42 protein-coding genes and 21 pseudogenes (1 of these 63 running past the window's edge) are annotated in these 56,213 nt (G+C 66.9%); 26 read left to right on the top strand and 37 right to left on the bottom strand.

Going from position 1 to position 56,213, the window contains the following annotated elements; all coding sequences use genetic code 11:
- Positions 1-334, bottom strand: partial view of a type 1 glutamine amidotransferase domain-containing protein gene (locus tag AD428_RS02445; RefSeq protein ID WP_053244033.1) — the 5' portion only. Its footprint begins 347 nt before the window's first position; 334 of the gene's 681 nt are visible here — the first part of the coding sequence; its start codon is at positions 332-334; its stop codon lies off the left edge, out of view.
- Positions 335-361: 27 nt separating this feature from the next.
- Complete coding sequence (locus AD428_RS02440) at positions 362-784, bottom strand: DJ-1/PfpI family protein (RefSeq protein WP_053244032.1); 423 nt, start codon at positions 782-784, stop codon at positions 362-364.
- 175 nt (positions 785-959) lie between these two features.
- On the opposite strand from AD428_RS02440, the gene AD428_RS02435 reads away from it, so the two are divergent.
- The 10 genes and pseudogenes from AD428_RS02435 to AD428_RS02390 form a co-directional block, all read left to right on the top strand.
- Positions 960-1,667: a FadR/GntR family transcriptional regulator gene (locus AD428_RS02435; RefSeq protein ID WP_082308215.1), complete on the top strand. Its 708-nt coding sequence runs from the start codon at positions 960-962 to the stop codon at positions 1,665-1,667.
- Positions 1,668-1,749: 82 nt separating this feature from the next.
- Positions 1,750-2,784, top strand: coding sequence for a phosphotriesterase family protein (locus AD428_RS02430; RefSeq protein ID WP_053244030.1), 1,035 nt, complete (start codon positions 1,750-1,752; stop codon positions 2,782-2,784).
- 3 nt (positions 2,785-2,787) lie between these two features.
- Entirely contained in the window at positions 2,788-4,512 is a 1,725-nt protein-coding gene (locus tag AD428_RS02425) for a M28 family peptidase (RefSeq protein ID WP_053244029.1), read from the top strand.
- A 32-nt stretch (positions 4,513-4,544) separates the two neighbouring features.
- On the top strand, positions 4,545-5,501 hold the full coding sequence (locus AD428_RS02420; RefSeq protein ID WP_200907979.1) for an amidohydrolase family protein: 957 nt from the start codon (positions 4,545-4,547) through the stop codon (positions 5,499-5,501).
- On the top strand, positions 5,498-6,559 hold the full coding sequence (locus tag AD428_RS02415; protein WP_053244028.1) for an ABC transporter substrate-binding protein: 1,062 nt from the start codon (positions 5,498-5,500) through the stop codon (positions 6,557-6,559). The genes AD428_RS02420 and AD428_RS02415 overlap by 4 nt, the downstream gene beginning before the upstream one ends.
- Positions 6,560-6,615: 56 nt before the next feature.
- Positions 6,616-7,662, top strand: coding sequence for an ABC transporter substrate-binding protein (locus AD428_RS02410; RefSeq protein WP_160318542.1), 1,047 nt, complete (start codon positions 6,616-6,618; stop codon positions 7,660-7,662).
- A 15-nt stretch (positions 7,663-7,677) separates the two neighbouring features.
- Positions 7,678-8,520, top strand: a complete 843-nt coding sequence (locus AD428_RS02405) for an ABC transporter permease (protein WP_053244026.1) — start codon at positions 7,678-7,680, stop codon at positions 8,518-8,520.
- Between the two features lie 59 nt (positions 8,521-8,579).
- Positions 8,580-9,344, top strand: a complete 765-nt coding sequence (locus AD428_RS02400; protein WP_235488864.1) for an ABC transporter permease — start codon at positions 8,580-8,582, stop codon at positions 9,342-9,344.
- A gap of 14 nt (positions 9,345-9,358) precedes the next feature.
- Positions 9,359-10,486, top strand: a complete 1,128-nt coding sequence (locus tag AD428_RS02395) for an ABC transporter ATP-binding protein (RefSeq protein ID WP_152967960.1) — start codon at positions 9,359-9,361, stop codon at positions 10,484-10,486.
- Positions 10,487-11,069: 583 nt separating this feature from the next.
- A pseudogene (locus tag AD428_RS02390) lies at positions 11,070-12,195 on the top strand (HipA domain-containing protein); the annotation flags it as partial.
- Between the two features lie 39 nt (positions 12,196-12,234).
- Here the strand turns inward: AD428_RS02390 and AD428_RS24245 are convergent.
- Complete coding sequence (locus AD428_RS24245) at positions 12,235-12,978, bottom strand: hypothetical protein (RefSeq protein ID WP_200907978.1); 744 nt, start codon at positions 12,976-12,978, stop codon at positions 12,235-12,237.
- On the opposite strand from AD428_RS24245, the pseudogene AD428_RS02385 reads away from it, so the two are divergent.
- Both AD428_RS02385 and AD428_RS02380 read left to right on the top strand, forming a co-directional pair.
- Positions 12,865-13,610, top strand: a pseudogene (locus tag AD428_RS02385) (2OG-Fe(II) oxygenase). The gene AD428_RS24245 and the pseudogene AD428_RS02385 overlap by 114 nt on opposite strands.
- Positions 13,611-13,612: 2 nt before the next feature.
- Positions 13,613-14,347 (top strand): 2OG-Fe(II) oxygenase, encoded by a 735-nt coding sequence (locus tag AD428_RS02380; RefSeq protein WP_053244024.1) that lies wholly within the window; start codon positions 13,613-13,615, stop codon positions 14,345-14,347.
- A gap of 16 nt (positions 14,348-14,363) precedes the next feature.
- On the opposite strand, the gene AD428_RS02375 is transcribed toward AD428_RS02380, so the two are convergent.
- Positions 14,364-14,996, bottom strand: coding sequence for a TetR family transcriptional regulator (locus tag AD428_RS02375; RefSeq protein ID WP_053244046.1), 633 nt, complete (start codon positions 14,994-14,996; stop codon positions 14,364-14,366).
- Between the two features lie 259 nt (positions 14,997-15,255).
- Positions 15,256-15,642 (bottom strand): LysE family translocator, encoded by a 387-nt coding sequence (locus tag AD428_RS02370; RefSeq protein ID WP_082308211.1) that lies wholly within the window; start codon positions 15,640-15,642, stop codon positions 15,256-15,258.
- A gap of 48 nt (positions 15,643-15,690) precedes the next feature.
- Between AD428_RS02370 and AD428_RS24240 the strand changes: the two are divergent.
- A pseudogene (locus tag AD428_RS24240) lies at positions 15,691-17,225 on the top strand (methyl-accepting chemotaxis protein); the annotation flags it as partial.
- A 1-nt stretch (position 17,226) separates the two neighbouring features.
- Here AD428_RS24240 and AD428_RS27380 read toward each other — a convergent pair.
- From AD428_RS27380 to flgB, 12 genes are all read right to left on the bottom strand, one after another.
- Positions 17,227-18,794, bottom strand: a 1,568-nt coding sequence (locus AD428_RS27380; protein WP_053244045.1) for a methyl-accepting chemotaxis protein, incomplete at its 3' end; no start/stop codon positions are given.
- Positions 18,795-18,928: 134 nt separating this feature from the next.
- On the bottom strand, positions 18,929-20,197 hold the full coding sequence (flgL, locus tag AD428_RS02345) for a flagellar hook-associated protein FlgL (RefSeq protein ID WP_053244020.1): 1,269 nt from the start codon (positions 20,195-20,197) through the stop codon (positions 18,929-18,931).
- 46 nt (positions 20,198-20,243) lie between these two features.
- Positions 20,244-21,914 (bottom strand): flagellar hook-associated protein FlgK, encoded by a 1,671-nt coding sequence (flgK, locus tag AD428_RS02340; RefSeq protein ID WP_053244019.1) that lies wholly within the window; start codon positions 21,912-21,914, stop codon positions 20,244-20,246.
- Between the two features lie 73 nt (positions 21,915-21,987).
- The gene (flgJ, locus tag AD428_RS02335; protein ID WP_053244018.1) at positions 21,988-22,971 is read right to left on the bottom strand and encodes a flagellar assembly peptidoglycan hydrolase FlgJ; all 984 of its coding nucleotides are present in this window, start codon (positions 22,969-22,971) and stop codon (positions 21,988-21,990) included.
- Positions 22,971-24,107 carry a flagellar basal body P-ring protein FlgI gene (locus AD428_RS02330; protein ID WP_053244017.1) on the bottom strand — a complete coding sequence of 379 codons (1,137 nt, stop codon included), beginning with the start codon at positions 24,105-24,107 and terminating at the stop codon, positions 22,971-22,973. Before AD428_RS02330 ends, flgJ begins: the two co-directional genes overlap by 1 nt.
- Positions 24,108-24,109: 2 nt before the next feature.
- Positions 24,110-24,799: a flagellar basal body L-ring protein FlgH gene (locus AD428_RS02325; protein ID WP_053244016.1), complete on the bottom strand. Its 690-nt coding sequence runs from the start codon at positions 24,797-24,799 to the stop codon at positions 24,110-24,112.
- Positions 24,799-25,584, bottom strand: a complete 786-nt coding sequence (gene flgG, locus AD428_RS02320) for a flagellar basal-body rod protein FlgG (protein ID WP_053244015.1) — start codon at positions 25,582-25,584, stop codon at positions 24,799-24,801. The genes AD428_RS02325 and flgG overlap by 1 nt, the downstream gene beginning before the upstream one ends.
- Positions 25,585-25,636: 52 nt before the next feature.
- A complete protein-coding gene (locus AD428_RS02315) occupies positions 25,637-26,401 on the bottom strand; it encodes a flagellar basal body rod protein FlgF (protein ID WP_053244014.1) in 765 nt (254 codons plus the stop codon).
- Positions 26,402-26,431: 30 nt separating this feature from the next.
- The gene (locus AD428_RS02310; RefSeq protein ID WP_053244013.1) at positions 26,432-27,901 is read right to left on the bottom strand and encodes a flagellar hook-basal body complex protein; all 1,470 of its coding nucleotides are present in this window, start codon (positions 27,899-27,901) and stop codon (positions 26,432-26,434) included.
- A gap of 70 nt (positions 27,902-27,971) precedes the next feature.
- Positions 27,972-28,667 carry a flagellar hook capping FlgD N-terminal domain-containing protein gene (locus AD428_RS02305; protein ID WP_053244012.1) on the bottom strand — a complete coding sequence of 232 codons (696 nt, stop codon included), beginning with the start codon at positions 28,665-28,667 and terminating at the stop codon, positions 27,972-27,974.
- A 35-nt stretch (positions 28,668-28,702) separates the two neighbouring features.
- Positions 28,703-29,122, bottom strand: a complete 420-nt coding sequence (gene flgC / locus AD428_RS02300) for a flagellar basal body rod protein FlgC (protein ID WP_053244011.1) — start codon at positions 29,120-29,122, stop codon at positions 28,703-28,705.
- A gap of 22 nt (positions 29,123-29,144) precedes the next feature.
- Complete coding sequence (flgB, locus tag AD428_RS02295; RefSeq protein WP_053244010.1) at positions 29,145-29,552, bottom strand: flagellar basal body rod protein FlgB; 408 nt, start codon at positions 29,550-29,552, stop codon at positions 29,145-29,147.
- A gap of 266 nt (positions 29,553-29,818) precedes the next feature.
- Here flgB and flgA point away from each other — a divergent pair.
- The 5 genes and pseudogenes from flgA to AD428_RS27365 all read left to right on the top strand — a co-directional run.
- Positions 29,819-30,283 (top strand): annotated as a pseudogene (flgA, locus tag AD428_RS25885) (flagellar basal body P-ring formation chaperone FlgA); the annotation flags it as partial.
- 13 nt (positions 30,284-30,296) lie between these two features.
- A pseudogene (locus AD428_RS28725) lies at positions 30,297-30,506 on the top strand (hypothetical protein); the annotation flags it as partial.
- A gap of 68 nt (positions 30,507-30,574) precedes the next feature.
- Positions 30,575-30,784, top strand: a pseudogene (locus AD428_RS28720) (hypothetical protein); the annotation flags it as partial.
- A 178-nt stretch (positions 30,785-30,962) separates the two neighbouring features.
- A complete protein-coding gene (locus AD428_RS27370; RefSeq protein WP_235488829.1) occupies positions 30,963-31,358 on the top strand; it encodes a hypothetical protein in 396 nt (131 codons plus the stop codon).
- Positions 31,359-31,511: 153 nt separating this feature from the next.
- Entirely contained in the window at positions 31,512-32,096 is a 585-nt protein-coding gene (locus tag AD428_RS27365) for a hypothetical protein (protein ID WP_235488826.1), read from the top strand.
- Positions 32,097-32,226: 130 nt separating this feature from the next.
- On the opposite strand, the gene AD428_RS28715 is transcribed toward AD428_RS27365, so the two are convergent.
- From AD428_RS28715 to AD428_RS27360, 5 genes and pseudogenes are all read right to left on the bottom strand, one after another.
- The gene (locus AD428_RS28715) at positions 32,227-32,361 is read right to left on the bottom strand and encodes a hypothetical protein (RefSeq protein ID WP_255352164.1); all 135 of its coding nucleotides are present in this window, start codon (positions 32,359-32,361) and stop codon (positions 32,227-32,229) included.
- A 5-nt stretch (positions 32,362-32,366) separates the two neighbouring features.
- Positions 32,367-32,711 (bottom strand): flagella synthesis protein FlgN, encoded by a 345-nt coding sequence (locus AD428_RS02280; protein ID WP_235488822.1) that lies wholly within the window; start codon positions 32,709-32,711, stop codon positions 32,367-32,369.
- Positions 32,712-32,760: 49 nt separating this feature from the next.
- Positions 32,761-33,006, bottom strand: a pseudogene (gene flgM, locus AD428_RS24230) (flagellar biosynthesis anti-sigma factor FlgM); the annotation flags it as partial.
- A 1-nt stretch (position 33,007) separates the two neighbouring features.
- A pseudogene (locus tag AD428_RS02275) lies at positions 33,008-34,493 on the bottom strand (acetyl-CoA hydrolase/transferase family protein); the annotation flags it as partial.
- Positions 34,494-34,637: 144 nt separating this feature from the next.
- Positions 34,638-34,859: a hypothetical protein gene (locus AD428_RS27360; RefSeq protein ID WP_235488870.1), complete on the bottom strand. Its 222-nt coding sequence runs from the start codon at positions 34,857-34,859 to the stop codon at positions 34,638-34,640.
- Between AD428_RS27360 and AD428_RS02270 the strand changes: the two genes are divergently transcribed.
- Positions 34,761-35,174, top strand: coding sequence for a helix-turn-helix domain-containing protein (locus AD428_RS02270; protein WP_235488861.1), 414 nt, complete (start codon positions 34,761-34,763; stop codon positions 35,172-35,174). The genes AD428_RS27360 and AD428_RS02270 overlap by 99 nt on opposite strands.
- A 135-nt stretch (positions 35,175-35,309) precedes the next feature.
- On the opposite strand, the gene AD428_RS02265 is transcribed toward AD428_RS02270, so the two are convergent.
- Positions 35,310-36,107: a response regulator transcription factor gene (locus tag AD428_RS02265; protein WP_082308210.1), complete on the bottom strand. Its 798-nt coding sequence runs from the start codon at positions 36,105-36,107 to the stop codon at positions 35,310-35,312.
- Between the two features lie 545 nt (positions 36,108-36,652).
- Between AD428_RS02265 and AD428_RS27355 the strand changes: the two are divergent.
- Positions 36,653-36,814, top strand: a pseudogene (locus AD428_RS27355) (helix-turn-helix domain-containing protein); the annotation flags it as partial.
- 72 nt (positions 36,815-36,886) lie between these two features.
- Here the strand turns inward: AD428_RS27355 and AD428_RS24220 are convergent.
- Positions 36,887-37,306: pseudogene (locus AD428_RS24220) on the bottom strand (response regulator); the annotation flags it as partial.
- An 85-nt stretch (positions 37,307-37,391) separates the two neighbouring features.
- On the bottom strand, positions 37,392-39,266 hold the full coding sequence (locus tag AD428_RS02255; RefSeq protein ID WP_235488819.1) for a sensor histidine kinase: 1,875 nt from the start codon (positions 39,264-39,266) through the stop codon (positions 37,392-37,394).
- Between the two features lie 289 nt (positions 39,267-39,555).
- Here AD428_RS02255 and AD428_RS02250 point away from each other — a divergent pair.
- Positions 39,556-40,896 (top strand): annotated as a pseudogene (locus AD428_RS02250) (dicarboxylate/amino acid:cation symporter); the annotation flags it as partial.
- A 54-nt stretch (positions 40,897-40,950) separates the two neighbouring features.
- Here AD428_RS02250 and AD428_RS24215 read toward each other — a convergent pair.
- The 3 genes and pseudogenes from AD428_RS24215 to AD428_RS02240 form a co-directional block, all read right to left on the bottom strand.
- Positions 40,951-41,671 (bottom strand): annotated as a pseudogene (locus AD428_RS24215) (4-carboxy-4-hydroxy-2-oxoadipate aldolase/oxaloacetate decarboxylase).
- A pseudogene (locus AD428_RS02245) lies at positions 41,668-42,389 on the bottom strand (PIG-L deacetylase family protein). The pseudogenes AD428_RS24215 and AD428_RS02245 overlap by 4 nt, the downstream one beginning before the upstream one ends.
- Before the next feature lie 58 nt (positions 42,390-42,447).
- Positions 42,448-43,428: a tripartite tricarboxylate transporter substrate binding protein gene (locus AD428_RS02240; RefSeq protein ID WP_053244007.1), complete on the bottom strand. Its 981-nt coding sequence runs from the start codon at positions 43,426-43,428 to the stop codon at positions 42,448-42,450.
- A gap of 147 nt (positions 43,429-43,575) precedes the next feature.
- Between AD428_RS02240 and AD428_RS02235 the strand changes: the two are divergent.
- Positions 43,576-44,519: pseudogene (locus tag AD428_RS02235) on the top strand (LysR substrate-binding domain-containing protein).
- On the opposite strand, the gene AD428_RS02230 reads toward AD428_RS02235, so the two are convergent.
- From AD428_RS02230 to AD428_RS02200, 7 genes and pseudogenes are all read right to left on the bottom strand, one after another.
- Positions 44,471-45,082, bottom strand: a complete 612-nt coding sequence (locus AD428_RS02230; protein WP_053244006.1) for a Maf family protein — start codon at positions 45,080-45,082, stop codon at positions 44,471-44,473. The pseudogene AD428_RS02235 and the gene AD428_RS02230 sit on opposite strands and share 49 nt — an antisense overlap.
- A 13-nt stretch (positions 45,083-45,095) precedes the next feature.
- Positions 45,096-45,567: pseudogene (gene rlmH, locus AD428_RS02225) on the bottom strand (23S rRNA (pseudouridine(1915)-N(3))-methyltransferase RlmH).
- Positions 45,568-45,574: 7 nt separating this feature from the next.
- A complete protein-coding gene (gene rsfS, locus AD428_RS02220) occupies positions 45,575-45,976 on the bottom strand; it encodes a ribosome silencing factor (protein WP_053244005.1) in 402 nt (133 codons plus the stop codon).
- 63 nt (positions 45,977-46,039) lie between these two features.
- A pseudogene (gene nadD, locus AD428_RS02215) lies at positions 46,040-46,631 on the bottom strand (nicotinate (nicotinamide) nucleotide adenylyltransferase).
- A pseudogene (hemF, locus tag AD428_RS02210) lies at positions 46,622-47,525 on the bottom strand (oxygen-dependent coproporphyrinogen oxidase). Before hemF ends, nadD begins: the two co-directional pseudogenes overlap by 10 nt.
- 13 nt (positions 47,526-47,538) lie before the next feature.
- Positions 47,539-48,846: a phosphoribosylamine--glycine ligase gene (gene purD / locus AD428_RS02205; protein ID WP_053244004.1), complete on the bottom strand. Its 1,308-nt coding sequence runs from the start codon at positions 48,844-48,846 to the stop codon at positions 47,539-47,541.
- A gap of 109 nt (positions 48,847-48,955) precedes the next feature.
- Positions 48,956-49,690 carry a YebC/PmpR family DNA-binding transcriptional regulator gene (locus AD428_RS02200; RefSeq protein ID WP_053244003.1) on the bottom strand — a complete coding sequence of 245 codons (735 nt, stop codon included), beginning with the start codon at positions 49,688-49,690 and terminating at the stop codon, positions 48,956-48,958.
- Positions 49,691-49,844: 154 nt separating this feature from the next.
- Here AD428_RS02200 and AD428_RS02195 point away from each other — a divergent pair.
- From AD428_RS02195 to AD428_RS27345, 4 genes and pseudogenes are all read left to right on the top strand, one after another.
- A pseudogene (locus AD428_RS02195) lies at positions 49,845-51,354 on the top strand (helicase HerA-like domain-containing protein).
- A 101-nt stretch (positions 51,355-51,455) separates the two neighbouring features.
- Positions 51,456-52,726 (top strand): annotated as a pseudogene (locus AD428_RS02190) (tartrate dehydrogenase).
- Positions 52,727-52,765: 39 nt separating this feature from the next.
- A complete protein-coding gene (locus AD428_RS27350; protein WP_160318541.1) occupies positions 52,766-53,017 on the top strand; it encodes a hypothetical protein in 252 nt (83 codons plus the stop codon).
- Positions 53,002-53,721 (top strand): hypothetical protein, encoded by a 720-nt coding sequence (locus AD428_RS27345; protein WP_160318540.1) that lies wholly within the window; start codon positions 53,002-53,004, stop codon positions 53,719-53,721. Before AD428_RS27350 ends, AD428_RS27345 begins: the two co-directional genes overlap by 16 nt.
- Positions 53,722-53,797: 76 nt before the next feature.
- On the opposite strand, the pseudogene AD428_RS24210 reads toward AD428_RS27345, so the two are convergent.
- Both AD428_RS24210 and AD428_RS02165 read right to left on the bottom strand, forming a co-directional pair.
- Positions 53,798-55,401, bottom strand: a pseudogene (locus AD428_RS24210) (DHA2 family efflux MFS transporter permease subunit).
- 10 nt (positions 55,402-55,411) lie between these two features.
- Positions 55,412-56,213, bottom strand: a pseudogene (locus AD428_RS02165) (HlyD family efflux transporter periplasmic adaptor subunit); the annotation flags it as partial.

Below are 56,213 nucleotides of genomic sequence, written 5' to 3'. Positions count from 1 at the left end.
GAACCCAGCCGGCGTGGCAGATGGCGGCGACGAGCCCGCCCTGGTCGTGGATGCCCTTGACCAGGCTGACGATGGCGGGGTTGCGCCGCAGGCCCTCGGGGGCAAAGCCGCCGGGGACGACCACGGCATCGAAATCCGTCGGATCGGCTTCCTCGGCGGCCAGATCGGCGACGATGGGGTAACCCAGCTTGCTGCCGTAGACCTGGGTATCGGAAGGGCCGACGACCAGGACGTTGCAGCCGGCCTCGCGCAACCGCATGAGCGGGTACCAGAGTTCGAGTTCCTGGTACTGGTGTTCGGCGAGAACGGCAATTTGTGCTTGAGCGAGATTCATGGCGATCCTATGTCAATCGGTCAGTGGTTAGCAGGTCCGGGCCAGCACGGTTTGCATGAATGCGGGCATGTCGTCCACGCCGGCGGCGGTGATGGCCCTGGCCGTATCCACGCCAGCTTCCGCAAGCAGGGCCACCGAACTGCCGCTGGCTGCAATGAGCGCGCCCCGGGCGCGGGCCGCGCGGATCGAGGAGAGCGCCTGGTCGCGCGTTGCGGCATCCGGCTCTCCCACGACCCCGGGGACGATCAGCAGATCGCCTGAGCCACTGTCGCTCGCCTGTTCGGCGACGACCGGATAGCCCAGCCGGCTGAAAACGGTTTGCGTGTCATCGCGGCCGACGACGCTCACGCCGACGCCGGCTTCGCGCAGGCGCAGCACCGGATACCAGAATTCGAGTTCCTGGAAGCCAGGAAGCAGCAACACTTCTACCTTCTTGCTGGATTGAGTCATCGTTTCCTCTCCATTGTTGTAATGCTGTAATACAGCATGGTAGGGTCGAGTGAAGAAATTGGCAATCTCCAGATAGCTGGTTTTGCTATAACCTAGTGAAAACACTAGGCTCTATTGTTTTTGTTGAATTCGACATTTAGAATTCTTCCAACAACTGTCATACAGCTATACAGATATGCAACTCATAGATGATTTGGAATTGGCCCCCGTCCTCAAGCGCAGTGCCGCACAGGATGTCCGTGCTCGGCTGATCACGCTGATCGAGACGGGCAAGCTGGCGGTGGATTCCAAGCTGCCGTCCGAAAACGACCTGGCCCGCAGTTTTGGCGTAAGCCGGCCAGTCATCCGCGAGGCCTTGGTGGGTCTGCAGGCCCTCGGATTGACCAAGACGCTCAACGGCCGCGGTTGTTACGTAGCCTCGCGCACGGTCGCCACGCCCATGCTGATGGGGCAGTACACGCCGGAGCAGCTCAATGAGGTGCGCCGCTGCCTGGAGGTGCCGTCGGCGCGCGCCGCGGCGGAACGCCGGTCGCAGGCCGACCTGGGCACGCTGGCCGAGATCGTCAATGCGATGGAAACCGAAGAAGATGCGTACAAGCGCAATCAGCTGGATGTCGCATTTCACGTGGCCATCGCCCATGCCACCGGTAACCCGCTATTCGTCAAGCTCATCGAGGAACTGCGCACGGTGCTAGAGGAACATTCGCGCGCGGCGGCTACGGTGCCGGGCCGGAGGTCGGCGGCTGTTCAGGAGCATCGCGCGGTCTACGAGGCGATTCTGCAGCGGGATGGCGAGGCGGCCGCCCGCGCCATGGCCGCACACGTGAATGCAGCGGACAACTCTTTTTCTTTACTGCCGTCCGGCGCTTCCCCATCACGCTAGGAGCAAGCCCGGGACGGTCCTTTCCCGGTGGCGCAAGGGCGGCTGCCGGTTTCGTCTTCCGATCAAACTCGCAGGAGATAGCATGGCCATCGTCCGTACCGTCACGGGTGACATAGACCCGTCCTTCCTCGGCAGAACGTTGACTCACGAGCATCTGCTCTACAGCACTCCGGGGTCCGAAGTCGACCATCGCTGTGCATTCGATCTGGCCGAAACCACAGAGCGCATCGCGGCCGAACTGGGCGCGGCAGTGCGGGACTACGGTTTCACGTCCATGGTCGACTTGACTCCCTGCGAGGTCGGCCGCCATCCACAGTTGATGCACGATGTCGCGCTGAAATCGGGTTGCAACATCATCGGCACCACCGGCTTCTTCCCCGAGCACCTGGGCCTGCCTTACTGGTGGCGCACGCAATCCATTGAAGAGTTCGCCGAGTTCTTCATTCGCGACATCACCGAAGGCATGGTGTTTGCCGGAACCAAGACCGGCATCAAGGCCGGCATCATCAAAGTGGCCACCGGCATGGATAGCATCGACCCTCGGCCCAGCCCCATCGGGCCCAGCGGGCGCCGCGTGGGCAAGTTCGAGGAGCGCGCCATCCGCGGCGCCGGCCGCGCGCAGAAGGCATTGGGCTGCTGTGTGAATACGCACACGGACCCTACCGATTACACCGTCGGAAATCCCGGCATCGACCAGATCGAGCTCATGGCGGATGAGGGCGCAGACCCTGGAAAGATCATCATCGGCCACGCCTTCGTCAACGGCTCGCTGCAACAGATCAAGGACATTTGCGACCGGGGCGCGACGGTGCAGATCGACCACATGGGCATCCCCTGGCGGCACGGCAATACGGACGAGCTGGACGAAAAACTGGCAAACCTGATGTGCGACCTGGCCAGCGACGGCTATCTGGACCGGATGGTCATTACCTACGACCGCTGGTTCTTCAATCCGCGCGGCGGATCCACGGAACTCAATCCGCAACTCCTCAACGAAAAGGTGCAGATGGGCTACCTCTACACCGATTTCCTGCCACGCCTGGAGAAGAAGGGATTCCGCAGCGCGGATCTCGATACCATGCTGGTGGACAACCCCAAGCGCCTGCTGGCGTTCTGACCCATGGATCGCCTGCGCTTGCTCCAGCAGATCGATATGGCGGCATTGCGCCGCGATGTCGAGCACATCAGCCTGCGCATCCCCACCCGCCTGGCCGGCACGCACGCGGGCGAGGAGATGGCGCGCTACAGCGCCGATCGCCTGGCGCAGGCGGGCGTCGATGCGCGCGTGGTGGCGACGCCGGGTTTGGTCAGCGTGCCGGGTCCCGCCCGCCTGGAGGGGGAGGGCCTGCGGTACGTATTGCAGACGTGCGCGCATTGCGGCCAGACGCCATCCGCCGGCCTGCTGGCGGAAGTCGTCTACGCCGGCGGCGGCACGCCCGGCGAGCTGGAGCGGGCGGCAGCGGCTGGCAAGATTGTGCTGGTCGATCTGGGCCTGCCGCCTTCGCGTCCCGAGAAGCACCGGCTTGCCCGCGCGGCGGGCGCCGTCGGCCTCATTACCATCAACTGGGGAAGCGACGCGGGCGATGCCTTGCCCTATGGGTCCGTCAAGAGCATCTGGGGCAATCCCGCCAGCCAACATGACATGGAAGACCTGGAGTCAGCCTTGCCAGCGGCCGGAATTTCCCGCCGCGACGGTCTGGATCTGCAGGCCAGGCTCAAGGCTCGGCCGCTGGCGCTGCGCCTGCATGTGCAACCCGACAATGGCTGGCGCACCGTGCATTACACCGTGGGCGAGCTTGGCGGGCAGGGCGAGGATTTCGTCATCGCCGGAGGCCACCAGGACTCCTGGCAAGGGCCGTCGGCGACGGACAATGCCACGGGCAGCGCCTGTCTGCTGGAACTGGCGCGCTTGTTCGGCTCGCAGCGCGCCGAGCTGCGCCGGGGGCTGGTCTTCGCCTTCTGGGAAGGACACGAGACGGGAGGGATGCTCAGTTCGGCGCATTATGCGGATCGTAATTGGGAGAGGCTGCGCGATCACGCCGCGGCTTATCTTCAGATCGACCAGCCCGGCTGCCTTGGGGCGACGCGCTGGAGCAGCCATTCGAATACGCAGCTGCGCCGCTATGTCCAGGATTGCGATGCCCGGCTTTTCCCGGATACCGAACGCAGTTGGCGCCGTTCCACCAAGATTGGCGATGCTTCCTTCTTCGGATTGGGCATACCCATGCTGGCCGGGCTGGCCTCGTATTCGCCGCAGGTGTTGAGCGCCAATGCCAATGCGCCTTTCGGCTGGTGGCACCACACGGCCAGCAACACGCTGGACAAGGTCGATTTCGCCAGCCTGGAACGGCATATGCATGCCTACGCGTCTTATCTCTGGGACTTGTGCACGCTGCCGCTATTGCCCTTCGACTTCTCGGACGTAGCCCTCGGCCTGGCCGAACGCCTGCGGGCTTTGGCGGGAGCGGACGACACCCTGGAATTATTGCCGCTGGCCGCCAGCCTGGACCGCTTGGCCGATAGGGCCGGCGGTTTGGCGCAGGCGGTCCAGGCCTGCAACGACCGCCCCCATGACGGCCGTATCGAGCGGCTGGACGACGCGCAAAAGCGGCTTAGCCGCCTGCTGATCAACCTGGAGTCCAGCGCCTGCGGCCGTTATGGCCATGATCCCTACGGCCTGACCGCCCAGAGCACGCTGTTGCCCGGGTTGCACGACCTGCAGGAATGGCAGGCGCTGGAGCCTGGCCCGCTGCGGTGGTGCCGGGAAACCGGGCTTTGGCGCACCCGGAACCGCGTGGCCGACGCGGCGCGGGATGCGCTCCAGATCATCGAGGCCGTGCTCTGAGTTTCGGGGCTGGCAATCCAAGGAAATCCATCGTGACGCTTGCCCGCATCGATACGCATCAGCATATTGTGCCCGCCGCCTACGCGGCGTGGTTGACCGATAACGGCATACCCGGTATGCCGCATCCGCGCTGGTCGCCTGCGATTGCCCTGGAACTGATGGACCGCCAGGGTATTGCTTCGGCCGTGCTCTCCGTGTCCACACCCGGTGTGCACCTGGGCGACGACCGCGAGGCGCGCATCAAGGCGCGAGAGGTCAATGACTACGCGGCCGACGTCGTCGCGTCGCGGCCGGACCGTTTCGGTTTCTTCGCCACGCTGACCTTGCCGGACGTGGATGGGGCTATCGAAGAGGCGGTATACGCGCTGGACGTGCTGGGGGCGGACGGCGTGGTGCTGATGAGCAACGTGGGCAATGCCTATCTCGGCCAGGCCGCATGGGATCCTTTGATGATGGAGCTGAACCGCCGGGCGGCGGTCGTGCTGGTGCACCCCAATGAGCTTCCGGCGCCGGAGCTGCCCGGCATACCAGGTCACGCGGCGGACTTCTTGCTCAATACCACGCGCGCGGCGATCAACATGGCGAGAGCCGGGTACATGCAGCGTTTTCCCGATCTCAAGATCATCCTGTCGCACGCGGGGGGATTCCTGCCCTATGCCGCCGAACGGATGGCTCGCCAGTGTTCCCCCGATGGAAACCACGAGGCCGGTCTGGCGAACCTGCGCCGCTTCTACTTCGACACCGCCTTGTCCTCCAGCCCTTATGCGCTTGCCTGTCTGTTGGCCTTCGCGGATCCGGACAAGATCACGTTCGGCAGCGATTTTCCGCATGCCTCGGCGAGCCGGGTGGACCATTTCACCCGCCTGCTGGACGCTTGTCCGCTGGACGGGGCGCAGCGCGAGGCGATATCGCGCGGCAATGCGCAGGCCCTGTTCCCGCGATTGTCCGCCAGGAGCGAGCGCGCGCTTCGGAAGGGAGTGCCGGCATGAGCAAAGCCATTTTTCCCGATTCCCGAAGCCGGCGCAGCCTCTTGAAGGGAGCGGCAGCCGCGGCCACGCTCGCAGCGGCGCCCTGGGCCAGGCCCGCCCGGGCCGCCGAGCCGCTGTATATCAACACCTGGGGAGGTCCTTGGGACAAGGCCGCTCAGCAGAGCCTGTTCGAGCCTTTTACCAGGGATACCGGGATTCCCATCCGCACGGTTTCCCCGGTTTCCTTTTCTCGCCTGGCTTCGCAGGCGCGCACGGGTGTATACGAATTCGACGTTACGGAAATCGGCGGCAGCGAGTTGATGCGGGCCATCGATGCCGACCTGTTGGAACCCATAGACACCAGCATCATCGACGTGCAATCGTTGGCGCCGGGGCAGGTTATCGGCAGCGGTGTCGCGGTCATGGCTTTCTCCACCGTCATCGCCTGGCGCAAGGACAAGTTCCAGCAGCCGCCGCAGTCCTGGCCGGAGTTCTGGGATACGCGGCAGTTTCCCGGAGGGCGCAGCCTGCAGCGCTACGCCGCCCGGGTCGTGCCCCTGGCCCTGGTTGCCGACGGTGCGGACACCCATCATCTATATCCGCTGGATCTGGACCGGGGTTTCGGTTCCCTGGACCGCATCAAGAGCAGCATACGGACATGGTGGTCGCAAGGCCAGCAGTCGTATCAATTGCTCGGCGGCGGCGAGGTGAGCGCCATCGGGATGTGGCACAGCCGGGTCCAGCAGCTCATGGGCGATGGCGCGCCGGTGGATTTCACCTGGAACCAGCAGCAGATAGACCGCGGGTTCTGGGTGGTATCCAAGGGATCGCCCCGGGCCAAGGCCGGCTGGCGGTTCATCGCGTCCATCCTGCGCGCCGAACGCGCAGCGCAGTTCTGCATGCTGGGCGGCTACAGCCCGGTGGATCCAAGAGTGTTCGAGCAAATCCCGCAGGCGCGCGCGGTAGCCATGCCGACCTATCCCGCCAATTACCGCCAAGCCATCGAGCAGGATTTCGCCGCTCTGGCGCCGCAGCTCAATGCTCTGACCAGCCGGTTCGACCGCTGGGTAATGCGCTGAGCCACAAAGCAGAAAAGAACCTATTTCGAGGGGGTACCATCATGACACAAAGTACATTGGCCGATCCCGCGCGCCGCTCGGCGGTCAAGCGTCTGGGCGCCGCGGCGCTGGGCATGGCGCTGTCGCCCTACGTGTCCACGGCGCGCGCGCAGGATCCTTTGTTCGTCAATACCTGGGGCGGGATCTGGGACAGGGCTGCGCAGGCGCACCTGTTCGATCCTTTCACCAAGGAAACGGGCATCCCGATACGGACTGTCTCACCCGTTTCCTATGCGCGGCTGGCAGCCCAGGCGAAGACGGGCGTCTACGACTTCGACGTGACGGCCATTAGCGGTTCGGAACTCATACGCGCCGAGCGCGCCGGCCTGATCGAACCCATAGACGAGAGCCTCGTGGACGTGGCGTCGCTGGCGCCGGGCCAGCGCCTCGGCAACGGCATCGGTTCGCATGTTTTCGCCACCTTGATCGCCTATCGGAAAGACAAACTGAAAGAAGGGCCGCAGAACTGGGCCCAGTTCTGGGACGTCAAAACCTACCCCGGCACGCGCAGCCTGCAGCGTTATGCCGCCAGGGTACTGCCGCTGGGACTCATGGCCGATGGCGTTGCGCCCGCCGAGCTCTATCCCCTGGACCTGGACCGCGCTTTTGCGTCGATGGACCGTATTAAGCCCGACATCCGAGTTTGGTGGACCCAGGGGCAGCAGTCATACCAACTGCTGCGCGATGGCGAAGTCACCGCCATGGGCATCTGGCACGGACGTGCCGTGCACATGGCCAAGGAAGGGGTTCCCATCGAAATCGTATGGAACCAGGCCCAGATCGACCAGGCCTATTGGGTAGTCTCCAAAGGGTCGCCGCGCGCGAAAGCCGGTTGGCGTTTCATCGCTTCGGCGCTGCGCGCGGAGCGGTTGGCCGGCTTTTGCATGGATGCGGACTACAGTCCGATCGACCAGCGGGTATTCGCCCACATTCCGGAAGACGCCGCGCGCTACATGCCGACGTATCCCGAGAATTACGCCAAGACCGTGCAGCAGGATTTCGCCAAGCTCACGCCGCAATTGCAGGAATTGAACCAGCGATTCGACCGCTGGGTCATGCGCTGAAGGAGGGCATGGAGCATGGACCGTCACCCCGCCACCCGGCCGCTACCCTATCTGCTCTTGGCCCCGTTGCTGGTTTTCCTTGCCGTTTTCTTCCTGTTTCCGCTGGCGGAAGTATTCGCGCTCAGCTTCACGGATCCCGAGCCCGGCCTGGACAACTATCGCAACTTTTTCTCCGATCCGTTCTATTGGCGCGTGCTGGGAGTCACGTTCTCGACGGCGGGCATCGTGACGCTTTGCTGCCTGCTGGCGGGCTATCCGCTGGCCTATTTCATGGCGGGCGCCCGGCGTCGATACGGCAACATCGCGCTCCTGGTGGTCGCGTTGAGCTACTGGACCAGCTTTCTGGTGCGGACCTACGCTTGGATGATCCTGCTGGGCAACAACGGACCCATCCTGGGAGTCATGCGGGCGCTGGGCTGGTCCTCGCCACCGGAGCTGCTGTTCACGCGGTTCAGTTCCACCCTGGCCATGGTCCATGTTCTGGTTCCGCTCATGGCCATTACGCTGTACTCGGTCATGAAGAAGATCGACCCGGTGTATGTCCGCGCCGCCCGCAGCCTGGGTGCCCGCCCTTGGACGGCATTTTGCAAGGTGTTCTTTCCGCAGACGCTGCCCGGCGTGATCAATGGCTGCACCATGATCTTCATTATCTGCCTGGGCTTTTACGTCATTCCCGTCCTGCTGGGGTCGCCGCGCGAGCAGATGATAGCCGGCGTGATCGGACAGCAAATGGACGAGATGGGGAATTTCGGCGATGCCTCCACGATGGCGGTCGTGCTGACTCTGGTCACGCTATTGCTCTATGGCTTCTATAGCTGGTGGTTCGACGCTCGACAGAGCCGGGGAGCAAAGAAATGAGATGGATGTACTGGCTAGCTGTTCCCCTGGTCGTGCTCGTTGGAGCTCCCTTGCTGATCGTGGTGCCGATGTCTTTCAGCACCTCGGCGTCGCTGATCTTCCCGCCGCCGGGCTACGGGCTGCAACACTACGCGGCGTACTTTTCGGACTACGCATGGCTGCTGCCCACCGCCAATAGTCTGTTGATCGGTGTGGCGACGGCGCTGCTGACGTTGTTGCTGGTCGTGCCCGCCACGTTTGCATTGGTGCGTTATCCCTTCAGGGGACGCGCCTTGGGACGGGCGTTGGTGATTCTTCCCTTGATCGTCCCGAACATCGTGATGGCATTGGGCTATTACCTTTACCTGGGAAGTCTGAAACTGACCCAGACATACCTGGGCGTGATTCTGGCCCATGCCTGTCTGTGCGTGCCCATCGCCTACCTCATCCTGGAGGCCAACCTCAAGAACTTCGATGTGAATCTCGAGCGCGCGGCCCGCAGCCTGGGTGCTGCGCCCATGAAGACATTTTGGCTGGTCACGTTTCCGATATTGCGCCCAGGCTTTCTGGCGGCCGGCTTGTTCGCCTTCGCACATTCCTTCGATGAGGCGGTGGTCGCACTGTTTATCTCCGGACGGGACGTGCCCACGCTTCCCAGAAAGATGTTCGAAAGCTTGCGTATGGAATCGGATCCGGTGATGTCGGTCGTGTCTGCGCTGTTGTTGGCGGCGGTGTTGCTGTTCACCATTCTCTATGCGGCGTCCAAGCACTACCGATCCGTCCGGCTTCGCCAGCGCGCGACCACGCCATCGGGGACCGCGAATATTTCGAATTCCTATAGTTGACCCAGGGGGAAAACATGTCCGCATTTACCATGGCCGCGCCGGCGGTACACCAGGCACAGACCGCCTGCGTCACGCCGCAGTCAAGTTACTTGTGTGTCTCTCGCTTATGTAAAAGCTACGATGGCCAAGGCCGTGCGGTGGACGGCGTGGATTTGCAGATACGCAAGGGAGAGTTCGTCACCTTGCTGGGGCCCAGCGGATCGGGCAAGACGACAACGTTGTCGATGATCGCCGGATTCGAGGCGCCCAGCGAAGGAGACATCAGCATCAATGGCCGCTCGCTGGTGAGCGTGCCCGTGCACCAGCGCAATATCGGCGTGGTGTTCCAGAACTATGCGTTGTTTCCGCACATGACAGCCCAGGAAAACGTCGCGTTTCCGTTGCGCATGCGCAGGCTCAATACCAAGGATGCCATGGACCGCGCGAAGCGGGCCCTGGCCAGCGTGGGTTTATCTGGACAGCTTGAAAAACTGCCCACGCAGATGTCGGGCGGACAACAGCAGCGGGTCGCCCTGGCGCGCGCGCTGGTATTCGAGCCTGACGTCCTGTTGCTGGACGAACCGCTGAGCGCGCTCGACAAGAACCTGCGCGAGCAGATGCAACTGGAAATCAAGCGGCTGCATACCGAGTTGGGGATGACTACCTTGTTCGTCACGCACGACCAGAGCGAAGCGATGGCGATGTCGGACCGTATAGCCGTGTTCAATCGGGGCAAGATCGAGCAGTTCGACGCTCCGCTGACGGTCTATGACCGGCCGGCGACTCGCTTTGTCGCCACCTTCATCGGGGACAGCAACCTGTTCGACGTCGTGATCGACGATCCGGACGAGGGCCGCGTTCATAGCGAACTGTTGGGGGCGGTTCGGGCTACGTCGAGCAACCTCTCTGCAGGCGCCAAGGCGCACCTCATGGTGAGGCCGGAGGCTATTCAGTTCGCTCCATTGCGGGATGCTGCCCAGGAGAGAGGCGTGTTCACCGTAAGCAGCGTGCTGAACTTTGGCGACAGGGCGCTGGTGCACGGCAAGGTCGGGCAGCAGAACGTCAAGGCAATGGCGGTCAACCTTGATACGCGCCTGGTGCACACTGGCGCACGCCTGGCGATGAGTTGGTCGCATGAACAGGCGTACGTGTTGGCGGGTTAGAAACAGCCTGAGGTCGGCGGTGCCTCTCAAAGCTCTATCTTTCCTGCCAGGAAAAGCTCCTGTCGGATGACCGTAAAAGCGATGGTAGTGGCCCATGTCAATCATCGAAACCCCTTTGACTATGCGGGTCTGCGAGAGTGCTGATGATCGAGCGGAAGTGACTCGACGTCCTTCGGGGGCTGTCGCCGATTATCGAAAAACTGTCGTAACGTATTGATTTACAGGTAAGTGCGTCGCGCCATCTATCGATGGCTATCGCGGCCAGCAAAACGGTTTTGCGACAGAACCGACGGTAAGCCCTCGGAAGTCGATCCAGACTTCCTGCTTACCATTGAGGCCGGTCGGTCTTTGACGGTAATAATCTTATCTGGAAAGCATGATTTCATGCGGCGTTCCGGGCATCGAGGGGTTTCCAAGCTCCTGACGCCAACATCCTGCGCGTCAGGATGCAGGGCAGGCTTGCACGAACTGCATCTTGTCGCTGATGTTCTACAAGCAACCGCCCGACCAATTGGTGCAAAGCGAATGGCTTATCGATGCAAAGAAAAAGATCGCCACCCGTGATCTCTTGCTCTTGATCGAACTCCTCCCCGACAGCGATGCGATCCGAAGACGCGTGGCGGAGCGATTCAGGACGCGCTCGCCGGAGCCGTTCGATCTGCTGTCGGCCATTGGCCGCGATTGCGTGGGGGCGGTGCAGCTTCTGGGCGAGGACGAGACGCCGCGGGATGTTGACCGCATCGACGGGGTGCCGCTGTCCGAGGAGGATATCGAACGGCATCTGGTCGAGACGGTGTCGCCGCAGGCTTTCGCGGCGGGCCGTGACCCGGACGCGGACTTCCGCATTTCGCTGGCGGGCGCGCAGGAGAAGATGGCTTTGCTGCGGTGGAACGGGCAGTGGCTGGCGCGCGCGCGCCACGCCGACGAGCCATATTTTCAAGCTCCCGCTCGGCCTGGTGGGCGGGCGCCGGGCGGATTTCACGACGTCGGTGGACAACGAGTGGCTGTGCCTGAGGCTGCTGAGGGCATATGGGCTGGATGTCGCGGATGCCCATATCGAGACGTTCGGCAGGCAGCGCGTGCTGGTGGTGGCGCGTTTCGATCGGCGCGTGGCGCCGGACGGGCAATGGCTCATGCGGCTGCCGCAGGAGGATTTCTGCCAGGTCGAGGGTTGTTCCCCGTTGCGCAAGTATGAGAATGAGGGCGGCCCGGGGCTGAAGGCGTTGTTCTCCACCTTGCGGCAGTCGGTCAAGGCGGAGGCCGACATGAAGTCGCTGATGGCCGCGCAGGTGCTGTTCTGGCTGCTGCGCGCGCCGGACGGCCACGCCAAGAATTTCAGCATCCGGTTGCTGCCGAGGGGCCGCTTTCGATTGACGCGGCTGTATGACGTGATGTCGGCGTATCCGGTGCTGGGCGACGGCCCTGATCAATGGTCGCCGCAGGAGGTCAGGCTGGCAATGGCCCTGCTCGGCAAGAACCGGCATTACGAGATGCACGGCATCCAGCGGCGGCACTTCAACAGCACGGCTCAGCAGGTGGGTTATGGCCCGACGGCCGAACCGCTTATCGAGGAGATTCTTGCGCGCACGCCGGCGGCCATTGCCGAGGCGCGGGCGGATTTGCCGCCAGGCTTTTCTCCGCGTGTTGCCGATACCGTTCTGGGCGGGCTCGAGCAGGCCGCGGCGGCGCTGGGCAGAATGGAGGCGTGAGGCGCAGGTCTGGCGCAGCGCCTGTTCAACACGCCGTCTTTATGCGTTTTCCGCGAGCCGTCGGTGACACGGCATCCAGGACTGCGTGAGATCGCCGACAAGCTCGTGCATCGAGATCCTGGCGCCGAGTTCAACGACGGCCTCTTGCGTTTTCTGATCCAGCGCTTCGCATATGACCGTAATGTCCACGTCTCGGCGGACCATCAAGCCAAGCGCCGAGCTGCCTACCCGTATTGGCGTTCCGATGGCGGCCGGCAGCCTGTCGAGGCCGAGGATCTTGGGTCGGACAAAGAAATGCCGGGAGCCGCGGGCGCGATCACTCGGAAGTCGGCATTGCGGGCCCTTGTTGCCATCCCGACAGGACGAAGCGATTGATGAAAGGTGTCCCTCTGGCTCGTGCGTTCTTGGCGGTTTGTTCGGGTCGCGGCTGCACGTCAAGCCGCATGAGGGGCAGGGGCGGAAAGGGGAAAAGCGTGGAATGAATAGCTGCTTGCCGCGAGTTCGCATGGCCACAAGAAACGGAGTTCCGGGCTGCGGAGCGGCTTCTATGCTGGTCATTCGACCGGCCGGCGACGCGGCCGGATTCCGCGGGCGCGCGGCGAGCCGGTCGCCGAAGCTGAAACGCCGGCAAACCGCGCCGGCAACGGAGCGTGGGCAATGGAGGCCATGATGAGTCCAGGAACCCCGGCCAGAATCCCGGCCGTCGAGGGCCATGACGATGCGGCGGCGCGCGGCAAGTACGATTGGGCGGGCGTCGAGCAGTCGCTCGATGCGTATGGTCATGCGGTTTTGCCGGGGCTGTTGACGCCGGCGCAATGCGAGGCGCTGGCGGGGCTGTATCCGCAGCAGGCGCGCTTTCGGACGCGGATCGCGATGGCGCGTCACGGGTTCGGGCGCGGCGAGTACCAGTATTCGCATATCCGTTGCCGCGGCTGGTGGAGCGGCTGCGCCAGGGCCTGTATGAGAAGCTCGCGCCGATTGCCAACCGCTGGAATCGGTCGCTGGGGATCGAGGCGAGGTATCCGAACGAGCTGGACGCGTTTCTCCTGCGCTGCCGGCAGGCGGGGCAGGCGCGGCCGACGCCGCTGATACTGCAATACGGGGAAGGCGATTACAACTGCCTGCACCAGGATGTTTACGGCGAACATGTGTTTCCATTGCAGGCGGCGATTCTGTTGTCGGCGCCGGGCAGGGATTTCACGGGCGGGGAGTTCGTGATGACGGAGCTTTCGGCGCTGGGGCAGCGGGCCGAGGTGGTGCCGCTGCGCCAGGGCGATGCGGTGGTGTTCACGGTGCGCCAGCGGCCGGCGCAGGGCCGGCGCGGCTTGCGCAAGGCGGTGATGCGCCACGGCGTGAGCCGCGTGGAATGCGGCAGGCGCTACACGCTGGGCCTGATCTTCCACGACGCGAGCTGAGCATGAAATCATCTGCGGACGTGTTGGCGGAGGAATACGGGGCCACGACGATAGACCGGCAGGATTGGGCCGGCATTGCCGCGCAATTGGATGCCGACGGCTACGCGCTGTTGCCGGGCTTGCTCGACAGGAACGCGGCGCGCGGGCTGGCGCGCCTGGCCGGCACGTTGCGGGAAGCCGGTTATGAGCAACCGCCGGATAATCCGCCGGGACGCGGGGAGTGGTTGTATTTCGGATCGCGCCTGCCGGCGCCGTGGACGGCGTGGCGCGAGGCGTTCTACCGCTGTCTGGCCGTCGTCGCGAACCGCCGGAACGAACGGCTGGGTATCGAGAACCGCTATCCGGACGAGCTGGACGCGTTCTTGCGGCGCAATCGCGAGGCGGGGCAGCGCCGGCCGCAGTCCCATCTCAGTCGGCTGGGTGTGGACGACTATGTGCTGCTGCATCAGCGCGCCGAGGGCGGGCAGGTGTTTCCCATGCAGCTGGCGGCGCTGCTATCCGAGCCGGGGGAGGATTTCGAGGGCGGCGAGTTCGTGATGACGGAGCAGCGGCCCCGGATGCAATCGCGCCCGATCGTGGCGCCGCTGAGGCTGGGCGACGTGGCCGTGGTCGCGACGGCGGGATGGCCCCGGGAAGGGGCGCGAGGGGCGTACCGGGTCAGTTTCAGGCATGCGGTGAGCCGGGTGCGGCGGGGCGAGCGCATCGGCATGGAGGTGTTCTTCCACGATGCGCCATGAGGTCGGGGCGGCGGCGTCAGCGCGCGCCCAAGTGTTTGAGATATGCGCAGAACATGTCGGCCATGGCATCGGCGTACGTCCGGATGTCGGCGGCCGTGCGCGGGCTGGATGAGAACTCCTTGCCCACGGTGCTCAGGGTGGTGGTGACGAGTTCGCCGGCCAGCGCGCGGCGGGCGGGGGCGGCCCGGGGAAGCGCCTCTTGCATGAAGGCCCGGATGCAGCGGCCGCCAGCGGCGCGGGCCTGTTGTGCTTCGGGCGCGTCGCGGTAGAGGGGCGCGGCGTCGCCGAGGGCGCCGCGCATGGCGGCTTCTTCGCATTCGGAGCGCAGGAACGCATGGACGAGGGTGCGCAGCCGTGCGAGCGGCGGCTTGCGCGCGTCGCCCAGGATGCGGCTCAGCAGGTCCGTCGTTTGGCGCCATTCGTCGCACTGCAGGCGGAACAGAATGGCGGCCTTGTTGGGAAAGTACTGGTACACCGAGCCCACACTGACGCCGGCTCTTTCGGCGACGCGCGCGGTGGTGAAACGCTGTGCGCCTTCCTTGGCCAGAACCTGAGTGGCGGCTTCGAGAATGGCCGCGACGAGCTGGGTGGAACGGGCCTGTTTGGGCTGCTTGCGCGAGGAAACTTGCGGGGCGGCGGGGCGGGGCATGGCGGCGTCGGGCGACTGGCAGGAATGCGAATAGGAAATGCGACGAAACAATCGTATTCTACCAACGCGACGAATTAATCGCATTTCCATGCCGCCGGCCGGCCCGGCGAACAAGAATCCCCCTGGGGGACGGCTGGCCCGCACGCGGGCGCGGCATGGGGCATTTTTCTGTTTCGCGTCGCAGGCGTTTTGTTGTTGCGGACGTTCAGGCGGCTGGCGCGCGCCCGCGCGCTGGAAGCGCTGGTGGGTTAAGCCTGCCTCAGCGGGCCAGCATGAAAACCGCCACGCCCGCGCCGAGCAGGATCAGCATCGCGCCCGAGGCCCGCTCCAGCCAGGGCAGGGCGCGCTCGAAACGCCGCAGCACGGCGGGACTGCCGATCAGGGCCGCCACCAGGACGTCCCACAGCAGCACCACGCTGAACATCCAGACGCCATAGACCATCTTCCACCCCGACGCGGCCTGGGGGCCGAGCATGGCGGCCAGGCTGGCGTAGAAGAGCGCGTTCTTGGGGTTGAGAATGGCCGACAGCAAGCCCATGCCGGCGGCGCGCCGCCAGGCGCCGGCCGACGACGATTGGGAATCTTTCTGATTTGGCAGCAACAGTGTCGTGGGATATCGAGGCAGCAGAAACCTGAATGCAGGCATGCCCGGTCGGACCGGATGCCGCCGGGTGCTTAGCGGAAGAGACTGAAAATGTTTAGCAATATCAAGGTTCGCACCGGATTGATGCTCGCGCTGGCGGTGGTGGCGGTCGCGGCGTTTGTCGCCATCGCGCTCGGCTGGAGCAATACCCGCGCCAATGTCGAAGCCATCAATGCGCTGGACAGCCTCAGCGTACAGCAGAACAATCTGATCAAGGACGCCTATACGCAGATGCTGCGCGCGACCATCCGAGCCGACATCGTGGCGGCGCAACGCGCGACCGGAGACACGGCGGGCGCCGCCGACAACGCGCGGCTCATGCAGCAACTGCTGGACGACGCGCAGAAAAAGATGCAGGCGTTCAAGGCCATTCCCAAGATCACGAACGTGGGCAAGACGCGCGAGAGCGAACTGCTCAATGCGTTCAACAACTTTGCGCAAGCGTCGCAGGCCATGCTTGCCGCGCTCGAGCAGGGCGACGGCGCGGGCTACCTGAGCATCAAGAACGGCAAGGCCGGCGCCGCCAGCGGCGCGTTCTACAAGCAGCTCACGGAGTTCTCGCAGGAAATCAACGCCTACAGCGCGGAACGCATCTCCCGCTCGCGCTCCGAAAGCGCCCTGATGGCCTACGTATACGGGGCGCTGGTCCTCCTGGTGGCCGCGATGCTGGCCGGGGCGTTCGCCTTTATTACGCGCGTCATCCTGCGCCCTCTGCGCAGCGTGGGCGAAAGCTTTGACAGGATCGCCGCCGGCGACCTGACGGCGCGGGTGGAAGCGACTTCCACCAATGAGATCGGCGTGCTCCTGGCTGCCGTCAAGCGCATGCAGGAGAGCCTGACGCGCACGGTGGCGGCGGTGCGTCGCGGGGTGGACGAAATCAACGTGGGCGCGCGCGAGATTGCGGCGGGCAACACGGACCTGTCCAGCCGCACCGAAGAGCAGGCGGCGTCGCTGGAGCAGACGGCGGCGTCGATGGAAGAGCTGGCCTCGACGGTCAAGCAGAACGCGGACAATGCGCGGCAGGCCAACCAGCTGGCGGCCAGCGCGTCGGACGTGGCCGAGCGCGGCGGTCAGGCGGTGTCCGAGGTGGTGAGCACGATGCAGAGCATTTCGGCCAGCTCGAGCAAGATTTCGGAGATCGTGTCGGTGATCGACGGCATCGCGTTCCAGACGAATATTCTGGCGCTGAACGCGGCGGTGGAGGCGGCGCGGGCGGGCGAGCAGGGCAAGGGTTTCGCGGTGGTGGCGGGCGAGGTGCGTTCGCTGGCGCAGCGCAGCGCGCAGGCGGCCAAGGAGATCAAGGGCCTGATCGAAGACTCGGTGAACAAGGTGGGGGCGGGCTCGCAGCAGGTGGAGCGCGCCGGGGCGACGATGCAGGAGATCGTGGCGTCGGTGAAGCGTGTGACGGACATCATGGGCGAGATTTCGGCGGCGTCGGAAGAGCAGTCCAGCGGTATCGACCAGGTGAACCGGGCGGTGTCGCAGATGGACGAGGTGACGCAGCAGAACGCGGCGCTGGTGGAGGAGGCGGCGGCTGCGGCCGGTTCGCTGCAGGAGCAGGCGCAGCGGCTGGCCGAGGCGGTGTCNGGCACCTCGATGACCTCGCCCGCGTTAATCTTGAACACCGACACCGCCTCGGCCAGCCGCTGCGCCTGCTCCTGCAGCGAACCGGCCGCAGCCGCCGCCTCCTCCACCAGCGCCGCGTTCTGCTGCGTCACCTCGTCCATCTGCGACACCGCCCGGTTCACCTGGTCGATACCGCTGGACTGCTCTTCCGACGCCGCCGAAATCTCGCCCATGATGTCCGTCACACGCTTCACCGACGCCACGATCTCCTGCATCGTCGCCCCGGCGCGCTCCACCTGCTGCGAGCCCGCCCCCACCTTGTTCACCGAGTCTTCGATCAGGCCCTTGATCTCCTTGGCCGCCTGCGCGCTGCGCTGCGCCAGCGAACGCACCTCGCCCGCCACCACCGCGAAACCCTTGCCCTGCTCGCCCGCCCGCGCCGCCTCCACCGCCGCGTTCAGCGCCAGAATATTCGTCTGGAACGCGATGCCGTCGATCACCGACACGATCTCCGAAATCTTGCTCGAGCTGGCCGAAATGCTCTGCATCGTGCTCACCACCTCGGACACCGCCTGACCGCCGCGCTCGGCCACGTCCGACGCGCTGGCCGCCAGCTGGTTGGCCTGCCGCGCATTGTCCGCGTTCTGCTTGACCGTCGAGGCCAGCTCTTCCATCGACGCCGCCGTCTGCTCCAGCGACGCCGCCTGCTCTTCGGTGCGGCTGGACAGGTCCGTGTTGCCCGCCGCAATCTCGCGCGAACCCACCGTGATCTCGTCCACCCCGCGGCGCACCGCCGCCACCGTGCGCGTCAGGCTCTCCTGCATGCGCTTGAGCGCCGAGAAGAGATGGCCGATTTCATTCGTGCTGCCGACTTCGATGCGGGCCGTGAAATCGCCGGCGGAAATCTTGTCGAAATGATCGCCGGCCACGCGCAGCGGCCTGAGCACCATGCGGCTGATGAACAGCCAGCATCCCGCCGCCAGGACCACGGCAAGCGCGAGCAGCGCCAGCGTCACGCCGCGCGACACCCGATGCGCCGCTTCGGCCTCGCGGACCAGTTCATCGGTGCGGTTGTCCACGTACTGGAGAAAATCGTTGCTGGCTTTCGCGAAGGCGGCGTTCACGTCCCGCGCCGCGTCGTTGAGGTCCAGGAATTGCTGGATCTCCATCTGCGACAGGGCTTCGGCCTGGCGCCGGCCCAGTTCGTCGAACGGCTTGAACGCGGCTTCCAGCTTCTGCACCAGCGCGTCGGAACCTTCGAGCCGGGAAGCCTGGCGGAAAGTCTCGAACGCCCTGTAGCCCTTCTGCATGACTTCTTGCGCCAGCTTGCCGTCGGCCGCCGCGGCCTCGGTCTTGCCCTGCTGCATCTCCATGAGCGCCGTGTTGAGCAGCACCCGGCCACGCATGAATTCGCTGTAGGCTTCGTGCAGGCGCCCTGCCTGATCGCCATAGGCCGAGTTGATCGCCTCCATCTTTGCGTTGCTGGAATTCAGCCCAAACCACGCCACGCCATTGGAGGCAAACATGGCGCCGGTGAACAACAAGAGCACCAGCAGGATGCAGGTGCGGACTTTCAGATTGACAAGCATGGAAGACCCAAGCGTTATGCGACGTGTGACAACGGTTCCCGGCCCGCACACAGGCACGGACGCTGCGGCGCCAGGGCCGGCAGCGTCCGTCAGGCGCTGTCGCCGCTCCCTGCGGGGCGGCGCGTTTCGACGGCCTATTTGCGACTGAACAGACTCGACCCCTGGATGGTCATGAATGCCGCGGACGCGGCCTGCAAGGCAACCTGCCGCAGGGCAAGCTGGCTGGCGCCAGAGTAGTAATCCAGATCCTCCAGATCAGAGAGCGATTTCGAGTACGACAGGCCTTTCTGCGTACCGGTGGCGTCCAGCGCCTCCAGCTCGTTCATGCGCGCGCCGACGGAGGCCGCCACGGTCAACACGTTGTCGTAGTTGGTCGACAGCTTCTTGTTGGCGGTGGCCAGCACGTTGTTCAGCCTGGCCAGTGCGACCTCGTCGCCCGCGATGGGCGAATCCAGCGTTTCGATGAGATTGTCCAGCGTGCTGAAGAGATCCACGTCGGTGCCGCTCTGCTGGAAGCTCTCCACGTCGATGCGGTCGCCCGCCTTGGGCGCGCCGGTGATCGTGACGGACACGCCGCCGAAGTCGATGGCCTCGCCCGCCTGATAAGCGGTGGCCGGATCGGGCGGCGAGGGAACCGTGACCGGCGCGACGGGCGGATCGGCGTCCGGATCGCTGGTGGTGATGCGGTAGCCGATCGCGCCCGACACCGGATCGGCCTCGAACTCGACGCTGAAATTCTTGCCGATGTTGGCGCTGCCCGGCGTGACCGATACGGTGCCGAACTGGGCCGTTCCCTGGTTGGACGCCGCCGCGCTCGCCACGTACCCGGTCGAGCCCGGGTTGGCGCGGTTGAAGATGTCGGAACCGATGTCGCTGGTGGACATCTGGCGGCTCTGATCCACCTGCACCACGCGCTGGCCCGTGTCGCCGTTGTATTCGATCTTGCCGTTGGCCGGATTCACCGCGTAGGGAATGGTGTTTCCCTGGTAGCCCGAGAACAGGTACTGGCCGTTGCCGTCGGTGCTGTTGGCCAGGCCCAGCAGCGCTTCGCGCGCGCTCTTCAGCGCGGTGGACAGGGCCTGCCGGTCGCTGTCGGAGAACGTGCCGTTGCCCGCCTGCACGATGCGCGTGCGGATGTCCTGCAACGCGGTCGTGATGGATTCCAGGACATTGTTTTCCTGGCTGAGGTTGGTGCTGGCCGTACCGCGGTTCATGGCGTACGTGGAGTTCATGCTCTGCGTCTGCGCCACGTTGATGCTGAGGGAGGCCGACAGCGGATCGTCGGCGGGGCTCAGGAACTTCTTGCCCGTGCCGATCTGCTCGACCAGGCGGTTCATGTCCGATTCCTGAGAAAGAATGCCCTTCAGGCCATTCGCGTACATCATGCTGGTGCTCAGGCGCATCGTTTCGCTCCGATTCGTTCTCTATGTTCCGTCAATCCAGGGCCGGTCAGCCGCGCAGGCCCAGCAGGGTATCGAACATCGTGCTGGCCACGTCGACGATGCGGGCGGCCGCCTGATACTGCTCCTGGTACTGCGACAGGTTGACGTACTCTTCGTTCAGGTTCACGCCCGAAACCGCCTGCTGGGCGGCGAGCTTCTGGGCGACGAGGTTCTGCTGGGCCGTGGCGGCCGACTTGATCTGCGCCGTCTGCACGCCCACGGTGTTGACCAGCTGGGAGTACATTTCGGTCAGGTTCATGCTGCCCTTGCCCAACACCTTGGCGGTCTGGAGCTGGGCCAGCTTGAGGGCGTTGTTGCCATTGGCGTCGCCGCCCGCCGCGTCCGCCGCCGCGATCTTGTTCGGGTCGGAGATCAGCACGGTCAGGTCGCGCGCGGCATCGCGGGTCGGGGCGATGGACCATTTGTCGCCCGCCGCCGGCGGCGCGCTGATGGTCAGTTTCACGCCCATCTCGGCTTCGAGGTCGAGCACGGCATTGGGCGGCGCGCCCGTGGCCGGGCCGTTGTAGACCTGCGTGCCCGCGGGCAGGCGCAGCACCTGGTAGTTGGTGCCGTCGAAGCTGATGGAGTATTCGTTGGCGTTGATGTTGGCGACGTTGGTGAACTCGCCCGAGATCTGCGCGTTGCTCTTGTTCTGGGTGTTGGGCACCGCTTGCGGCGAAGACAGCCCGAAAAAGTCTTCGCCGGGGTTGCCGTCCAGGTCCACGCCTTGCGCGTGCTGCTCGTTGAACGACAGCGCCAGCCCCACGGCGAGCTGGCCGAGCTGGCTCTGCATCACGTCGAGCGACGAGGCGCGGAACTGCAACAGGCCGCCCAGCGTGCCGCCGGTGACTTCGGCGTCGGTCAGCTCCACCGTGGTGGTCTTGCCCGCGCCGGCGGGCAGCGTGTAGGCCAGCACGGTGCGCCCCACGTCCTTGGAAGAGGACACGGCCTGCAGCGGATAGATGGTGTCGCCGCTCAGCAGGGCCTGGCCGCCCGCCAGCGTGATGTTGATCTTGTCGCCCTGCTCGTAGGTCGTCACGCCGACGAGCTGGTTCAGCTCGGACACGGCCTGGTCGCGCTGGTCGAGCAGGTCGTTGGGCGGCGCGCCGTTGGCCTTGCCCGTGGCAATGGTGATCTGCTGGTTGAGGTCGTTGATGCGGGTCAGGTAGCTGTTGACCTGATCCACCACCGTGGAGATCTGCGTATTCAGGCCCAGGCGCTGGTTCTGCATTTCCTGGTAGGCCGAGCGGATCTGGGTGGCCAGGCTGTTGGCCTTGCCCAGCAGGTCCTGGCGCGCGGCCGGATCCGCGGGCTTGCTGGCCACGGTGTTCATACTGGTGAAGAAGTTGGACAGCGCGGGGGACACGCCCACGGTGCGGTCGGCAAACAGGTTGTTGATCTGCGAAACCTGGTCGAGCTGCGTCTGCAATTGCGCGCTGCTGCCCTGGGCGCCGACGAGCTGTCGGTAGAGGAAACTGTCGTAGCTGCGCACGACCGTATCGACCTGCACGCCGCGGCCGATATACCCGTTGGAGGTGGCCTGGGCGCCGGCGGTGGACACCATGACCTTCTGGCGGTTGTATCCGGTCGTGGTGGCATTGTTGATGTTGTGGCCGGTGGTGGCGATACCCGCCTGAGCCGCGTTGAGCCCGCCCAACGCCAAGTTGTACATGTTCATGCTGACAATGCCCCGTCTGTAACCGCAAATCTGTGTTCGGAATACCCGGTTAACGGCCTGCGGTCATTCAAATTTAGAGTCCTTCCGGAATTCCCGAGGAAAACCCCGACGCCGCGGGCCCGCCCCGGAACTGGCTCATGATGCCTATCAGTTTCTGCGCATATTGCGGGTCGGTGGCGTAGCCCGCGTCCTGGATGCGGCGCGCCGCCTCGATCTCGTTGCGCGCCTGGGCCACCGCCTCGTAGCGTGGGCTGCTGCCCAGCAGGCGGGCGTAGTCGGCGAAGGATTCCTCGTACGACGAATAGGCCCGGAAAGGTTGCGTCACTTTTTTTGAAACGCCATTCTCGTACTCGGTGGTGAGCACGTTCACCACCTTGCCCTTCCAGCTCGCGCCGGCCTTGATGCCGAAGAGGTTGTAGCTGGTGCTGCCGTCGGGATGACGGATCTCGCGCTGGCCCCAGCCCGATTCGAGCGCCGCCTGGCCCAGGATGAGGCGGGCGGGCACGCCGCTTTGCTGCGAGGCGAGATTCGCCGCCCGCGCCATGCGCGACACGAAGCTGACGACATGGTCAGGCGCTCCCTCGGCGGCGGCGATGGCGCGGTCGCTGGCGCGGTTGTAGCGCATGACGTTCAGGAGCGCCGACACCTCGCGCGACCCGCCCGTGGCGAAATCCAGGTCGGATCCCTGGCCGACGCCCTTCAGGGTGTCGGCCGACAGTTCGCCGGGCTTGCCCTGCCGCATCTGGGCCAGGATGGACTGCGACAGCCCGATGCCCGGCGTGGCAAGATGCAAGGCCAGCTGCTCGTCGGCCATGGACTGCAGCATGCGGCTCTGGTCCGAGTCGAACAGGCCCTCGCGCGGCGTGGCTTCCCGCATGCGCTTGAGCATCATCTGCAGGAACAGGGCCTCGAACTGCTTGGCCACCTGCTTCTGCTGCTCGGTGCCCGAGGGGTCTTTCGTGACTTCGCGCCGCAGGTTCGAGAGGCGGCCCAGGTCGAAGACCGAATCCTGGCCGCCCGAGCCTCGCGCCGCGTCGCCGTTTCCGCTGATCGCCATCAGATGATTTCCAGTTCGGCGCGCAATGCTCCCGCGCTCTTCATGGCCTGCAGGATGGCCAGCAGATCCTGCGGCGTGGCGCCCAGGGCATTGAGGGCCTTGACCACGTCGGCCAGGTTGGCGCTGGTGTTCAGGCGCTGCAGCGAGCCGTTTTCTTGCCGCACCTCGATCTGCGTATTGGGCACCACCACGGTCTGGCCCTCGGTGAACGGCGTGTCGGGCTGGGAAACCTGGTTCTGGCGGTTGATGATGACGGACAGGTTGCCGTGCGCCACCGCCGCCTCCTCGATCATCACGGTGCGGTTCATGACCACGGAGCCGGTGCGGGCGTTGATGATGACCTTGGCCGCCGAGGGCGCGCGCGCCACCTGCAGGTCTTCGACCTGCGACAGGAAGCGGGCCATGGAACCCTGCTCCAGCGGAGTGCGGACCTGCACCGCGCGGCCGTCGAGCGCCACCGCCGTGCCGGCCCCGAACTTGCGGTTGAGGGCCGACGCCACGTTCTGCGCCGTGCCGAAATCGGTACTGTTCATTTCCAGCATGATGTAACCGTCGCGCGCCACCGTGGTGGGAACGGCGCGCTCCACGATGGCGCCGCCGTTGATGCGGCCGCCGTTGAGCTGGTTGATCTGCACGCTGGAGCCGCCAGCCGACGCGCCCGCGCCGCCGACGAGAATGTTGCCCTGCGCGATCGCGTAAACCTGGCTGTCCGCTCCCTTGAGCGGCGTCATGAGCAGCGTGCCGCCGCGCAGGCTCTTGGCGTTGCCCATGGACGAGACGACCACGTCCAGGGTCTGGCCGGGCCGCGCAAAGGCCGGCAACGTGGCCGTCACCATGACGGCCGCCACGTTCTTGAGCTGCATGTTGCTGCCCGCCGGCACCGTGATGCCGAGCTGCGAGAGCATGTTGGTCAGGCTCTGCTGCGTGAACGGCGTCTGCCGCACCTGGTCGCCGCTGCCGTCCAGCCCCACCACCAGGCCGTAGCCGATGAGCTGGTTGCCCCGCACACCCTGGATGGACGCCAGGTCTTTGATGCGCTCGGCATGGGCGGCGCCCATGCCGGCCAGCAGGACGGCGGCCAGGCAGGCGCGCGCCAGCGCGGAAACCAGGGCGGAAATCGGAGAATCGTGTTTCATCGTCAGAACGGCGAAGCGATCAGGAAGAAGCGCTGGAGCCAGCCCATGGTCTGGACCTCGTCCATCACGCCCTTGCTGCGGTATTCGATGCGGGCGTCGGCCACCTGCGTGGACGAGACGGTGTTCGTCCCGGTGATGGAGCGCGGATCGACGACGCCGGAAAAGCGCACGTACTCGCTGCCGCGGTTGATCGCGATCTGCTTCTCTCCGGCCACCTGCAGGTTGCCGTTGGGCATGACGCCCACCACCGTGGTGGTGATGGTGCCGGTAAAGGCGTTGTTGGCCGTGCTGTCGCCCTTGCCCTGCGCCACGTTGCCGCCGGTGGCCTCGGTGTTGAGGTTGGCGTTCGCCCAGCTGTTCATGAAGGACGGCGCGGCGGCGATGCCCAGCGAGGTGGACGACGTGCGGTTGGTGTTGGTGGCGACGTTCTTGGAGGCGTTCGTCTTTTCGTTGAGGACGATGGTGACGATGTCGCCCACGTTGCGCGGCCGGCGGTCTTCGAAGAGCGGGTAGTTGCCGTAGGCGGTGGGCTGGTAGATCGAACCCGTGGGCTGCGCCGCCGGCGCGGGCGGCGGCGGCGGCACGGCCGTGGTCGGCCCGGTCACGATGGGCTCGGGCGGAATCATGGCGCAGCCCGCCACCGCCAGGGCCAGGGCCGCACTCGATACCAGGCGCATTACGGACATGGGCATCACAGTTGGGTCAGGCGGGCGAGCATCTCGTCCGAGGTCTTCACGGCCTTGCTGTTCATTTCGTAGGCGCGCTGCGTGGTGATCATGTTCACCAGCTCCTCGGCCACGTTGACGTTGGACGTCTCCACGTAGTTCTGCATGATGGAGCCCGCGCCGTCCACGCCAGGCTGCAGCAGGTTCGCCGGGCCCGAGGCGTCGGTTTCGAGATACAGGTTCTCGCCCACGCTCTGCAGGCCCGCCGGGTTGATGAAGGTGGCGATCTGCAGCTGGCCGACCTGCACGTTGACGCCCGCGGCGCCCGGCTGCGTCACCGACACGATGCCGTCCTTGCTGATGGAGATCGTCAGCGCGTTGTCGGGGATGTTCATGGGCGGCTGGATCACGTAGCCGCTGGCCGTGGTGAGCTGGCCGTTCTGATCGCGCTGCAGCGCGCCGTCGCGCGTGTAGGCCTGGGTACCGTCGGGCAGCTCTACCTGCAGGAAACCGCGCCCGTTGATGGCGATGTCCAGCTCGCCCCCGGTGTTGTTGAGGTTGCCGGTGGTGTGGATGCGCTCGGTGGAGGCCACGCGCGCGCCCGTGCCAAGCTGCAGGCCCGAAGGCAGCTGCTGCGCATCGCCCACCTGCGCGCCCGGCTGGCGCAGGGTCTGGTACATGAGGTCCTGGAACACCGCCCGGCCGCGCTTGAAGCCGTTGGTGGCCACGTTGGCGAGGTTGTTCGAAATGACGTCCATCGACGTCTGCTGACCTTCGAGGCCGGTCTTGGCGATCCACAACGAACGCATCATGATGTCTTACTCCTGAGGCGGCGGACGGGCCGCGCGCTGAAAAATTGGTCGGTCAGGCGCTCACGGACAGGATGCCGTTGGCGCGCTCGGCATTGCGGTCCGCCTGCTGGATCACCTGCATCTGCTGCTCGAAACGGCGGGCATTCTCGATCATGCCCACCATGGCCGCCATGGGATTGGCGTTGCTGCCTTCCAGCACGCCGGACAGCAGGCGCAGCGCCGGATTCGCCGGCACGGGCGGCGCCGGCTGGCCGTTCTGGCCCGCCAGCCGGAACACACCGTCGTCGCCGTGCACGAGCTGGTCTTCGGGCGGGCTGGCCAGCTTGATGCGGCCCAGGTTCAGGATGTTGTTCGGCGCATCGCCCGCGCCGATGGCGGTGATGGTGCCGTCCGAGGAGATGGTGAGCGCGGCCTGGTCGGGCACGTCGATCAGCCCGTTCTGTTCCGACAGCACGGGCTGGCCCAGCGAGGTCTGCAGCACGCCGTTCACGCCCACCTGCAGGCTGCCGGCCCGGGTGAACGCCTCGCCCTGCGGCGTCTGCACGGCGATCCAGCCCTCCGAGCCGGCCAGCGCCACGTCCAGCTCCCGGCCCGTGGTCTGCATGGTGCCCATTTCGAAGTTGTTGCGCGGCGTGGACGTTACCGTGGACACCCGCGTGGGCAAGCTCACGCCGTCGGTCACCGGCACCGAGCGGTACATGGCGATCTGCTCGCGAAAGCCCGGCGTGTTCACGTTGGCCATGTTGTTGGACAGCGCGGCCTGGTGCTCCGTGATGCGCGCCGCGCCGTTCATGGCGGTGTAGATGATTCGATCCATAGCGTGTTACCTGCTGCCGTCTCGCCGCGCTTACTTCAGGTTCATCAGGACTTGCATGATTTCGTCCTGCGTCTTGATGGTCTGCGAGTTGGCCTGGTAGGTGCGCTGGGCGATGATCATGTTGACCAGTTCCTGGCTCATGTCCACGTTGGAGGCCTCGGTGGCCTGGCCGACCAGGGTGGACAGGCCGTTGGTGCCCGGCTGGCCCAGGATGGGCTGGCCCGACGCGGCGGTTTCCTGCCAGGCGTTGTTGCCCACCGGCTTGAGGCCCTGCAGGTTGGAGAAGTCCGCCAGCACGATGGTGCCGACCACCTGGGTCTCGCCGTTGGTGTAGTTGGCAACGATGCTGCCGTCGGCCGCGATGTTCACGCCGCTGAACTCGCCCGAGGTATAGCCGTCGGGCTTGGCCACCAGCTTGTAGTCGCTGCCGTATTGCGTGGTGCCGGCGTAGTTCATGGCGATGTTCAGCGGATCGGCGGGCGTGGTGGTGCCGCCCGGCTGGGCGAACGACAGGTTCACCACCGGCGCGCTGGTCAGCGCGCCCGCCTTGTTGAAGGTGAACTGCGTGCCGCTGGTCCAGACGCCGCCCGCCTCGGTCGTGGGCGCCATGGCTTCGCCGTCCATCGTGTAATAGACGTCGTAGACGCTGTTGCCGGCGGCGTCGGCCGGGCGCTTGACGAAGTACTGCATCACCTGGTGCGAGTTGCCCAGGGAGTCGTACACCGTCATGGGCGAGGCGTTGGTGTAGGTGTCCGATTGCGAGGGATCGAAGGGCTTGCCGAGCTCGGTCACGGCGGCCGTGTAGTCGACGAAGCCGGGGATGTTGGCCAGCGCGCCGGCGATTACCTGGCCCGTGCCGTCGAGCTCGACCGTGTTGGGCGCCGTGCCGTAGACACCGGCCGGCGGATTGCCGGGAGCCCAGACCAGGTTGCCCGTGGCGTCCTTGGTGAACGTATAGGGGGTGCCGCCCAGCGTGACCGAACCGCGCACGGCGGGCTGGACGACCGTGTCCACCGGATAGATCACCTTCGCGTTGGCGTCCAGGTTGGCCACCGTGGTGCCCGTGCTGGTGGCCTTGGGCTGCACGTTGGCCGTGGGCAATTGCAGCTCGACGGGGTTGGCGCCCACCGCGCCGGCGGGATAGCCGGTCAGGCGATAGCCCTGGGCGTTGACGATGTAGTTGGTCTTGTCGACCAGGAACTGGCCGTTGCGGGTATACATGACCGCGCCGCTCTGGTCCGTGACCCGGAACAGGCCCTTGGCGCCGTCGATGGCGATGTCGTACTCGCCGCCGTTGCCCGTCACCGCGCCCACCGTGAAGCGCTGGTTGATGGCCGCCACTTTCACGCCCAGGCCCACGCGCGAGCTGGCGTAGACGTCGGCAAACGATGCCGTGGACGACTTGAACCCGACCGTGCCGGAGTTGGCGATGTTGTTGCCGATGACGTCCAGGTTCTGCGCCGCGGCATTCAGGCCGCTCAATCCTTGTCCGAAACCCATGTTTACTCTCGCTAATCTGTAGGGAACAGGCCGCCGCCCGAGCGCCGGCCGCTAGTCAACTCGGCCGGTTTCAGCCGATCACCTTGCGCACATCCAGCATGCTGGTCTGCCCTTCCAGGCCCAGGTCCAGCCGCAGCCCTTCGGTCGAATAGGAAACGCTCATGACCAGGCCGTAGCTCAGCACTTCCGAAGAAACCTTGGCGCCGTCCGCGTCGGTGGCGAGCGCGGAAACCGTATAGGCGCCCGGCTCCAGCGCCACGCCGGCGTCGTTCTTGCCATCCCATTCGAAGCTGTACACCCCGGTCTTCTGGTCGGTCAGCTCGATGGTGCGCACCACGGCGCCGGTGGAATCGGAGATGCGGATCTGCACCTTGGCGGCGTCTTTCTGCAAGTCCAGGCCATAGGGGGTGGCCACGCGCTCGGCCTGGTTCTCGGCATCCACGCCCAGCTTCACGGTGGAGCCCGGAATCAGCACGCCCTTGCCGATCATGGCCACGGCGTTCATGGACTGCGACACGTCGATCTGGCCGCTGATGGCCAGCATGGTGTTCTTGAGATTGGTGATCCCTTCCACCGTGGAAATCTGCGCGAGCTGCGAAGTCAGCTCCGCGTTCTGCATGGGATTGAGGGGATCCTGGTTCTGCATCTGCGTGACCAGCAGCGTCAGGAACTGGTCCTGCAGGCTCTGGGCGGAGCTCGCCGAGTTCGCTCCCGTTTGGGCCAGGCCCATGGCCGTGGAGCTGGTGGTTTGGTCGATAGTCGTCATGGAATCGCCTTGTCGTCTGGGGCGTGCCGGGGTGATCAGGACTGGCCGATGGTCAGCGTCTTCTGCATCAGGCTCTTGGCGGTGTTGAGCACCTCCACGTTGGCCTGGTAGGAACGGGAAGCCGCGATCATGTTGACGGTTTCGGCCACCGGGTCGACATTGGGCATGTTCACGTAGCCCTCGGCGTCGGCCATCGGGTGCTTGGGGTCATAGACGCGCTTGAGCGGCGAGGAATCCTGGATCACGCCGGCCACCCGCACGCCGCCGATCTCCTGCCCAGCCGCCTGCCCGCCCGCGGGGTCGACCTGGAACACGACCTGCCGCGCCCGGTAGGGCTGGCCGTCGGGGCCCACCACGCTGTCGGCGTTGGCCATGTTGCTGGCCGCCACGTTCATGCGCTGCGACTGCGCACTCAGGGCCGAGCCCGCGATACTGAAAATGCTCAACAAGGACATTGCCTGACGCTCCCTTTGAATGTCATTCCTGGATGGCCGCCATCATGGTGCGGATGCGGCCCGACAGGACTTGCATGGTGCTCTGGTAGTGCAGCGTGTTGTCCGCGAACTGCACCCGCTCCACGTCCATGTCCACCGTGTTGCCGTCCAGGCTGGGCTGGTAGGGCAGCCGGTAGAGCAGCTCGGGTGGGCCCGGCGAGGCCGCCTTGGCCGGGATGTGCCGGGCCGAGGTCAGCGTGAGCTGGGTGTCGGGCAGCCGCATGCCTGCGTCCATGGCGTTCTGCATGGCCGTGCGGAAATCGAAGTCGCGGGCCTTGTAGTTGGGCGTGTCGGCGTTGGCGATATTGGAAGACAGCACTTCCTGGCGCTGCGCGCGCAGCGCCAGCGACTGCTGGAAGAAGCGGAAATCCTCGTTGAGCCTGTCTAGCATCGGATAGCCCTGTGCGTTGCAATACGGATGTCTCGGCGCGGACGCGCCATGGACTTGTTCGGATGACGGCATCATAGGGGCCGGCCGCGCCGCACAATCAGCCAAATAACCCGTTATTTCGCATCCAATTCCCGTATTGCCGGAGCCGGCGGGCTTCTACAATTCATTCACCATGAAGATTCCCGCACCGTGCCGCTTCCGCCCGCTGGCGGCCTGCGCCCTGCTGGTTGCCGCGCTGCCGCTTCCCCGGGCCGCGCACGCCCAGGATGCCGCCGTCCACGGCGCCCGAAGCCGTCGCCGCCGCCGCCCGGTCGTACCTGATCGAGCAGCTGTCCGCGCTGCGCGGCCAGCCCACGGTGGCCATCGACCCGCCCCGCACCGACCATCTGTCGGCCTGCACCGATCTGTCCCCCTTCCTGCCTTCCGGCATGCGCCCGCGCGCCCGCATGACGGTCGGCGTGCGCTGCATCGCCCCCAGGCCCTGGACCACCTATGTGCAGGCCACGGTCAGCGTTCCCGGACAGTACTACGTGGCCTCGCGCACGATTGCGGCCGGCCAGGCGCTGACGCCGTCCGACCTGGCGCCGCGCGACGGCGACCTGGTCGCCCTGCCCCCGGGCGCCATCACCGATCCGCGGGCGGTGCTCGGCATGTCGGCCGCCTACCGCATCAGCGCGGGCCAGCCGATCAAGGCCGCTTCCCTGCGCAGCGCCCAGGCCGTCGTGCGCGGCNGGCCCCACCGGCGTGGGCAAGACCACCACGCTCGCCAAGCTCGCCGCGCGTTGCGTGGCCCGGGAAGGGCGGGAGCAGGTGGCCATGCTGACCACCGACAATTTTCGTATCGGCGCGCTGGAGCAGTTGCAAATCTACGGCCGGCTGATGGGCATTCCCGCGCATTCCGTGCGCGACGCCGGCGAGCTGCGCCGCCTGCTCGCCGAGCTGGGCAGCCGCAAGATCGTGCTCATCGACACCACGGGCATCAGCCAGCGCGACCGGCAGGTCGCCGAGCAGGCGGCCCTGCTGTGCAACGGCGGCAAGCCGTGCGCCGGCTGCTGGTGCTCAACGCCGCGAGCCAGGGCGACACCCTCGACGAGGTGGCGCATGCCTATCGCAACGGCGTGGGCGAGGACGTGGCCGGCTGCATCATTACCAAGCTCGACGAGGCGACGCGCCTGGGCGCGGCGCTGGACACGGCCATCCGCCACCGCCTGCCCATTCATTACGCGAGCGTGGGCCAGAAGGTGCCGGAGCACCTGGAACTGGCCCGGGCGGACATCCTGGTCGACCGCGCGTTCGCCATGATGCAGCGGGCGCGGGCGCTTTATTCTCCCAGCGAGGCCGACATGGCTTCGCTATGGTCTTCCGCGCGCGATAGCGCGCCCGGCGCCCGATCCCGCCCGCCGGCGCCAGTTGCTGGCTTCGGCCATCCTGCGCCCGCAGGGCGGCCAGTCCGCCATCTCCGCGGCCCAGGGACTGGACGAGACGCTGCACTGGCTGGAAACCGACACGGCTCTGTGTGCAGGCGCGCGACGCGTGGCGGCGCTATACCGGCGACGGCGCGGCCTGGCGGAGCTTGGCGGAAGCATTGTCGAAATGGTGCGGCGGGAGTTTCCCGCGGCCTGCAACCGCCATCTGCTGGCGGTGCACGGCAAGGCTTCCATGAAAGGCGAAGGGCTGCCCGGCGGCGCCTGGGCGGGAGCCTTCCTGGCCAGCGACCGGGGATGGTGCTGGCCGCGCACGCCAGCAGTTGGCCCTGCCGCACGGCACCTTGTCTTCTTTCGATCCGGCCACGGCCGGGCCGGCTGATTCCACGCAGGCGCTGCAGGCGCGCGTCGCCTGGCTGGGCGCGGAGCTGCAGCGGATTCCGCTGGTGCCCATGCGCTCGATGGCGGCAACGCCGCGCTGTGGCAGTCGCTGAGCGAAGGCGGCGGGTCCTGGCTGGCGCGCTGCACGGGCGGCATGCGCGTGGTGCAGGACGAATGCCCGACCACGCTGAATGCGGTGGGCAAGAGCGTGGGCTACCTGCCCGCGGGTCAGCCCGGCGACATGCCGGGGCTGGCCGCGGGCGTCAATGGCCGGCGGGCCGCGCTGGCCCTCTGGGCTTCCGGCACCGAGATCACGCTGGCGGGCCGCGGCGAGCAGCCCACGTTCCGGCTGGTGTGCGCGCGCCTCATCGATACCGAGAGCGGCGAGGTGGCGGGCCAGTTGTTCGGTCTGACCAATCTGCCGGCGTCCCAGGCCGACGCCGCCACGGTAGCGCGCTGGCTGGTGCTGCAGGACGAGATCAAGGCGGGCATGCGCTATATGCCGCACGCCTGGAAAGCCCTGCCGGCGGTGGACGGCGCTCACGCGCTGGCCAGGCAGTCGCTCATGGCGGGCCAGCTGGCCTCGGCCTGCTGGCAACTGGGGCATACGGCCCCGGCGGCGTCGCGCGGCCGCACGCTGGGCGGCGTGGTCGGCGCGGACGAACGCCTGGCGGCGCGCCAACTGCCCGTGGCCCTGCTCAAGATGTACGCCATGCTGGAAATGGCCGACGGCGCCTGACAAGAGCGCGGGCCGCCCCGGCGGACGCAGGAAACGGGAAGAAAGGCGCAGGGAGAGGGCGGTTTGCGCGGGGAATCGCCGCCTTGGATCGCGCTTGCGGCCGCGCGGCCGCAAGCCGCGCGGCGGAACCCTATCCGGCGATGATGGATTTGCGCGCCGGGGTGTAGCGCGGACCGCGGCCCAGCGCGTCATAGGTGGCGGTGCCGCCCACGCCGCCGATCTGGCGCAGCGCTTCGAGCGACTGCTGCGTGTAGCGCAGGTGCACGTCGATCAGGGCGCCGTTGCGCAGATTGATTTCGTTGGCGGAGCCGGACTTGGCCAGCAGCGCCTGCCAGATTTCGGGCGAGCTCGGGGATGGCGCGACACGGCCTGTTCGGTGCCTGCGTGGCCGGGGGGCAGGCCGGCGTCGGCCAGCAGCCGGTCGCGCTGCTGGCTCAGTTCCACCAGCTTGAGCGCGACCTCGTTCTTGCGCTCGGTGACTTTGCTCAGCGCGTCCACGTCGCCGGGGCCGACGAGCACCTCGGTTTCCTGTTCCAGGATGACGGCAAATTCGGCGACCAGGGCATCTTCCTGCCTGAGACAGGTTTGCAGCGATTCGACGGTGGTGTTGCTCATGCCGGGCGAGAAAAAGAGGTGGGGAGAATGGTCGGTTGGCGGCAGCGGCCTATTTCAGCAGATCGCGGGCGCTGGCGATGAGGCCGTCGGCGATGCGGCTGGTGTCGATCTTGAGCTGGCCCGAGGCGATGGCCTCGCGGATGGCGGCGACGCGCTCGACGTTGATGTCGTTGGCGCCGTCCTGCAGGGCCAGCAGCTTGCGGGACGCGGAGCTCAGCGCGACTTGGGAACTGCCTGACCCGGTGGAGCCGGCGCCGCCGGCGCCATAGGCCTGGGCTAGCGCGGATTCGGCGCGCGGGCAGCATGGAGCCCGTCTCGCCGAACCGCTGGTGCCAGGAGAACGCCTCTTCGAGCAGGTGCGGCGTCTGCCCGCCGCGCCGCAGGCGCATCGAAGTAGTCTTCGAGCGCGTCGCGGTATGCGGGATGCACACAGTGGCGGATGATGGCGCGCGCCCGTTCGCGCGGCGCCAGGCCGCGCAGGTCGGCCAGCCCGCACTCGGTGACCAGCACGTCCACGTCATGCTCGGTGTGATCCACGTGCGACACCATGGGCACGACGCTGGAGATGTCGCCGTTCTTGGCGATGGACTTGGACACGAAGATGGCCAGGTGCGCGTTGCGCGCAAAATCGCCGGAGCCGCCGATGCCGTTCATCATGTGGGTGCCGCCCACGTGGGTGGAGTTCACGTTGCCGTAGATATCGAACTCCAGCGCGGTGTTGATGGCGATGATGCCCAGGCGGCGCACCAGTTCGGGGGCATTGCTGATTTCCTGCGGGCGCAGCACGATGCGCTCGCGGTAGTGCTCGATATTGGCGAGGATTTTCTCGTACACGGGCCGGGACACCGTGATGGAAGACGCCGAGGCGAAGGCGAGCTTGCCCTGGTCCAGCAGTTCGATGGCGCTGTCCTGCAGCACCTCCGAGTACATCGCCAGCCGCTCGAAATCCGAGTCCGCGAATCCGTGCAGCACGGCATTGGCGATGGTGCCTATGCCAGCCTGCAGCGGCAGCAGCGAGCTGCCCAGCCGCCCCGCGGCCACTTCGGCGCGCAGGAACGTGTTGATGTGATTCGCGATGGCGTTGGTTTCCTCGTCCGGCGGCAAAGCGTTGGACGGGCTGTCGGGCTCCTGCGTGACGACGATGGCCGCGATGCGGGCCGGATCCACTTCGATATACGGCGTGCCGATGCGCTGGTCCACCGCCGTGAGCGGAATCGGCTCGCGGCCGGGGCGGTCCGCGGGCACGTAGATGTCGTGCAGCCCTTCGATGCCGGCCGGCACGCTCAGGTTGAGTTCGACGATGACCTGCCGCGCCTGCTGGACGAAGGATGCGGAGTTGCCCACCGACATGGTGGGCACGATGGCTCCGCTTTCCGTAATGGCGGCGGCCTCGATGATGGCGATATCCACGGGCCCGATGTGGCCGGCCCGCAGCAGTTCGGCCGTCTCGGACAGGTGCTGGTCGATGAACGCCACGCCGCCTTCGTTGATCTTGCGGCGCAGCGTGGTGTCCACCTGGAACGGCATGCGGCGGGCGAGCGCATTGGCCTGCGCCAGCAGCTTGTCGGTGTCGTGGCCCAGCGAGGCGCCAGTGATCAGCGTCATGGACAAGGGCTCGCGCTCGGCCCGGCTGGCGATGGCCGCCGGCACGGACTTGCAATCTCCGGCGCGAGTGAAGCCGCTCATGCCCACGGTCATGCCGTTCCTGACGAGCAGGGCAGCCTGTTCGGCGCTGGTGATGCGGTCTTGCAGGCCGGGATGGCGGATGCGGTCGGTATGCATGGGGTGTCTCCAATACGAGGCCGGCGGCTAGCGGTCGGGCGCCGCGGCCCTTACGATGGCTTCATTATTCCGCACCGCAGCGTGTTTTTCCTTGACGCAGGTCAAGTTAGCGACCGGCGGGTCGGTTTCTAATGGCCGAAAGACTCAACGCCAAAGGGAAACATTATGGAGATGCAGCGGCGGCGGCTGCCGTCGTCCGTGCGGATCGGGCAGATACTGGATGCGGCGCTGCTGGAGTTCTCGGCGTCGGGCTATGCCGGCGCCCGCATGGACGCCATCGCGCAGCGGGCCGGCCTTTCCAAGGGCGGCGTGTACGCGCATTTTTCCAGCAAGGAGGAAATGTTCGAGGCCCTGCTCGTCCGCCATCTCATCCCGCGCCGCTGGACGTGGACGCGCTGCTCGACGGCGCGGCCACCCGGCAGGAGCTGGCCGAGCGCATCGTGTCGCACCTGTACGCCAGCCTCGCGCGCCCCGACATCGCCTGCATGCTGCGGCTGCTGCTGGCCGAAGCGGCAGGTGCCGCACCTGGCGGCGCGCTGGCGCAGGGCGGCCGCCGGACGCGCAGCAGCGCGACGTCAGCCGGCTGATCGAGGGCGCGCGCCGGCGCGGCCTGTGCGGCAACGGCGTCGTGGCGGCGCATCCCTGGCTGCTGCTGTCTCCGCTGGTGCACGCCCTTGGTGATGACGATGCTGGGCGAACCCGAGAGAGTGAATCTGCCGGCCCGCCAGCGGGCGCACGTGGCGCTGGTCAGCGAAATGCTGAGCGCGGACTGACCCGGCCCCGGGCGGGCGCGCGCGCCCGGCGCTCACCCGTTCTTCACGGCCGGGCGACGCTGCGCCGGCGGTCTTTTTTCCTGGTGCGTGCTGGCTTCGTTGGCGGCTTGCGCCGGCCGGGCATGAGCACGATGTCGGCGGCGAACATGTACCCCCATCCGTGCACGGCCCGTATCGGCAGCATCATCGCGTGCGCGGCGGCCTTGCGCCGCAGCCGGCTGACCATGACGTCCAGGAAGCGCAGGCGCGTGCCCGGGGCGTCGCCGTCTTCGGCGTGCTCGCCAAACGCGTCGCGGCTGACCTTGCGGTCGGGAGCACGCGCCAGGCGGCACAGGAAATCGCGCTCGCCCGTGGTGAGGCCCAATTCGTGGCCCGACGGCGCGACCAGGGTCCAGCCCTTGTTGGCCAGGCGCCAGGGGCCGGCGGCCTGGCCTTCGTCTTTCGCTTCGGCGGCCGCTTCGCCCGCATCTGGGCTGGCGCCGCGGCGCAGCAGCGCCTGCAGGGCGGCCGCCAGTTCCAGGCCGTCCACGTCGGCCGCGAGACAGGCGTCCGCGCCGCAAAGCAGTGTGCGCACGCGGCTGTCGGAATCGGGAAAGGCGGCAACGGCCACGATGCCCACGCCGCGATCGGAGGCGCGCAGGCGCACGGCGGCATTGTGGATGTCGGGCAGCGGCGCGTTCAGCACCACGAGCGGGCTGGGCTGCCGGAAATAATTCTCGTAGAAGGAGGGGAGATCCGGGCTGACGCGGATGCTGAAGCCCAGCCGGGACAGCGTGTCGGCCAGCCTGGCATGCCGGTCTTCGTTGTTGCCGAGCAGAAGAACATCCAGCAGGTTGTTCATTCGGTGCCTTCCTTGGCGCCATGCCGGGCTTCGGATGGATGAAGGGCGCGCGCCGGACCGGGGCAAACGGTTCCCGCCCGCGCAGGCGGACAGGAGGGGCCGTATGTGTGGTGCGTCATGCTTCCTTTGGCGTCGCGCAGGCGGCGGGCGCGGCGCCTGGCGATGTTGTTCGAGTGCGGACGGCTCGATGGGGCGAGCGCGGATCTCGCCGTCCGGGCTGTAGGCCGTATGCACGATATCGGCAGGCAGGGTGGCGCGGCGGGCGCGGCATCGTCTGAATTTCACGTCCGTGATTATTGAAACACGGCTGTGTTTATTTGTGAAGATACGTTTCTTCGGTTTCTTGCGGTAACAGACATTCCGCGCCGGCCACGGCTAAACCCCATTGAGCGCTGTTTTATTCCGCCGTTCCGTCCCCGGCGAGGCAGGCCGCCGATACATTGTTTCCCGCTATCCGCGGGCCAAACCAGCCTAAACTTTGGCGCCCGCCAGCGGCATGCGGGGGGGCCGGACATTCCGGATTGAACCCAAGAACCAAAGCACAAATGTCTCGAGTCGATCGAGTAGAAACGTTCAGCCAGCGTTTGCGCGCCGCGAGAATGCGCCAGGGATGGACGCAAAAAGACCTGGCGGCCGCCAGCAGACTCTCGCAAAGCGCCATCGGCAATTACGAAAGCGGGCAGCGCCGGCAGCCGTCGAGCGACGCCCTCATCAAGCTGACGCGCGCGCTGCGCGTCAGCCCGGCCTGGCTCAGCACCGGAGAAGGCCCGATGCAGGAAGGCGGCATGCGTGATGGCGGTGACCAGGCGGTCGGCCGCATAGGGCTTGGCGAGGAAATCATAGGCACCGTCGCGCATGCACTGTACGGCGGTGGGAATGTCGCCATGGCCGGTGATGAGAATGACGGGGATCTCGGGATCGATGTCCCGGAGCCGCTGAAACAGCTGCAAGCCGTCGATGTCGGGCATGCGGAGGTCCGTGACCACCACGCCGTCGAACTCCGGCGTCAATGCAGGCAGGGCCGGGCGCGCGCCGGCATAGGCGTCGACGGCGATGCCGTGCAGCTTGAGCGTCTGGACATTGGCGCGGCGCAGATCCTCGTCGTCGTCGATGAAGACGACGCGGGGCGGGCTTGCCGGCAGGGAAGGGGTGTCGCCGCGGTTGGCGGGCGGATTGGATGGCGGTGCGGGACGGGTCATGCGGATATCCAGACAGAAAGAGGAGCGGGCGGCGGGGCGCTATGCGCCGTTCGAGCCCGCAGCGCCGGATTGCGCTTGCGCAGCGTCAGGTCGAATACGGCGCCGCCCGGCAGGCCGGCGGGCAAGGGCTCGCCGGGCTCGGCCGCGCGCAGTTCGCCGCAGAACTCGGCGGCATGTCGCGCGAGATGACGAGCCCGAGGCCCAGTCCTTCGGGCTTGGTGGTGAGAAAGGGAATGAAGAGCCGACCGCGGGCTTCGGCCGTCAGCCCGGGGCCGTCGTCGCCTACGTAGAGGCGGACGGCGTTCTGGTCTTCGCGCACGGCCAGGCCGATGCCGCCGGACGGTCGGTTCTCCATGGCCTCCAGGGCGTTCTGCAGCAGGTTGACTAGCACCTGTTCGAGCCTCAAGGGGTGTGCCTGCACCAGGAAGTCGCGCTCGAGCGGGCGCGGCAGCGCCACGTTCTGGCGGCGCGCGCGCGGCCCGACCAGCAGCAGGGCGCCTTCGAGCGTCTGGTTGAGGCTGGTGGGCTCGAGGCTGTCGCCGGCTTTACGCGAGAAGGCGCGCAGCTCGCCGGTAATGTTGCCGATGCGTTCGGTGAGCGAGGCGATGGCTTCGAGGTTTTCGCTGGCCGTTGCCATGTCGCGGCGCGCGAGGAACTCGCGCGCGTTGTCGGCGTAGGCCCGTATCGCGGCCACGGGCTGGTTGATTTCATGCGCGACGCCGGCGGATATCTGCCCCAGGAGCGCCAGCTTGCTGGCCTGCACGAGTTCGTCCTGCATGGTGTGCAACTGCGCGGTGGCGCGCTGGCGTTCATCCATTTCGGCGACCAGGCGCTCATTGGTTTCCCTGAGCTGGGCGGTGCGTTCTTCGACCTGGGCCGTGAGCTGCCGCTGGATGGCGGCTTGCTCCGAGGCGCGGGTGCGATGCAGGTGCCGCCGGTACACGGCAATGCCGCTGGCCGTGCCGAGCACGGCCAGCGCCAGGAGGACGCCGAGCTGCGCGTTGGCGGTGGTGCGGTTCACGGCCGATTCCACCGGGGTCAGCAGATGCAGCGTCCAGTCAGGCGATTCCGTAATGGGGACCGTGGTGTGCAGCAGGGGCGCGCCGACGGAAATGTGCGGCGGCAAGGGGGCATGGGTATTGACGAGCTGCGCCGCGCTTTCCGGGCGTAGAAGCGGGCTGAACGGCAGCGCGAGAAAAGGCGCGTCGCCGAACTGCAGGCTTGCCCGCAGGCCCCGGGCCAGGTCCGGAGGCAGCGGCTCCAGCACGGAGAAGCGCCATGCCGGGTTGCTGCCCAGGAGCACGATGCCGTGCTCGTCCGTGACGAAAATGGGCGCGCTGGATTGCCGCCAGTCCGCCTCGAGCGCGCGGAAATCGACCTTCAGCACGACTACGCCCAGCATGGCGCCCCGCGCGTCGTCGACCCGCCGCGCGAGGTACAGGCCGGCTTCATGACTGACGGTGCCCAGGGCGAAGTGTTCGGCATAGCCGTGCGTCGCGGCGTTCTTGAAATAGGGGCGGAACTGGTAATCCACGCCCGCGAAGGTGGCCGGCTCCCTCCAGTTGCTGGCTGCGATGGCGTAGCCGGTGTGGTCGAGAACGTAGATGGCCGAGGCGCTGACGCCGCGGCTCAGGGCGTCCAGCTTCTCGTCCAGCGTCAGGATTTGCGCGGGCTGCGGGTTGCGCAGCGTAGCGCGCAAGGCCTCGTCGCGAGCCAGCACGAAGGGCAGCGTGCGGAATTTGTCCAGGTTGTTGCGCAGCAGGGCGGCGTTGAGCTGGCCGGCGCTGCGCGCTTGGGCGGCGATTTCCTTCACGGCGCCCGCGCGAGCCCACTCGGTAGCGAGCCGCAGGGCGACGCCGGCGGCGGACAGGAGCAGCGCGGCCAGCGCCAGCCGGGCGAGCCACGCGCCCGCGCCGGGACGGGGCCGGCCTGCTGGCTGGGAAAAGCGGGGTGGCGTCATAGAGATGTGTGCGAGTTTCCGCACATTCTACTCTGGATGTGTGCGAAATTTCGCCGAAATGCCTGAGGCGGAGGGAGCGAGTGTCGGAAAAATCCCGGGAAAACAAGGGTTTGGAAAAGGCCCCGGCGTTCAGGCGGCCTGGCATGGTCTTTGCATACCCTCTTGCCAAGCCGCCGCCAGGCGGCGAAGCCGGCTCCGGGCATTTCCCGGTGAGCCATAAAAGAGATAACGCTCCAGCCCCGGCCAGGCAAGCCGGCCGGCGCCGGGGCCCTGGTGGGGACAAATCCCAATGATCGACGTGGATCACGGCGCGCCTGCGCGCAAGCTCAAGCTCTATCAAATCCTGTACGTGCAGGTGCTGTTCGCCATTGTGGTCGGCATGCTGCTGGGGTATTTCAAGCCCGATCTCGGCGAGGCCATGAAACCCCTGGGCGACGGTTTCATCAAGCTGGTGAAGATGATCATCGCTCCGGTCATTTTCCTGACGGTGTCCACCGGCATCGCCGCCATGAGCGACCTGAAAAAGGTGGGCCGCGTGGCCGGCAAGGCCATGCTGTATTTCCTGGTGTTTTCGACGCTGGCGCTGGTCGTGGGCATGGTGGTGAGCCACATTGTGCAGCCCGGCGCGGGCATGCACATCGATCCGAACACGCTGGACCAGAAGGCCGTCGCCGGCTATGTCAGCAAGGCGCACGACTCCACCGTGACGGGCTTTCTGCTCAACGTCATTCCCTCCACGATTTTCAGCCCGTTCGTCAGCGGCGACATCCTGCAGGTGCTGTTCGTGGCCGTGCTGTTCGGCATCGCGCTGGCCATGGTGGGCGAGCGGGCCAAGCCGGTGCTGGATTTCCTGACCGCCCTGGCGCAGCCCGTGTTCAAGCTCGTGGCCATCCTGATGAAGGCGGCGCCCATCGGCGCGTTCGGCGCCATGGCCTTTACCATCGGCAAGTACGGCATCAAGTCGGTCATCAACCTGGCCATGCTGGTGGGCACGTTCTACGCCACGTCCGTGCTGTTCGTGGTGGTGGTGCTGGGGATGGTGGCGCGCTACAACGGTTTCTCCATCCTGAAGCTGGTGCGCTATATCCGCGAAGAGCTGCTGCTGGTGCTGGGCACCAGTTCGTCGGAAGCGGCCCTGCCCACGCTGATGCAGAAGATGGAGCGCGCCGGGTGTTCCAAGTCCGTGGTCGGCCTGGTCGTGCCCACGGGATACTCGTTCAACCTGGACGGCACTAACATCTACATGACGATGGCGGCGCTTTTCATTGCGCAGGCCTGCGATATTCCGCTGACGCTGGGCGACCAGATCCTGCTGCTGCTGGTTGCGATGCTGAGCTCCAAGGGCGCCGCCGGCGTGACGGGCGCGGGCTTCATCACCCTGGCCGCCACGCTGTCCGTGGTGCCGTCGGTGCCCGTGGCGGGCATGGCGCTGATCCTGGGCGTGGACCGCTTCATGTCCGAGTGCCGCGCGCTGACCAACCTGGTGGGCAATGCCACCGCGTCCATTGTGGTGGCGCGCTGGGAGGGCGAGCTGGATCGCGACCAACTGAACGCCGCCCTGAACGACGGGGCCGCGGCCCATCCCGCGCCCGAGGCGCCGCAGCCCGGCTTGCCGCCGAGCCGCGCCGCGCCTGAAGCAAAAAAGCCGGGTCGAGCCCGGCTTTTTCATGCGGAGGGCATGGCTTCAGTGCAGGTCCGCCGCGCTGTCCACGTACACGAGGCCCGCGGCCCGCAGTTTTTCGCGCATGCCGTAGATGTCCAGGCCCAGTTCTCCCGCGCTCAGCCGCTGGCGCGTAATGGCTTCGCGCGACAGGCGGGCGTCGCTGGCATCGGCGGCGGCGCCAGCGTGGCGGCGCGGCACCACCACGACGCCGTCCTCGTCCGCCACCACGACGTCGCCGGGTTCGACCAACGCGCCGCCGCAGACGACCGGCACATTGACGCTGCCCGGCGTCGCCTTGACGGTGCCCCGGGCGCAGACGGCCTTGGCCCACACCGGAAACCCCATGGCCTGCAGGGCCCGCACGTCGCGCAGCCGGCGTCGATCACCAGGCCGCGGACCCCGCGCGCCTTCAGCGAGGTGGCGAGCAGCTCCCCGAACATGCCGTCGTGATTATCGGTAGCGCAGGCCACGACCAGCACGTCGCCGGGCTGGCAGAGCTCGACGGCCACGTGCAGCATCCAGTTGTCGCCGGGCTGGGCAAGCACGGTGACGGCCGGGCCGGCTGCGGTCGCGCCCGGCCACACGGGGGCGCAGCGAGGGGGTGCAGCAGACCGGTGCGGCCCTGGGCTTCGTGCACCGTCGCCACGCCCGCGGCTTCCAGGCGCCGCACCGCCTCGGCGTCCGGGCGCGGAATGTTGCGCACGGCAACGTGGCGCGGGCCCGCAGGACGGCCGGCGCTCATGCGAACGCTCCCGTCACTTGCGGGAAGACGCGCTGGTAGCCTTCGGCGTGGGAGATCTTCAGGTCCGAATTGCGCGAGGCCTGCACGCCGCGCTGCAGGGCCACACGGGTGTAGTACTCCCAAAGATGTTCCTGCGCCGACATGGATTCGAACGCTCGGCGCTTGACGTCCCACACCTCGGAGATGTCGAGCAGCACTTCCGGTTTCCAGTCGCATTGCTCCGGCTGGTGCGGTTCGAACAGGAATACCGGCGGCGCGCCGAGCACGGGCTGCGACGGGTTATGCCCGTGCGCCTGCGCGATCACGCGCGCTTCCTGGGCGACGTGCGTGGCCAGCGGGTGGTCGAAGTTATAGGGATCCTTGAGCGAGTGCGTCAGCACGAAAGCCGGGCGCAGCTCGCGGTAGATGTCCACGAGCTGGAACAGGGCGTCGTCGCTCACGCGCAGCGGATAGTCGCCGCAATCCAGGAAGCGCACCGAAGCGCCGAGGATGTGGCGGCGCGCGCGGCCTCTTCGCGGCGCGCGGCCTTGACGCGCTCCAGCGTCATGCCGGGCTCGCGCCACAGCTTGGCCGATTCGCCGCGTTCGCCGAAAGAGAGGCAGACTACGGTCATGTTCCAGCCCCGCCTGGCGTACAGGGCGATGGCGCCGCCGGCGCGCCAGACGAAATCGGCGGAGTGGGCGCTGACGATCAGGCCGTTGGAAGTGGGAGTGCTCATGCGCTGGTCCTGAAAGAGAGAGGCGCCGCGAGACGCCTGGCGAAGCCGGGGCGCGCCGTCAATCGGCGCGGATGCCGGCCTCCTTGATGACTTTGGTCCATTTCATGGTTTCGCTGGCCACAAAGGCGCCGAAGTCCTGCGCCGAGCCCGGCGTGACAGTGGCGCCCATTTCGGCCATGCGCTTCTCGACGCCGGGGTCGGCCAGCGCGGCCTGCAGGGCCTGGTTGAGCTTGGCGACCACGGGCGCGGGCATGCCGGCCGGGCCGACGAGGCCCCACCACACCGTGGCGTTGGCGCCGGGCAGATTCTGGGAAGCCGCCGTGGGGAGATCGGGCATCAGCGCCGTGGGATGCGGGTTGAGCACCGCCAGTGCGCGCAGCTTGCCGGACTGCACGTGCGGGACGACCTCGAGCGGATTGATCGACATGAAGGTGATGCGTCCGCCCAGCAGGTCGGTGATGGCGGGCGAACCTCCCTTGTAGGGAATGTGCAGCGCCTTGAAGTGGCCTTCGGACTTGAGGATTTCGCTGGCCAGGTGGCCCGAGCTGCCGTTGCCGGCGGAGGCGTAGGTCAGCCTGTCGGGGTGGGCCTGGGCGTCTTTCGCCAGGTCTTGCAGCGAACGGTAGGGCGAATCGGCGCGCACCACGACCACCAGGGGCGCATAGCCGATGGCGCCCACGGGCGCGAAGTCTTTGGCGGGGTCGAAAGCCAGCTTGGAGAAAAGGGCGCCGTTGCTGGCCAGCGTGTTGGAAGCGGTGAGCAGGGTGTAGCCGTCGGGCTGGGAGCGCGCCACGTTTTCCATGCCGATATTGGTGGCGGCGCCGGGACGGTTGTCCACGATGATGGTCTGCTTGAGCGCTTCCGACATCTTCTGCGTGACCAGGCGGGTCACGATGTCCACCCCGCCGCCCGCGGCGTAGGGCACGACGATGCGGATGGGTTTGGCGGGGAAGCCGTCCGCGGCATGGGCGGCCGGCAGGGCCGCGGCCAGGCAGAGCGAAGCCGCGGCGCGGCCGAGCATGCGGGGCAGATTGAACATGGTTGTCTCCTGTGCGGTTCTGATGTGCGTGTACCGGCATGTTGCGGATTCAGTACTAATACTGTCCAATACTTTTTCTGAGGCCGATTTATTTGGCTTCAAAATAAGAAGCTTGAGTCCGCCATCCCAGCCCCCGCAGGAGCCCGCATGGATTTCCGCCAATTGCGTTATTTCGTCGCTGTTGCCGAAGAACTGAGTTTCAGCGCGGCGGCCAGGCGCCTGCACGTGAGCCAGCCGCCGCTCAGCCTGCAGATCAAGGCGCTGGAAGAAGAGCTGGGCGCGGTGCTGCTGGCGCGCAACAAGCGCAACGTGGCGCTGACCGAGGCGGGCGCGCTGTTTCTGGAACAGGCGCGCCATGCGCTGGGCCATCTGGATCGCGCGGGCGAGGTGGTGCGCCTGGCGGCGCAGGGCGACGCGGGCGAGATCCGCATCGCGTTCACGGCCTCGGTGCCCATGGTGGACGCCTTTCCGCGGCTGGTGCAGGCGTTTCGGGAGCGCCATCCCGCGGCGCGGGCGGATCTCATCCACATGTCCACCGGGCAGCAGCTGCACGCGCTGGCGGACAAGGACATCAGTGTGGGGTTTCTGCGGCCCTCGCCGCAATTCTGCCCGCCGCCCGGCATTGTCACGTTGGATCTATGGGCGGATCGCCTGGTGGCCGTGCTGCCGGCCTGGCACCGCCTGGCGCGCGCGCAGGAGCCTTTGCCCGTGACCGCGTTGGCCGACGAGTCCTTCATCCTGTTTCCGCGCGGGCTGGGCTGCGGCTTGTTCGAGCACGTCACCGCGCTCACCAGCCGGGCGGGCTTTGCGCCGCGCCTGATGCAGGAAGCGCGCGAAGGCGCACCATCGTGGGGCTGGTGGCGGCGGGGATGGGCGTTTCGGTGCTGCCGGAAACCTATGCGCGCACGGGCATCCCCGGTGTGGTGTATCGCCGCCTGGATACGCCGGACGCGGTCAGCCGCCTGATCCTGGCCTACCGGCGCGGGGACGTCGCGCCGCTGCTGCGGCGCTTCGTGGAAACCGTCGAGCGCGAGGCAGGCGCTCAGGGGAGTTCGATGCCCGCCGAACCCAGCAGCTGCGCGGTTTCGTAGACCGGCAGGCCCATGACGCCGGTATAGCTGCCGGCGATATGGCTGACGAAGACGCCGCCCAGGCCCTGGATGCCGTAGGCGCCGGCCTTGCCGTAGGGTTCGCCGCTGTCGCAATAGCGTTCGCGCTCCGCCTGCGAGAGTTCGCGCATGCGTACGGTGGTGATGGAGACGGCCTCGTGGAGGCGTCCGGCGTGCGCCAGCGCCACGGCCGTATGGACCTCGTGCTCGGTTCCGGAAAGCGCGGCCAGGATGCGCAGCGCGTCGTCGCGATCGGCCGGCTTGCCCAGCACCGCGCCGCGCAGGATGACGGTAGTGTCGGCCGCCAGCAGCGGCAGTTCCGGCAGTTCCTGGTCGCGCATCCAGGCCACGCCGCGCTCGGCCTTCTCGCGCGCCGTGCGGCGCACGTAATCGGCCGCCGCCTCGCCCGGCAGTTGCGGCTCGTCTTCGCCCGGCGGGGCCGGCACGCGCAGCACCTCGTGAGCCAGTCCGAGCTGGGTGAGCAGTTCTCGGCGGCGGGGGCTGCCGGAGGCCAGGTACAGGCGGGGAGCGGCGGGGCGGGTCATGGCGTGCCGGGCGTCAGGCCCGGTGATAGGGGTGGTTGGTGAGAATGGCCCAGGCGCGATAAAGCTGCTCGGCCAGCACGACCCGCACCATGGGATGGGGCAGGGTGAGCGAGGAAAGACGCAGCATGCCCGAGCACGACGCCTTGAGGCCGGCGTCCAGGCCGTCGGGGCCGCCGACCAGGAAAGCCACGTCCTGGCCGCCGGCGCGCCACTGCTCGAGTTTTTGCGACAGAGCCATGGTGGTGAGATCGCGGCCCCGCTCGTCCAGCGCGATGCGCAGCGGCGCCGGCCGGCAGGGCGGCTTCGATCCGCCTGGCCTCGGCGGCCATCATCTGCGCCGGCGTCTTGCCGCTGGTGCGGGACTCCGGCTTGATTTCGCGCAGTTCGAGCGCGCAGTCCGGCGGCAGGCGCTTGGCGTAATCGTTCCAGGCCGTCTCGACCCAGTCCGGCATGCGCGTGCCCACGGCCACGACGAGCAGTTTCACGGCGGGCTCAGTCTTCGGCGCCGGGTTGCGGGCCGAGCCCGGGAGGCGGCACGCGGGTGGATTCCGGCAGCAGCTTCACGCGCACCGGCTTGCCGCCCCAGATTTCCTCGAGGTTGTAATACTGGCGGATGGCCGGCTGCATGATGTGCACGACCACGTCGCCCAGGTCGACCACGACCCATTCGCCGGTGTCTTCGCCTTCGATGGTGATGCCGGGGATCTTCAGGTCGCGGCCGCGGTCGGCCACGCTGGAGGCCAGGGCGCGCGTCTGGCGGTTGGAGGTGGCGCTCGCGATGATCACGCGGTCGAAAAGGCTGGTCAGGTGCGTGGTGTTGAACACCTTGATGTCTTGCGCCTTGACGTCTTCGAGCGCGTCGATGACGGCGCGTTGGAGTTTTTGTATATCCATAGCTGCGAATGATAACCCGCGGAAAACCCGCGGGAAGGCGGCGCAAGCGGGGCTTGCGCGCGGTTAACGGTACAGGTGGTGCGCCGCAATATAGGCGGCGACGGGTTCGGCCAGCAGGCCGCGGGTCGATTCGCCCGCCGCCAGCTTCCGGCGTATCTGCGAGGCGGACACCGCCATGGGCGCAAATGGCAGGGCCTCCAGCCCGTGCCCGGTCTGCGCCAGCCAGGCGGCCAGTTCGGGCGGCGGCGCCAGGGAGGAGCCCGGCCGGGTCGCCACGGCCAGGTCCACCCGCCGCGCGATTTCCCGCCAGTCGCGCCAGGTGCAGAAATTCAAGAGCTGGTCGGCGCCCAGCAGCCACACGTAGCGCGGCCCTTCGGGCAGGGCCCGCAGCGTGTCGATGGTGTAGGTGGCGCCGCCGCGCTCGATCTCGATGGGGTTCACGACCAGGCCGCATTCGCCCTCGACGCCAGCTCCAGCATGCGCAGCGGTGCGCCGGCGCGGCGTGCAGGGCCGCGCGCTGCCAGGGGTTGGCCGCCGGGATGAGCTGCACTTCGGACAGGCGCAGCGCCTGCAGCGCCGTGCCGCGCAGCGCGACGTGCGCCACGTGCACGGGGTCGAAGCTGCCCCCCAGCAGGCCGACGCGCTTCACACCCAGTCCCGCGGCTTGAGGTAGGCCGCAAGCTCCGCTTCCGGCGTGCCGGCCTCGGGCTGCCAGTCGTAGCGCCACTGCGCCATCGGCGGCATGGACAGCAGGATGGATTCGGTACGCCCGCCCGACTGCAGGCCGAACAGCGTGCCGCGGTCGAACACCAGGTTGAATTCGACGTAGCGGCCGCGGCGGTAGGCCTGGAAGTCGCGTTCGCGTTCGCCGTAAGGCAGCGAGCGGCGGCGTTCCACGATGGGCATATAGGCCGGCAGGAAAGCGTCGCCCACCGAGCGGGTGAGGGCGAACGAGGCGTCGAAGCCCGGTGCGTTCAGGTCGTCGTAGAAGACGCCGCCCACGCCCCGGGTTTCGTTGCGGTGCTTGAGGAAGAAGTACTCGTCGCACCAGCGCTTGTAGCGGGGGTAGTAATCGGCCCCGTGCGGCGCCAGCGCGTCGCGGCAGACGGCATGGAAATGCCGGGCGTCTTCCTCGAACGGGTAATAGGGGGTGAGGTCCAGGCCGCCGCCGAACCAGAACACGTCGGCCTTGTCGTGTCCGGGGCGCGCGGCCGCCACGAACATGCGCACGTTCATGTGCGTGGTGGGAACGTAGGGATTGCGCGGGTGCAGCACCATGGACACCCCCATGGCCTCCCAGGAGCGGCCCGCCAGCTCGGGCCGGTGCGCGCTGGCCGAGGGCGGCAGTTTGGCGCCCTGTACGTGGCTGAACAGGACCCCGGCCCGCTCGAAGAGTCGCCCGCCTTCCAGCAGCCGGGACAGGCCGCCCCCGCCCTCGGGGCGGGTCCATTCGTCGGCGCGAAAGCGCGCCTTCGGCGCCTCCAGCGCCTGCACGATGGCGAAGCAGGCCGGTGAGGTAGGCGCGCACGGAAGCAACGGGCAGGGTCATCGGCGTGTCCGGGTCAGGCGTGGGTCTTGGATTTCTGCTGCGAGGGCTTGAGCGCGCGCCAGCCGATGTCGCTGCGGTACTGGCGGCCGTCGAAATGGATGCCGTCGATGGCTTCGTAGACGCGGTCGCGGGCCATTTTCACGGAGTCGCCCAGCGCCGTGACGCACAGGACGCGGCCGCCGCTGGTTTTGATGCCTTCTTCGTCCACCCGCGTGGCGGCGTGGAACACCATGCAGTCTTCGGCGTCGGCCGGCAGGCCCCGGATGAGGTCGCCCGTGCGGGGCGTGCCCGGGTAGTTGTGGGCGGCCAGCACCACGCCCAGGGCCGTGCGGCGGTCCCAGACGATGTCGGCCTGGTCGAGCGTGCCTTCGACGGCGTGTTCCAGCACGTCGAGCAGATCGCTTTTCACGCGCATCATGATGGGCTGGGTTTCGGGGTCGCCCATGCGGCAGTTGAATTCCAGCGTCTTGATGGCGCGGTCGGGGTCGTCGCCGGGCGCGATCATGAGGCCGGCGTACAGGAAGCCGGTGTAGGGAATGCCGTCGCGCGCCATGCCCTGCACGGTGGGCAGGATGATTTCGCGCATGATGCGGTGGTGCAGCTCGGGCGTGACGATGGGCGCCGGCGAATAGGCGCCCATGCCGCCGGTATTGGGGCCCTGGTCGCCGTCCTGCAGGCGCTTGTGGTCCTGGCTGGTGGCCAGGGCCAGCACGTTGCGGCCGTCGCACATGACGATGAAGCTGGCTTCTTCGCCCACCAGGCATTCTTCGATGACCACGCGCGCGCCGGCCTGGCCCAGGGAGCCGTCTCCCAGCATGGCGTCGATGGCCGCGTGGGCTTCTTCGAGGGTGGCCGCCACGACCACGCCCTTGCCCGCCGCCAGGCCGTCGGCCTTGATGACGATGGGCGCGCCTTCCTGGTCGACGTAGGCATGCGCCTTGGCGGGATCGGTGAAGGTTTCGTAGCGGGCCGTGGGGATGCCGTGGCGCACCATGAAGGCCTTGGCATAGTCCTTGGAGCTTTCGAGCTGGGCGGCCGCCTTGGTTGGGCCGAAGATCTTGAGCCCCCGGGCGCGGAAGACATCGACCACGCCGGCGGCCAGCGGCGCCTCGGGGCCGACGACGGTCAGGGCGATGCCTTCACGCTGGGCGAAGTCGGCCAGCTCCTCGGCACTGGTGAGCGCGATGTTTTCCATCTGCTCGGCCCGTTGCGTGCCGCCGTTGCCCGGCGCGACGTACACCTTGTGTACGCGCGGAGAGCGGGCCAGACGCCAGGCGAGGGCATGTTCGCGGCCGCCCGAGCCAATTACGAGGAGTTTCATTGTTGCGAGATTCTGAAGGTTGCCACGCTAGCCGTGGAAAAGGCGGCGGCGCCGGGCGCCGCCTGCTGCGGCCGCCGGGCCGTGCGGCGCCCGGCGGCCGCCAGCGGGATTACTGCTGCGCTTCGTCGAAAACAACGTTGGTATAGACTTCCTGCACGTCGTCCAGGCTTTCCAGGGCGTCGAGCAGTTTTTGCATCTTGACGGCATCTTCGCCGGAAAGCTCGGTTTCGTTCAGCGCCTTCATGATGATGCCCTCGACCTCGGCCTTCAGGCCGGCGGCGTCGAAGGCCTGGCGCACGGCGGCGAAATCGGCCGGCGCGCAAATGACCTCGACGACGCCTTCCTCGTCGGTGGCGACGTCTTCGGCGCCGGCTTCGAGGGCCGCTTCCATGACCTTGTCCTCGGAGGTGCCGGGGGCGAAGAGGAACTGGCCGCAGTGCTTGAACATGAAGGCCACGGAGCCTTCCTGGCCGAGGTTGCCGCCGTTCTTGGAGAACGCGTGGCGGACTTCGGCCACGGTGCGGGTGCGGTTGTCGGTCATGCAATCGACGATGACGGCCGCGCCGCCGATGCCGTAGCCCTCGTAGCGCACTTCCTCGTAGTTGTCGCCGTCGGCGCCGCCCGCCCCGCGCTGGATCGCGCGCTGGATGTTGTCCTTGGGCATGTTGGCGTCGGTGGCCTTGTCCCAGGCCATGCGCAGGCGCGGGTTGCTGTCGGGGTCGGGGCCGCCGGCGCGCGCCGCCACGGTGATTTCACGAATGATCTTGGTCCAGAGCTTGCCCCGCTTGGCATCTTGGCGTCCTTTGCGGTGCTGGATATTGGCCCATTTGCTGTGTCCGGCCATGGCTTCCCACTAAATTGGTCTTCAAAGGCGGCATTTTAGCCTGCCCATGGCCGCGGCGTCCGGCCGCCGGGCCGCTGTGTCCTTCGCGCCACGCACACAAGCCCGTTTCCAGGCTCTAAACTTGGACGTCCCGATTTTCCGGCTGGAGTCCTACATGCCCGATCCCCTCGTCATTGCCAGGAACGCCCAGGGCGATCTGGCGCTGCTTCCCGCGCTGGCCAACCGCCACGGCTGCATCACCGGCGCGACCGGCACCGGCAAGACGGTCACGCTGCAGGTCATGGCCGAGGCCTTCTCCCGCATCGGCACCCCCGTGTTCATGGCGGACGTGAAAGGCGACCTGACCGGCATTTCCCAGGCCGGCGCGGCCGGCCCCAAGCTGGTTGAACGCCTGCGCACGCTGGGCCTGTCCGAACCGGCCTGGGCGGCCAGCCCCATGACGCCCTGGGACGTCTTCGGCGAGCAGGGGCTGCCGGTGCGCGCCACCATCAGTGACATGGGCCCGCTGCTGCTCTCGCGCATCCTGGAACTGAACGACACCCAGGAAGGCGTGCTCACCCTGGTGTTCCGGGTGGCCGACGACGAGGGCCAGCTTCTGCTGGACCTCAAAGACCTGCGCGCCATGCTGCAGAACGTCTCCGACCGGGCCGCCGAGCTCAAGACCCGCTACGGCAACGTATCGGCCGCCAGCGTGGGGGCGATCCAGCGCGCCCTGCTCGCCCTGGAATCCCAGGGCGCCGACAGTTTCCTGGGCGAGCCCATGCTCGACGTGGCGGATCTCATGCGCACCGATGCGCAGGGCAGGGGCATGGTCAACGTGCTGGCCGCCGACAAGCTCATGCAGGCGCCGCGCCTCTATGCGATTTTCCTGCTGTGGCTGCTGGCCGATCTCTATGAAAAGCTGCCCGAGGTCGGCGACCTGGAACAGCCCAAGCTGGTTTTCTTCTTCGACGAGGCGCACCTGCTGTTCAACGACGCCCCGCCCGCGCTGCTGACCAAGATCGAGCAGGTGGTGCGGCTGGTGCGCTCCAAGGGAGTGGGCGTGTATTTCGTCACGCAGAATCCGCTGGACATTCCCGATACTGTCCTGGGGCAACTGGGCAACCGCGTGCAGCACGCGCTGCGCGCGTTCACGCCGCGCGACCAGAAAGCCGTCAAGACCGCGGCCCAGACCATGCGCCCCAATCCGGGGCTGGACATCGAGGCCGCCATTACCGAGCTGGGCGTAGGCGAGGCGCTGGTGTCTTTCCTGGACGCCAAGGGCCGCCCCGTGCCCACCCAGCGCGCCTGGATCCTGCCTCCCGCCAGCCGCATCGGCCCCGCGACCGATGCCGAGCGGCAGGCGCTGCGCAAGGGCAGCCCGCTGGCGGCCAAGTACGAGCAGGCCGTGGGATCGCGAGTCGGCCTACGAGGTGGCTGGGCCGGCCGGGGCCTCGGCGCCGGCGGCCAGTCCGGGGGCGGGCAAGCCTGCGCAGGGGGGACGAATCCCAAGGCGGGGGGCTTCATGGACGGCCTGAACGAAGTGCTGTTCGGTTCCACGGGGGCCGCGCGGCGGCAAGCGCGATGGCGTGGTCCAGAGCGTGGCCAAGAGCACGGCGCGCTCTATCGCGCGCGAGCTGGTGCGCGGCGTGCTGGGCTCGCTGCTGGGGTCGCGGCGCCGCTGAAACACGCTGCAGCAGCCATATTTGTAAACAGGGGTGTCCGTCGCGGACCTTTATGCCTATCATCCAGGGCTAAGACGAAATAACAGCAAAACGTTCCCCGCATGTGGCGCGTCCAGGTTCTGTCCGCCGCATCGCGGCGGCTTCCGGCCGCCGGCGGGAACGGTTCCCACGGAAATTCCCGTGCACCGGGTCGCATTGCGGCTGCCGTCGGCTCCGCCCAGGGCGGGCCGCCAGGGGCGCGTGCGCCGCGGACGGCGAACGGCGCATCCGGGCGCGGGATTTCGATGACACAAAAAGGAAGCACAGTGGCAACAAAGCACAAGATCGCGGTGATTCCCGGCGACGGGATCGGCAAGGAAGTCGTGCCGGAGGGACTGAAAGTGCTCGATGCGGCGGCCGCCCGTTTCGGCATCGATTTCCAGTGGGACCATTTCGACTGGAGCTGCGACTACTACGCGCGCCACGGCAAGATGATGCCGGACGACTGGCAGCGGCAGATCGGCGGCCACGAGGCCATTTTCTTCGGCGCCATCGGCTGGCCCGAGACGGTGCCCGACCACGAGGCCCTGTGGGGGTCGCTGTTCAAGTTCCGCCGCGAATTCGACCAGTACATCAACCTGCGGCCGGTGCGCCTGATGCCGGGCGTGCCGTCGCCGCTGGCCGGCCGGCAGCCGGGCGAGATCGACTTCTTCATCGTCCGCGAGAATACCGAGGGCGAGTATTCCAACAGCGGCGGGCGCCTGTTCGCCGGCACCGAGCGCGAAGTGGTCATCCAGGAAAGCGTGTTCACGCGCGTGGGCGCCGACCGGGTGCTGAAATTCGCCTTTGAACTGGCCCGCAAGCGCGGCAAGCACGTCACCGCCGCCACCAAGTCGAACGGCATTTCGATTTCGATGCCGTGGTGGGACGAGCGCGTGGCCGAGATGGCGGGGAACTATCCGGATGTCCGCTGGGACAAATACCACATCGATATTCTCTGCGCCCATTTCGTGCAGCATCCCGACTGGTTCGACGTCGTGGTGGCTTCCAATCTGTTCGGGGATATCCTGTCGGATCTGGGGCCGGCATGCACCGGCACCATCGGCATCGCGCCGTCGGCCAACCTCAATCCGGACCGCAAGTTTCCTTCTTTGTTCGAACCCGTGCATGGCTCGCGCCCGACATCTACGGCAAGGGGATCGCCAATCCCATCGGCCAGATCTGGAGCGGGGCGCTCATGCTCGATTTCCTGGGTTATCCCGACGCCAGCGCGGCGGTGGTCCGGGCCATCGAAGCGGTGCTGGCCGAAGGGCTCCGCACGCGCGACATGAAGGGCAGCGCGTCGACCGCCGAAGTGGGCGACGCCATTGCCGCGCGGGTTGCCGCCGCCTGACGGGCGAGTGCGCGTTTTGCTGGCGAAAGCTAGGTTTAGATGGACGATTCTGTAATTTCCTCTCCTCCCGTCCGCGTGGGCGGGGGACGGGCCGACCGTTTTGTGCGCAAGCTGTTCCGCTTGTTGCGTTCGCGCACCCAGCGGCACAACCAGCACCTGTGGCCGTTCGTGCGCATCTGGCGCGACCACACCGGCGCGATCAGCGCCTACAAGGCCTTTGGCCGCTCGTTTCCGATTACTCCCCTGTCGCCGGGTTCGATCCGGCCGACCAGGAGGTGCATCTCATCCTGAGCGGCCCCTCGGTGGCCGAGATTCCCTACGACCGCATGGACATCAAGGTGGCCATGGGGGTGAACGGCGCGATCGCGCTGGCCCGCAAGTTCGATCTGCCGTTCAAGTACTACTGCATCATCGACCAGAACTTCGTGCGCAACCGCATCGACCTGGTGCGGGAGATCGTGTCGCGCGACCTGACGCTGTACGTGATGCCCGAAGTGCTGCGCTACATCATGCAGGGCATCCCGCAGGAAGACATCCGCTGCCGCATCTGCATTATCGAGCTGATTTCCGCGCGCGCCTACGAACGCACCGCCGCGCCGGCGGTGCTCAAGCGCATGGCCGCGGCCACGCCCGACGTGCAGTTGCTGGACGCCAAGCGCGGCCTGGGCTACAGCTTCGACGTGTCGCTGGGCATCTTCGATGCGGACACCGTGGCCTACGCGGCGCTGCAGGTGCTGGTGTCCAACGGCGTGCGCAAGGCGTACGTGCACGGGCTCGACCTGACGACCCAGAACGGGCTGCGCTTCTACGAAGAGAAAAACCCGCAGACCAGCCGGCTGGGCCGCAAGTTCGCCAACCTGATCGAGCCCTCGTTCCGGTTCGCGTCGGAGCTGTGGCGCGCGCGCGGCGTGTCGGTGTTCAACCTCTCGCCCGTCAGCGCGCTGCCGCGCGACATCATGGAAAGGCTGGACTGGCAGACCTTCCTCAAGGACTGAGGCGGGCTGGCGCCCCGAAGCAAAAGGGCATCCCCGAGAGGATGCCCTTTTGCGGGAGAGGAACGGCGGAGCCCGTTCAGTGCGCCCCGGCGGCCGCTTCCGCCGCGCCGCCTCCGCCGCTGCGCGCCGACTTGGGCCGGCCAGCCAGACCAGGCCGGTGAGCAGCAGGAAAATGATCGCGGAGGCGTAGAACACGTCCACCGCCGACATCGTGAACGCCTGGGCATTGATGAGGCCGTCGATGGTGCTGAGCGCCTGGTGATGCGACATGCCCAGCCCGTTCAGTGTCTGCAGCGTCTGGTCGAACGCCTGCTGGCCCGGCCGCGCGGCCTCGGTGAGCTGCGCATGGTGCAGGGTGGCGCGGTTTTCCCAGAGCGTGGTGGAGATCGAGGTGCCGAACGCGCCCGCGGTAAGGCGCAGGAAGTTCGACAGCCCCGAGGCGGCCGGGATGCGCCAGGGCTCGATGCCGGAAAGCGTAATGGAAGTGAGCGGCACGAAAAACGCCGCCATGGCCGCGCCCTGGATGATGGTCGGGACCATCAGCGTGCGCACGTCGGTCTGGGTATTGAAGCCCGAGCGCATGAAGCAGACCAGCGCGAAGATCATGAAGGCCACCGTAACCAGCTGGCGCGGATCGCGCGTGGCCAGCATCTTGCCGACGATGGGCGTGAGCAGGATGGCCAGGAAGCCCACGGGAGCCGTTACCAGGCCGGCGTAGGTCGCGGTATAGCCCATGTTGCTCTGCAGCCAGAGCGGCAACAGCACTACGTTGCCGAAGAACACGCCATAGGCCACGGCCAGCGTGATGGCGCCCACCGAGAAATTGCGTTCCTTGAAAAGCCTCAGGTCGACCACCGGATGCGCGTCCGTGAGTTCCCATATTAGGAAGAAGACGAAGGCCACGAAAGCCAGGCAGGCCAGCAGGATGATGGTGGGGCTGGCGAACCAGTCCAGTTCCTTGCCCTTGTCGAGCATGATCTGCAGCGCGCCCACCCAGACCACCAACAGCGCCAGGCCCACTTTGTCGATGGGCAGCTTGCGCGTGACGGATTCGCGCTCGCCGTAGATGCGCCAGCTGATCCAGGCGGCCAGCAGGCCCACCGGCACGTTGATGTAGAAGATCCACGGCCAGGTGTAATTGTCGGAAATCCAGCCCCCCAGCAAAGGGCCGGCCACCGGCGCGACCAGCGTGGTCATCGACCACACCGCGAGCGCCATGCCGGCCTTGGCCTTGGGAAAGCTCGCCAGCATCAGCGCCTGCGAGAGCGGGATCATGGGGCCGGCCACGGCGCCCTGCAGCACGCGGAATGCGATCAGGGCTTCCAGCGAGGGCGAGAAGCCGCACAGCCACGATGCCAGCACGAACAGCAAGGTGGACATCAGGAACAGCCGCACCTGCCCGAAGCGTTGCGTGAGCCAGCCCGTCAGCGGCACCGTGATGGCGTTGGCCACGGCGAAGGAGGTAATGACCCAGGTGCCCTGGCTGGTGCTTACGCCCAGGTCGCCCGAGATAGTGGGAATGGACACGTTGGCGATCGACGTGTCCAGCACATTCATGAAGACCGCCGTGGACAGCGCCACCGACCCGATGATGCGGGTCGCGCCCTCCAGCGGCGGGTAGGTGCCGGGCGGCTGGGCGGGCGGCTTGGGAGCCGCCGTGGCCTGCGCGCTGGTGCTCATGGAAATGTCCTCAGCCGTTGGCGCGGGCGACCGCCGTGTCGTCCGTGGCCAGGTTGTCCTGGATGATCTTGTTGACCAGGGCGTCGATTTCGTCGTGCGGCGGCTCGAAGGCGCGCGTGGACCATACCGGCTCCTTGCGGCCAGCCGCGGTCAGGGGCTCGCCTTCGTCCTTGCCGACATTCACCTCGACGTCCATCGACAGGCCCACCCGCAAGGGGTGCTTCTTCAGGTCTTCGGGGTCCAGCGCGATGCGCACCGGCACGCGCTGCACCACCTTGATCCAGTTGCCCGTGGCATTTTGGGCCGGCAACAGGGCGAAGGCGCTGCCGGTGCCGGCGTCCAGGCCGGCCACAGTGCCGTGGTAGGTGACCGAGCTGCCGTACAGGTCGGCCGTCATGGTGACGGGCTGGCCGACGCGCATCTTGCGCAACTGGCCTTCCTTGAAGTTCGCCTCGACCCAGACCTGGTCCAGGGGCACCACCGTCATGAGGGGCGTGCCGGGCGCCACGCGCTGCCCGAGGTGGCGGCTGCGGCGCGCCACCACGCCTGCGACGGGAGCGGGCAGTACGGTGCGCGAGTTCGCCAGCCAGGCGTTGCGCAGGCCAGCCGCGGCCTCGCGCACGTCGGGATGGTTCTCGACGGAGGTGCCGCGCGTCAGCGCCTCGTTGGTGGCGAGCTTGGCGCGCGCGGCGGCCAGGGCGCTTGGCCTGCGCCAGCCCGGCATTGTGCGCTCTTCAGCGCGGCCTGGGCGTGCAGGATTTCCTCGCCGCTCACGCCGCCCGACCGGGCGAGCTGCTGGCGGCGCGCGGCGT

Source organism: Achromobacter sp. DMS1 (assembly GCF_001270295.1).
This window is presented reverse-complemented; position numbering and strand designations above follow the sequence as displayed.

What these genes read in the sequence shown, in the direction of transcription:
- flgK (WP_053244019.1), bottom strand. Translation starts at nt 21,914, where the DNA reads ATGAACATGTACAACTTGGCGTTGGGCGGGCTCAACGCGGCTCAGGCG.
- rsfS (WP_053244005.1), bottom strand. Translation starts at nt 45,976, where the DNA reads ATGGATATACAAAAACTCCAACGCGCCGTCATCGACGCGCTCGAAGAC.
- AD428_RS02430 (WP_053244030.1), top strand. Translation starts at nt 1,750, where the DNA reads ATGGCCATCGTCCGTACCGTCACGGGTGACATAGACCCGTCCTTCCTC.
- AD428_RS02375 (WP_053244046.1), bottom strand. Translation starts at nt 14,996, where the DNA reads ATGCCCCGCCCCGCCGCCCCGCAAGTTTCCTCGCGCAAGCAGCCCAAA.
- AD428_RS02330 (WP_053244017.1), bottom strand. Translation starts at nt 24,107, where the DNA reads ATGAAACACGATTCTCCGATTTCCGCCCTGGTTTCCGCGCTGGCGCGC.
- AD428_RS02325 (WP_053244016.1), bottom strand. Translation starts at nt 24,799, where the DNA reads ATGCCCATGTCCGTAATGCGCCTGGTATCGAGTGCGGCCCTGGCCCTG.
- AD428_RS02405 (WP_053244026.1), top strand. Translation starts at nt 7,678, where the DNA reads ATGGACCGTCACCCCGCCACCCGGCCGCTACCCTATCTGCTCTTGGCC.
- AD428_RS02230 (WP_053244006.1), bottom strand. Translation starts at nt 45,082, where the DNA reads ATGACCCGCCCCGCCGCTCCCCGCCTGTACCTGGCCTCCGGCAGCCCC.
- purD (WP_053244004.1), bottom strand. Translation starts at nt 48,846, where the DNA reads ATGAAACTCCTCGTAATTGGCTCGGGCGGCCGCGAACATGCCCTCGCC.
- flgC (WP_053244011.1), bottom strand. Translation starts at nt 29,122, where the DNA reads ATGTCCTTGTTGAGCATTTTCAGTATCGCGGGCTCGGCCCTGAGTGCG.
- AD428_RS02415 (WP_053244028.1), top strand. Translation starts at nt 5,498, where the DNA reads ATGAGCAAAGCCATTTTTCCCGATTCCCGAAGCCGGCGCAGCCTCTTG.
- flgB (WP_053244010.1), bottom strand. Translation starts at nt 29,552, where the DNA reads ATGCTAGACAGGCTCAACGAGGATTTCCGCTTCTTCCAGCAGTCGCTG.
- AD428_RS02240 (WP_053244007.1), bottom strand. Translation starts at nt 43,428, where the DNA reads ATGTTCAATCTGCCCCGCATGCTCGGCCGCGCCGCGGCTTCGCTCTGC.
- AD428_RS02370 (WP_082308211.1), bottom strand. Translation starts at nt 15,642, where the DNA reads ATGCCTGCATTCAGGTTTCTGCTGCCTCGATATCCCACGACACTGTTG.
- AD428_RS02395 (WP_152967960.1), top strand. Translation starts at nt 9,359, where the DNA reads ATGTCCGCATTTACCATGGCCGCGCCGGCGGTACACCAGGCACAGACC.
- AD428_RS02280 (WP_235488822.1), bottom strand. Translation starts at nt 32,711, where the DNA reads ATGAGCAACACCACCGTCGAATCGCTGCAAACCTGTCTCAGGCAGGAA.
- AD428_RS27350 (WP_160318541.1), top strand. Translation starts at nt 52,766, where the DNA reads ATGGACGATTCTGTAATTTCCTCTCCTCCCGTCCGCGTGGGCGGGGGA.
- flgL (WP_053244020.1), bottom strand. Translation starts at nt 20,197, where the DNA reads ATGCGCCTGAGCACCAGCATGATGTACGCGAATGGCCTGAAGGGCATT.
- AD428_RS02310 (WP_053244013.1), bottom strand. Translation starts at nt 27,901, where the DNA reads ATGGGTTTCGGACAAGGATTGAGCGGCCTGAATGCCGCGGCGCAGAAC.
- AD428_RS02425 (WP_053244029.1), top strand. Translation starts at nt 2,788, where the DNA reads ATGGATCGCCTGCGCTTGCTCCAGCAGATCGATATGGCGGCATTGCGC.
- AD428_RS02315 (WP_053244014.1), bottom strand. Translation starts at nt 26,401, where the DNA reads ATGGATCGAATCATCTACACCGCCATGAACGGCGCGGCGCGCATCACG.
- AD428_RS02200 (WP_053244003.1), bottom strand. Translation starts at nt 49,690, where the DNA reads ATGGCCGGACACAGCAAATGGGCCAATATCCAGCACCGCAAAGGACGC.
- AD428_RS02265 (WP_082308210.1), bottom strand. Translation starts at nt 36,107, where the DNA reads ATGAACAACCTGCTGGATGTTCTTCTGCTCGGCAACAACGAAGACCGG.
- AD428_RS02380 (WP_053244024.1), top strand. Translation starts at nt 13,613, where the DNA reads ATGAAATCATCTGCGGACGTGTTGGCGGAGGAATACGGGGCCACGACG.
- AD428_RS02270 (WP_235488861.1), top strand. Translation starts at nt 34,761, where the DNA reads ATGGACGCCATCGCGCAGCGGGCCGGCCTTTCCAAGGGCGGCGTGTAC.
- flgJ (WP_053244018.1), bottom strand. Translation starts at nt 22,971, where the DNA reads ATGGCGATCAGCGGAAACGGCGACGCGGCGCGAGGCTCGGGCGGCCAG.
- AD428_RS27360 (WP_235488870.1), bottom strand. Translation starts at nt 34,859, where the DNA reads ATGGCGGACGAGCAGGGCCTCGAACATTTCCTCCTTGCTGGAAAAATG.
- AD428_RS02435 (WP_082308215.1), top strand. Translation starts at nt 960, where the DNA reads ATGCAACTCATAGATGATTTGGAATTGGCCCCCGTCCTCAAGCGCAGT.
- AD428_RS02305 (WP_053244012.1), bottom strand. Translation starts at nt 28,667, where the DNA reads ATGACGACTATCGACCAAACCACCAGCTCCACGGCCATGGGCCTGGCC.
- AD428_RS24245 (WP_200907978.1), bottom strand. Translation starts at nt 12,978, where the DNA reads ATGACCATACGCATCGAGCGACTGCTCGACGCCCGCCCAATCGTACTT.
- AD428_RS27365 (WP_235488826.1), top strand. Translation starts at nt 31,512, where the DNA reads ATGCGCGTGGTGCAGGACGAATGCCCGACCACGCTGAATGCGGTGGGC.
- flgG (WP_053244015.1), bottom strand. Translation starts at nt 25,584, where the DNA reads ATGATGCGTTCGTTGTGGATCGCCAAGACCGGCCTCGAAGGTCAGCAG.
- AD428_RS02440 (WP_053244032.1), bottom strand. Translation starts at nt 784, where the DNA reads ATGACTCAATCCAGCAAGAAGGTAGAAGTGTTGCTGCTTCCTGGCTTC.
- AD428_RS02255 (WP_235488819.1), bottom strand. Translation starts at nt 39,266, where the DNA reads ATGACGCCACCCCGCTTTTCCCAGCCAGCAGGCCGGCCCCGTCCCGGC.